Here is a 56516-nt window from a genome sequence, read left to right on the forward strand (position 1 = left end):
GGCTACTGGATCATCCTCACTACACTGTTCGTGTGCCAGCCGAACTACGGCGCCACGCGGCGCAAGCTCGGCCAGCGGATCATCGGCACCGCCATCGGCCTGACCGTGGCCTGGGCGCTGTTTGATCTGTTCCCCAGCCCGCTGGTGCAGTCGATGTTCGCCATCGCCGCCGGCCTGGTGTTCTTTATCAACCGCACCACCCGCTACACCCTGGCCACGGCGGCGATCACCCTGATGGTGCTGTTCTGCTTCAACCAGGTGGGCGACGGCTACGGGCTGTTCCTGCCGCGCCTGTTCGATACCTTGCTTGGCAGCCTGATCGCCGGCCTGGCGGTGTTCCTGTTCCTGCCGGACTGGCAAGGTCGACGCCTGAACAAGGTGCTGGCCAACACCCTGACCTGCAACAGCATCTACCTGCGCCAGATCATGCAGCAGTACGCCGCCGGCAAGAGCGACGACCTCGCCTATCGCCTGGCCCGGCGCAACGCGCACAACGCCGATGCGGCGTTGTCCACCACCCTGGCGAACATGCTGATGGAGCCGGGGCACTTCCGCAAGGAAGCCGATGTGGGCTTTCGCTTCCTGGTGCTGTCACACACCTTGCTCAGCTACTTGTCGGGGCTGGGGGCGCACCGCGAAACGCAGTTGCCGGCCGAGGTGCGCGAGCATCTGATCGACGGCGCCGGCAAGACATTGGCGGCGAGCATCGATGAGATCGCCACGGGGCTGGCGAACAAGCAGCCGATTGCGATTCAGAGTGATGCCGAGGAAGCGTTGGCGGCGGAGTTGGAGCAGATGCCGGATGAGATTGATGAGGGGCAGCGATTGGTGCAGACGCAGTTGGCGTTGATTTGTCGGCAGCTGGGGCCGTTGCGGACTCTGGCGGCGCATCTGATCAAAGAAACCGGCGAGGCTTAGATCGATATCGCGGGCAAGCCCGCTCCCACAGGGGAATGCATTCCTACAGATAAATGCATTTCAAATGTGGGAGCGGGCTTGCCCGCGATGAGGCCCTTCCAGGCACTACATCCCATGCGCCTTCATCAACCGCGCATAACTGCCATCATCCTTCATCCGGGCAATCTCCCGATCAAAACTGGCAACGATCTGTGCATGCTCGGGGTTCTTCAGGCTCACCAGGATATGCAGGCTGTTTTCACTCAACGGTGTGGGTAGAAACTCCACCGCATTGCGCACCTTGGGCGACTCCCGTGCCAGGTAATAGCGCGCCACATACTCATCCTCCACCGTCAGCCGTACCCGTTGCGCCGCCAGCATGCGCACGGCCATGGCGAAGCTGTGCACCGGGACTTTCTGCAACTGCGCATCGCCGTCGAACGCTGCGGAGTAGGCATAGCCGCGCACCACCGCGATGGGGTACGCGTGCAATTGCTCAAGGTTGTTGAACTCGATAGGGTCGTCGCGTCGCTTGATGATACGCACGCGGTTGAGCAGGTACTCGCCGGAAAACTGGCCCAGCCGGGTACGGGCATCGTCGTACCAGGCATTGACCAGCACGTCGTAGCGCCCGTCACCCACGCCCATCAGCGCACGGGCCCAGGGCACCTGCTCGAAATCACTGGCGTAGCCGGCACGGGCCAAGGCTGTGCTGACGATGTCGGTGGCCAAGCCGCCATTGATCAAGGTGGCATCGGTAAAGGGAGGCCAGGCATCCGCCACCAAGCGTAAACGCTGTGCGAACGCCGGCTGGGCCAGCAACAACACTCCAATCAAAGCAACGGCACGAAACAATCGCGGCATGCTCAACATCCTTGGCGGGCCCAGAGGTTCTAACAGTAGCTCAAGATTACACAAAGAAACGGGCGGCGAATGCACCCAATGATGGCAAATTGATTTCACTCACAAAAAATAGCTGATTTAGACACAATCGCTCGTCGCGCTTACTATCCAGAACACCTACTGATAAGAGATTTCGCCATGACAGTCGATTGGGTCTGCAAACATCACACCGACCTGGGCAAGGAGCAGCTGTACGAGATCCTGCGCCTGCGTGGCGAGGTGTTCGTCGTCGAGCAAAAGTGCGTCTACCAAGACATCGACGGGCAGGATCTGGAAGGCGACACCCACCACCTGATGGCCTGGCAGGATGACCAGTTGGTGGCCTACCTGCGCCTGCTGGACCCGGAGTCCCAGGGCGGCGATGTGGTCATCGGCCGGGTGATCGTGGCGCCGGTGGCGCGGGGCACCGGCTTGGGCCACCAGATGATGGAAGAGACGCTCAAGCGGATTGCCGACATCTGGCCCGAGACGCCGATCTTTCTGTCGGCCCAGGCCCATTTGCAGGGGTATTACGGGCGGTATGGGTTTGTGGTGGCGGGGGAGGAATATCTGGAGGATGACATTCCGCATATTGGGATGCGGCGCTCCTGAGGGCCCCATCGCAGGCAAGCCAGCTCCCACATTTTGACCGCATTCTCATGCCAGAACTCGGTCAAGTGTGGGAGCGGGCTTGCTCGCGAAGGCGTCAGCCCCTTCACCACCAAACCTCAGGGATACCCCAACACCTGCTTCACCGAAGCCAGATTCCCCGCAATCCACCCCCGATCAATCGCCCCCCAACTGCGGATCCGATACTGCCCCGCATGATTGCGCGCCCCGTCTTCCTGCTCGAACTCACACACGATGTCCAAGTCGGCCAACGCCGCAATCGTGTCCTGCGCCGTGCGCCGGGGCATGCCGGTGACGTCGGTCAATGCCGGCACATTGCTCGCCAGCCCGCTGTCGATCAGGTACGCCACGTACAGACGGCGGTAGAAGCTGCTCTTGGTCTTGCTCACATCCATGGTCGGTCGCCTTATGCGGTCAGGGCTTGCCTTGCAGGTCGCGATACGTGAGGTACACCCGCAGGTCGAATTCCACCTGATGGTAGCCCGGCATCATGTAGTCGCAGAGTTTGTAGAATGCCTTGTTGTGGTCCGATTCCTTGAAGTGCGCCAGTTCGTGAACGACGATCATGCGCAGGAACTCCGGCGCCGCGTCCTTGAACAGCGCCGCGATGCGGATTTCTTTCTTGGATTTGAGATTGCCGCCCTGCACCCGTGAAATCGTCGTATGCAGGCCGAGGGCGCGGTGGGTCAGGTCCAGGCGGTTGTCGAACAGCACTTTGTCGATGGCCGGCGCGTTGCGCAGGTGCTCCTGCTTCAAGGCCAGGGCGTAGGCGTACAGGGCCTTGTCGCTCTGCACGGCGTGACGTTCAGGGTAGCGCTGCTCAAGGTAGGCGCCCAACTGGTCCTTGGCGATCAGTTGGCGCACTTGCTCCTGGAGCGCAGCGGGATAGGCCTGGAGGTATTTCAGCGCGGTCATGGGGTCTGCAACAGGGTTCGAATGGCCGCCAGTGTAACGAATTCAGACCTGCCGAGGGTGCGGCCAGCTGGCGACTTCGTCGGCCATCAGCGGTTGCGCAATCAGCGGGCCCTGGGCAAACGCGCAACCACTGGCCTTGAGCCAATCCGCCTGCGCCTGGGTGGCCACCCCTTCGGCAACCACCAGCACATCAAAGTGTCCGCACAGTTCGATGATGCTGCGCGCCATCGCCGCATCCCGGGTCGATCCCGGCAAACGGGCGACCAGTTGCGGGTCGAGCTTGAGGGTGTCGAACTCAAGGTCACGCAGATGGGCCAGGGAACAATGGCCGCAACCAAAGTCATCCAGTGCGATGCGCACCCCAATCTGGCGCAGCAGCTTGAGTTGCTTGGCCGACTCTTCCAGGTTGCTGGTCAGGCAGTCTTCGCTGATCTCCACTTCCAGCTGGCGTCCCTGCAACCCATGGCGCTCTACCACCTGCTGCAACTGGGCGGCGAGGTTGGGCATATTGAACTGGTTGCCGCTCAGGCTGACGCTCAGCACCAACTCCGGGTCAAACGTTTGCCAGGCCTGGCGCTGGGCGGCGACTTGCTGGTAGATCCAGGCGCTCAACTGGCTGATCAACCGCGCCTCTTCCAGCAGCGGCAAAAACAGCCCTGGCGGCACATCACCGACACTGGGGTGCTGCCAGCGCAACAACGCCTCGACGCCACGTAAACGCCCGTCCAGCAGCGACACCTGGGGTTGGTACACCAGTGTGAAATCTCTGTTCTCGATGGCCATGCGCACGCTGTCTTCCAGCATCAGGCGTGAGCGGGCGCGGCCGTTCATGTCTTGATCGTAATAGCGATACTGCTGACGCCCGGCGCGCTTGGCTTCGTACATGGCGATGTCGGCTGCACGCAACAGGCCGCTCAAGTCCGCGCCGCAGTCGGGGAACGTCGCGATGCCGATGCTCACGCCAAGCATCACATCCAGGCCGTCAACCTGCTGGCAGATCGACACGCGCTCGATGAGTTTTTCTGCAATCTTCGCCGCTTGCTCGGGGAATTCCAGCTCCAGCAGCGCGGTGAATTCGTCGCCCCCCATGCGCCCCAGGATGTCGTAGGAGCGCAGGCATGCCTGCATCTGTTCCGAGACCCAACGCAACACACGATCCCCCGCATCATGGCCGAGGGAGTCGTTGACCCGCTTGAAACCATCGAGGTCCAGGTACAGCAGCACCAGTGCGTTCTCGTTGCGTTCGCTGCGCAGCAACGTGCTTTCCACCGCCTGGTAGAAGCCGCGCCGGTTCAGCAGGCCGGTCAACGGGTCGGTCACCGCCTGAAACTCCAGTTGCTGATGCAGGTGGCGCACTTCGGACATGTCCAGCACCGTCACCACCATGGCCTTCTGCTCGGCGGGCAATGGCGCGCTGGACAAGGCCACCGCCACCTGCTGGCCGCGACTGGTGCGCAAAATGGCGTCGTGCAGGCGCCACGTCTCACCTTTGCAGTACGCCTCATACATGGGGAAGCTCAGCCAGGCGGGCACGTGGGGCTTTTGCAGGAAGCTCAGGAAGCTCTCGCCCTGCAACTCGAGCATCGTGGCGTTCAACAACCGCGAAATCGCCGGGTTGGCGTACTGGATCACACTGCCCTCGCCCACCACCAGAATGCCCTCGGCGGCGTTGTCCAACACCGAGGCATTAAAGGCGCGGGCGGACTCCAGGTCATGACTCAGGCGCTGCAAGGCCCGGCGGTTGCGCTGGTGTTCCAGCAATGCCTGAACCTTGGGCTTGAGGATATGCGGGTCAAACGGCTTGAACAGGTAGTCGATCGCCCCGCTGGCATAACCTTCCTGCACGGCGGCGGGCGACTGCGCATTGGCGGTGAGAAAAATAATCGGGGTCATGCGCGTGCGCTGGCTGCCACGCATCAGCCGCGCCACTTCAAAACCGTCCATGCCGGGCATGCGCACGTCCAGCAGGACCAGGTCGACTTCGTGGGCCAACAGTAATTCCAGCGCTTCCATGCCGGACGCGGCGGTCATCACCCGCCAATCTTCACGCTGCAAAAGCGCACGCATGCTGATGAGGTTTTCCGGGTAGTCGTCGACCACCAAAAGAACCGAACTGCCATCGCCGTTGTGTGGAGCGCAATCCATGCTGCTTCTCTTCCTTAAGGTGCAATTCCGGTCATTTTTGAGAGAAAACCCGGACAAACCCTGAGGCTTCACTCTAGACCCGGTTCCTGAAAATCAGAAGTGACGTGGATGCCATGATAGACGCAAAGTTCAGTCAGCCGACTAACGGTCAACCGCTACAGCCCGCGGTTCATGGGAAACATGGCTTTTTGACATTTCGCTGACGCCAATAAGTTGCCAACCAGTGTTTAACAACCGGACAAGCACCGCCTATAAAGAACTTGTCTGGCCTCCGGGCCAAAGCTTTCACCCCTCTGTAAAAAGGCCTACGCCATGATCGACCTCTCTACCTGGAACCTGAGCATCCCTGTCGGCTCCCCGCCTGCGACCATCGATACGCCAAAGCTGATGAGCGGCTTTAACGATCAATACTTCCAGGCCGAAGGCAGCAACGTGCAGTTCTGGACCCCGGTGACCGGCACCCGCACCGAAAACGCCATCTACCCACGCAGCGAACTGCGCGAAACCTACGCCGATGGGCGTTTGCGCAACTGGACCTACCCGGATGCGGACAACTTCCTGCGCGCGACCCTGGCGGTCAATCAAGTGCCATCCTCGGGCAAGATCGTGATCGGGCAGATTCACGCCTACGACAGCCAGAAACCGCTGATCAAGCTGGAGTATCAATTCAAGGAGAAGACCCAGACCGGCAACATCGTCGCCAAAGTGCGCATGCGCCCGGATGAGGATGAAGGGCGGGTAGTGATCGTCGCTTCGAATGTGCCGCTGCAGAAGAGCTTCACCTATGTGATCAATCTGAATAAGGCAGGGTTGCTCAGCGTGTATGCCGCGGATGGCGAGTGGAACGAACGCATTGGTGCGGCGTGGGGGGCGAAGCCGTTGTATTTCAAGGCGGGGGCGTATGTGCAGGACAACAGTGGAGATAGCAAGGAAGGCGCGAAGGTGACCTTTGCAAAGTTGGATATTGATCACGACTGAACACCGACACGCTGTCAGCACGGTTTTTTTCATTCTTCAACACACTGGGGAATGGAAAAAACCGTCGATATAGCCAACACCTATAAAACACTGTCAAGTTTCACAGGTGGAGGGCACATCAACTCCCTTTAGACTTGGCACACGGCACCGCACTCAGATCACAACGTCGGACGCAGTTGAGTGACTGAGCCAGAGATTGTCCTGCCGATAGCCACGTTACCCCGGAGTAGTTGATGCCCAGCTTAATTTCTATTGCTCAAGCTCCTGTCTCCGGATTTTCATCGGGCAACCAACCCAAGATATATAACGCGGTGCCACCGGGGGGGTTTTCAACCGGCCCTCAGACTTTGCCGGTAGTCAGTATCAACATCAGGTACCTCGTCCTCTATCACCTGCTCGACGTAGACACCCGGATCAATGACACGGTGACCTATTATTTGTACCCGGTTCCCTCTGCCGGTTTCCCGAGGGTGACTGTTATCACCACGCTGCTGACCGCTGCCCGCTTGCAGGCATTCATTACCAACAAGCAAGAGCACTACGAGGCGGAGGCACCATTCAAATTCAATTCACCTGGCACCTACGACATTTATTTCGAACAGACCAATGCATCCGGAACTTACACCGTTATCTCGCAGAATCTACGGTTTACCGTTATTTGAACCAGCAGGCACAAAAAAGCCCGCATCGCTGCGGGCTTCTTTTTAAACGCTTGGGGCTTAGTTGACCTTGGCGTTCAACTCACCTTTCAAATACCGCTGGTACATCGCTTCCAACGAGATCGGCTTGATCTTCGAAGCATTACCGGCAGTACCAAACGCTTCATAACGCGCGATACACACATCACGCATCGCAGTCACAGTGGCGCCGAAGAACTTACGCGGGTCGAATTCGCTCGGGTTGGTAGCCATCAGGCGACGCATCGCACCCGTGGACGCCAGGCGCAGGTCGGTGTCGATGTTGACCTTGCGCACGCCGTGCTTGATACCTTCGACGATTTCTTCAACCGGTACGCCGTAGGTTTCTTTGATGTCGCCGCCGTACTGGTTGATGATCGCCAGCCATTCTTGCGGCACCGAGGAAGAACCGTGCATCACCAGGTGGGTGTTGGGGATGCGCTTGTGGATTTCCTTGATGCGGTCGATGGCCAGCACGTCGCCGGTAGGTGGCTTGGTGAACTTGTAGGCGCCGTGGCTGGTGCCGATGGCGATGGCCAGGGCGTCGACCTGGGTCTTCTTGACGAAGTCAGCGGCTTCTTCCGGGTCGGTCAGCATCTGGCTGTGATCCAGCACGCCTTCGGCGCCGATGCCGTCTTCTTCGCCGGCCATGCCGGTTTCCAGGGACCCCAGGCAGCCCAACTCGCCTTCAACCGACACGCCGCAGGCGTGGGCCATGGCGACGGTTTGTTGGGTAACGCGTACGTTGTACTCGTAGTCGGTCGGGGTCTTGCCGTCTTCGCCGAGGGAGCCGTCCATCATCACCGAGCTGAAGCCCAGTTGGATGGAGCGCTGGCACACGTCAGGGCTGGTGCCGTGGTCCTGGTGCATGCACACCGGGATGTGCGGGAATTCTTCGATCGCGGCAAGGATCAGGTGACGCAGGAACGGCGCGCCAGCGTATTTGCGGGCACCGGCCGAAGCCTGGACGATCACTGGGGAGTCGGTCTTGTCAGCGGCTTCCATGATGGCGCGCATCTGCTCAAGGTTGTTGACGTTAAAGGCTGGGACGCCGTAGCCGTATTCGGCTGCGTGGTCCAGCATTTGACGCATGCTGATAAGTGCCATTGTGTTGTCTCTCCCGGTCGAGGGTCGTTAATCGTGCAAGCCTGCCGTAGCGGCGACTGCTATTCAAGTTATTGCCGGTCAGGTTTGCTTGCCTGGCCTGCTGAATCGTTATTGCTGATTGGATTTAACCAATCTGAAGTTGAAACGGGGTCAATGTGGGAGCTGGCTTGCCTGCGATGGCGGTGTACCAGATGCCGAATTCGCTAACTGACCCACCGCTTTCGCGGGCAAGCCCGCTCCCACATTTGAACTCTATTGATCCAACTATTGAGCTTTGCAGCCACGGCCGATCAAATCGTCGGTGGCGACCCAGTAAACCAGGCCTTCCTCACCTTTTGTGTGAAACGCCAATTGGTCGTTGGCGTACAGCGCACCCGAGGCGGCGACGTCTTGCTTGAGGCGGTAGACCTGGTCAGAACCGCCGAGGCGTACGTCCACCTCACTGCGGGCTGCATTGGCAAAGCGCCAGTTGACCTCGGCCTTGCTGTCGCAGGTCCAGGTGGTCCACTTGTCGGCAGGCTCTGCCTTGTTGAACATGTTCATGCTGCTGCAGCCGGCCAACAGGGCCAGGGCTGCCAGGGCGAAAACGCCTTTCATTGCCAATCCTCGTGAGGCGACCAACGGCCGCCAATTGATCAGACCCGTCAAGGACAACCCTGTTCCTGACCGTTGGGCGCAGCGTCGTATTTCTCCAGCCGTTCATTGCCGATACGCTTGTTGATCACCGGCATGGTCTCGGCTTGCCAGTCAGCCTGGTAGCAGCTTTTTTTCGGCTGTGCCCCAGGCGTTCCGGCCTCGGACGCCGCGTTCGGCGTGCTGCCGCAGCCGGCCAACAGGCCCGCTGCGATCACCAATGCCAACGTCTTGATCATGGGAATGCTCCTTTTCCGGATCACGCGCCTTAGCCTTTGGCCCGTGTTTCCAGCACTTCAACCGCCGGCAGGACCTTGCCTTCGACGAACTCGAGGAACGCGCCACCCCCGGTAGAAATGTAGGAGATCTGATCAGCAACGCCATATTTATCGATGGCCGCCAGGGTGTCGCCACCGCCGGCAATCGAGAATGCCGAGCTCTCAGCGATGGCCTTGGCCAGCACCTTGGTGCCGTTGCCGAACTGGTCGAACTCGAATACGCCGACCGGGCCGTTCCACAGGATGGTCTGGGAGGCTTTCAGCAGTTCGGCAAAGTTGGCCGCGGTTTGCGGACCAATGTCCAGGATCATGTCGTCGGCAGCCACGTCTGCGATCAGCTTGACGGTGGCTTCGGCGCTCTCGGCGAATTCCTTGGCGACGACCACGTCTACCGGCAATGGCACGCTGACTTTAGCGGCGATGGCGCGGGCGGTGTCGAGCAGGTCCGGCTCGTACAGCGACTTGCCCACCGGGTGGCCGGCGGCGGCCAGGAAGGTGTTGGCGATACCGCCGCCAACGATCAGCTGGTTGCAGATCTGGCTCAGGCTGTTGAGCACGTCCAGCTTGGTGGAGACTTTGGAACCGGCAACAATGGCCGCCATCGGTTGCGCCGGCGCGCCCAGGGCCTTGCCCAGTGCGTCCAGTTCAGCGGCCAGCAAAGGGCCCGCAGCGGCGACTTTGGCGAACTTGGCCACGCCGTGGGTCGAACCTTCGGCACGGTGAGCGGTGCCGAATGCATCCATCACGAACACGTCGCACAGCGCTGCGTATTGCTGGGCCAGTTCGTCGCTGTTCTTTTTCTCGCCCTTGTTGAAGCGCACGTTTTCGAACAGCACGATGTCGCCGGCTTTAACGTCGACGCCAGCCAGGTAGTCAGCCACCAGCGGCACCTCGCGGCCCAGGGCCTTGCTCAGGTAATCGGCTACAGGCTTGAGGCTGTTTTCGGCGGAGAACTCACCTTCGGTCGGACGACCCAGGTGGGAGCAGACCATCACGGCCGCACCTTTTTCCAGGGCCAGCTTGATGGTCGGCAGCGAGGCCAGGATTCGCGCATCGCTGGTGACAACACCGTCCTTGACTGGGACGTTGAGGTCTTCGCGGATCAGTACGCGCTTACCTTGCAGATCGAGGTCGGTCATCTTCAACACGGTCATGGGTCGCAGTTCCTGAATTACTGTTGAGGTTGTTTGGAGGCGATGTGCAGATAGTGTCCTGCAACATCCAGCATGCGGTTGGCAAACCCCCATTCGTTGTCGAACCAGGCCAGGATGTTCACCAGCCTCGGGCCGGAAACGCGGGTCTGGCTGGCATCGACAATCGCCGAATGCGGGTCATGGTTGAAATCACAACTGGCGTGGGGCAACTCGGTGTAGGCCAAAAGGCCTTTGAGCGGGCCGCTGGTGGCGGCGTCGCGCAGGATCCGGTTGACCTCCGTCGCATCGGTGTCGCTCACGGTCTGCATGGTGATGTCCAGGCAAGACACGTTCACCGTCGGCACCCGTACGGCTTTGGCCTGGATTCGCCCGGCAAGTTCCGGCAGCAGTCGTTCGATGCCGCGCGCCAGGCCCGTGGACACCGGAATCACCGATTGGAACGCCGAACGCGTACGACGCAGGTCTTCATGGTGGTAGGCGTCGATCACCGGCTGGTCGTTCATCGCCGAGTGAATCGTGGTGATCGACACGTAGTCCACACCAATCGCCTGATCCAGCAGGCGCAACAGCGGCACGCTGCAGTTGGTGGTGCAGGAGGCGTTGGACACCAACAGCTCCGCGCCGGTCAGGCAATCCTGGTTGATGCCGTAGACGATGGTGGCGTCGACATCCGCCTCGCTGGCCATCGGCTGGGAAAACAGCACACGCGGCGCGCCGGCGTCGAGGAAACGCTGGCCATCGGCACGGGTGTGATAGACACCGGAACACTCCAGCACCAGGTCGACGCCCAGTGCTTTCCAGTCGATGCCTTCGGGGGTGGCACTGCGCAGGACCTGCACGCAGTTGCCATTAATATGCAGACAATCGCCCTCGACCCGCACTTCGCCTGGGAAACGGCCGTGGGTGGAGTCAAAGCGTGTCAGGTATTCGACGCTGGCCATGTCGGCCAGATCGTTGATCGCAACAATTTCAAACCCGGCAGCCGCCCCTCGCTCGAACAGAGCACGCAAGACGCAACGACCAATGCGGCCGTAGCCGTTGAGTGCAACTTTGTAGGGACGCGGTTGAGGCATGGGGTTCTCGATTACCTTGGGTAAAGGGGTGACTGTCAGACCGCTTTCGCGAGCAAGCCCGCTCCCACATTTAGACCGCGATCTAATGTGGGAGCGGGCTTGCTCGCGAAGGCGTCGGTACAGCCACCCCAATTTACAGCCTTAGTCTTCCAGCAGCTCTTCAGCCTGACCCAGGATGTTGTCCAGGGTGAAACCGAACTCTTCGAACAACGCTGGCGCCGGCGCCGACTCACCGTAGGTGGTCATGCCGATCACACGGCCTTCCAGGCCCACGTACTTGTACCAGTAGTCGGCGTGAGCCGCTTCGATGGCGATACGCGCGCTGACCTGCAACGGCAGGACCGATTGCTTGTAGCTGGCGTCCTGGGCATCGAACACGCTGGTGCACGGGATCGAAACCACACGCACCTTGCGGCCTTGCTCAGTCAGCTTGTCGTAAGCCTGAACGGTCAGGCCCACTTCGGAACCCGTGGAGATCAGGATCAGCTCCGGCTCGCCAGCACAGTCCTTGAGCACATAACCGCCACGGGCGATGTCGGCGATCTGCGCGTCGGTACGCACTTGGTGTTGCAGGTTCTGACGCGAGAAGATCAGCGCCGAAGGGCCGTCCTTGCGCTCGATGGCGTGCTTCCAGGCCACGGCGGATTCCACCGCGTCGGCTGGACGCCAGGTGTCCAGGTTCGGCGTGGTACGCAAGCTGGTCAGCTGCTCGACCGGCTGGTGCGTCGGGCCGTCTTCGCCCAGACCGATGGAGTCGTGGGTGTAAACGTGGATCACGCGCTTCTTCATCAGCGCAGCCATACGCACAGCGTTGCGTGCGTATTCCATGAACATCAGGAAGGTCGCGCCGTAAGGCACCAGACCGCCGTGCAGGGACACGCCGTTCATGATGGCGCTCATGCCGAACTCACGTACGCCGTAGTACATGTAGTTGCCGCTGGCGTCTTCCGCCGTCACGCCCTTGCAGCCTTTCCACAGGGTCAGGTTGGAACCGGCCAGGTCGGCCGAACCGCCGAGGATCTCCGGCAGCAGCGGGCCAAAGGCGTTCAGGGTGTTCTGGCTGGCTTTACGGCTGGCGATGGTCTCGCCCTTGGCCGCGACTTCGGCGATGTAGGCCGAGGCTTTTTCCGAGAAGTCGGCAGGCAGGTCACCGGCCAGACGACGTACCAGCTCGTTGGCAAGCTCCGGGAACTCGGCGGAGTAGGCCGCGAAACGCTGGTCCCACTCGGCTTCGGTCGCCAGGCCTTTTTCCTTGGCATCCCATTCGGCGTAGATGTCGGCCGGGATTTCGAACGGGCCGTGGTTCCACTTCAGCGCAGCACGGGTCAGGGCGATTTCCGCGTCACCCAGTGGGGCGCCGTGGCAGTCTTCTTTACCTTGCTTGTTCGGCGAACCGAAGCCGATGGTGGTCTTGCAGCAGATCAGGGTCGGCTGTGCGCTCTTGCGAGCGGTGTCGATGGCGGTCTTGATCTCTTCCGGATCGTGGCCGTCGACGTTGCGGATCACCTGCCAGTTGTAGGCTTCGAAACGCTTCGGGGTGTCATCGGTGAACCAGCCTTCGACTTCGCCGTCGATGGAGATGCCGTTGTCATCGTAGAAGGCGATCAGCTTGCCCAGGCCCAGGGTGCCGGCCAGGGATGCGACTTCGTGGGAAATGCCTTCCATCATGCAGCCATCACCCAGGAACACGTAGGTGTGGTGGTCGACGATGTCGTGGCCAGGGCGGTTGAATTGTGCGCCCAGGACTTTTTCAGCCAGCGCGAAGCCAACGGCGTTGGCCAGGCCTTGGCCCAGGGGACCGGTGGTGGTCTCGACGCCTGGGGTGTAGCCGAATTCCGGGTGACCCGGGGTGCGGCTGTGCAGCTGGCGGAAGCTCTTGAGGTCATCGATGGTGACGTCGTAGCCGGTCAGGTGCAGCAGCGAGTAAATCAGCATCGAGCCGTGGCCGTTGGACAGCACAAAGCGGTCACGGTCGGCGAACGATGGATTGCTCGGGTTGTGTTTCAGGTAGTCACGCCAAAGTACCTCGGCGATATCCGCCATGCCCATCGGGGCACCGGGATGGCCGCTGTTGGCTTTTTGCACGGCATCCATGCTGAGGGCACGAATGGCGTTGGCACGCTCACGACGGCTGGGCATCGCTGATCTCCTGGGGTTTGAATAAAAAGAAACGGAAAAAAGGACCGGCATTTTCCCTCAGCCACCGCCTGCGGGCAATGACAGATAGTCACTTGAGCGGTTTTTCCTGCCCTTTGTGCGCCAATCCCTTGCAGAAATCGGCCACCCGTTCGTCTAAAGGCTGGAGTGCTTGCTTATGACCGCCACTTATCGATCAATATCAAAACTTTTTGATATTGACCTTGCGATGCCTTGCACCCGTCACTAGACTGCTGGCCTTATGAATCTACCCGTGCCCTCCCTGCGTCCCGATGACGGCGATGAACTGGCAGCCTTGTGCAAGGCCGCCGGCGATCCGTTGCGTTTGAACGTACTGCGCGCACTGGCCAACGACTCGTTTGGCGTATTGGAACTGGCGCAGATCTTCGCCATCGGTCAATCCGGCATGAGCCACCACCTGAAGGTGCTGGCCCAGGCCGAACTGGTGGCCACCCGCCGCGAAGGCAACGCGATCTTCTACCGTCGCGCCCTGCCCCACACCGACCTGCTCGGTGGCAAGCTGCACGCCGCCCTGCTTGAAGAAGTCGATGGCCTGAACCTGCCGGGCGACGTGCAAGCGCGCATCGCCCAGGTCCACGGGCAGCGTGCTGCGGCCAGCCAGGACTTTTTCTCACGGGTGGCCGAGAAGTTTCGCGCCCAACAGGACCTGATTGCCGGTCTGCCCCAATACCGCGAAAGCGTACTGGCGCTACTGGACAAGCTGAGCTTCAGTGATGAAGCCAGCGCGCTGGAGGTCGGCCCTGGGGATGGTGGTTTCCTGCCAGACCTGGCATGCCGTTTCAAGCACGTCAGTGCGCTGGACAACAGCCCGGCGATGCTCGAACTGGCGCGCCAGCTCTGCGAGCGCGAGGCTTTGGGCAACGTTACGCTGCAACTGGCTGACGCGCTCAATGGCACAACCCTGCAGGCCGACTGCGTGGTGCTGAACATGGTCTTGCACCATTTCGCCGCCCCCGCCGACGCCCTCAAGCAAATGGCCGGGCTCCTGCACCCCGGCGGTAGCCTGTTGGTTACGGATTTATGCAGCCACAACCAGAATTGGGCCAAGGAGGCCTGCGGTGATCTCTGGTTGGGTTTTGAACAGGACGATCTGGCCCGTTGGGCCACCGCTGCGGGACTCGTTCCCGGGGAAAGCCTCTATGTAGGTTTACGTAATGGTTTCCAGATCCAGGTCCGCCATTTTCAGCGACCGGCTGGCGACACTCACCATCGGTAAATATCAGGAAAACATCGAGATGAGCGAATACTCCCTTTTCACCTCCGAGTCCGTGTCTGAAGGGCATCCGGACAAAATCGCCGACCAGATTTCTGACGCGGTGCTGGACGCCATCATTGCTGAAGACAAGCACGCCCGTGTGGCCTGCGAGACTCTGGTGAAAACCGGTGTAGCGATCATCGCTGGCGAAGTGACTACCACGGCCTGGGTTGACCTGGAGCAGATCGTCCGTGATGTGATCACCGACATCGGCTACAACAGCTCCGACGTCGGCTTCGACGGCGCGACCTGCGGCGTGATGAACATCATCGGCAAGCAATCCCCCGACATCAACCAGGGTGTCGACCGCGCCAAGCCTGAAGATCAGGGCGCCGGCGACCAGGGCCTGATGTTCGGCTATGCCAGCAACGAAACCGACGTGCTGATGCCAGCCCCGATCACCTTCTCGCACCAACTGGTGCAGCGTCAGGCTGAAGCGCGCAAGTCCGGCCTGCTGCCATGGCTGCGTCCGGACGCCAAGTCCCAGGTGACCTGCCGTTACGAAGGCGGCAAAGTCGTCGGTATCGACGCTGTCGTACTGTCGACCCAGCACAACCCGGACGTGTCCTACGCCGACCTGCGCGAAGGCGTGATGGAGCTGATCGTCAAGCATGTGCTGCCAGCCGAACTGCTGAGCAAAGACACCCAGTTCCACATCAACCCGACTGGCCAGTTCATCATCGGTGGCCCAGTGGGCGACTGCGGCCTGACCGGCCGCAAGATCATCGTCGACAGCTACGGCGGCATGGCCCGTCACGGCGGCGGCGCGTTCTCCGGCAAAGACCCATCCAAGGTTGACCGTTCGGCGGCCTATGCTGGTCGTTACGTGGCCAAGAACATCGTCGCGGCCGGCCTGGCCGAGCGTTGCGAGATTCAGGTTTCCTACGCTATCGGTGTGGCCCAGCCTACGTCGATCTCGCTGAATACCTTCGGTACCGGCAAGATCAGCGATGACAAGATCGTCAAGCTGGTGCGTGAGGTCTTCGACCTGCGTCCGTACGCCATCACCACCATGCTCGACCTGCTGCACCCGATGTACCAGGAAACCGCAGCCTACGGCCACTTCGGCCGCACCCCTGCACAGAAGACGGTTGGCGACGACACCTTCACCACGTTTACCTGGGAAAAAACCGACCGCGCCAACGACCTGCGCGTCGCTGCCGGCCTGTAATCGCCCGCAGTACCCAAAGCCCTGCCGGGTTCGCCCGGCGGGGCTTTTTATTGCCGGATGATTCGCGGTGATGTTCACATTTTTTGGATCCAAACCTTGCAGGCCAAATAATGGCCCACTAGAATCCGCGCCCTCTCGGGCCTTCACCTTATTTGGATATTGCCTTGCGCCAGCCCGGGATTCATCCGCGCGCGAGCAATCGAACATTGAGGTTTTTCATGCGCATCTCCACGCTCGCCCCTGCTGCCCTTCTGCTCAGCCTGTTCGCCCTGCCTGCTCACGCCGGCACCGACTTGAGCGCACTGAGCGGCGCCCTGAGTTCCCAACTGGGCGGCAACTCCGGCGACTGCCAGCAACACGCCAAAGACCTGCAAACCAAGATCGATGCCGCCGAAGCCAAGAACGACACGCTGTCCGTGAAGGCCTTCAAAGCAGCGCAGGACCAAGTCAACAAAGGTTGTGACAAACTCGCCGAAACCCAGGCCAAGGCCGACGCCAAGCAGCAAACGACCGAAGCCAAGGCCGACAAGAACGACGCCGTGAAAGCACTGGGCGGCCTGTTCAAGTAAGCAGAAACACCCCGTAAAAAGCCCCGCACCGTCGGGGCTTTTTTGTGGGCGTGTGGATCATTTAGGCTGGGTTCCCCTTCCGAGCAAGGATGCTCATGATGCGTTCAGTGATGGCTCTTTTACTCAGCATGTGCGCTTTTTGGGCGTGGGCCGAGGATTGCCCCGATGACGCCCGGACACAGATCAACAGCCTGTCCGCGCAGATCCGCCAGTGGGACGACAGTTACCACCGGCTCGGGCAGTCCCCCATCAGCGACGAGCTTTACGACCAGGCCCGCCAGCGCCTGGCCCGCTGGCGCGAGTGCGCGCCCCAACCCACGGCGCCGGCAGACAACCCCCTGGCCAGTTCCCGGGGCACCCACCCCCACCCTGTCGCCCATACCGGCCTGGAAAAACTCCTGGATGAACACGCTGTCGAGGCCTGGCTGAGCAGCCGCCAGGATGTCTGGATTCAGCCCAAGATCGATGGCGTGGCTGTGACCCTGGTGTATCGCAAGGGCCGCCTGAGCCGGTTGATCAGCCGCGGCGACGGTCTCCAGGGCCAGGACTGGTCAGCCGCCGCACGCAGGATTCCCGGCATTGTCCAGCACCTGCCGGAGCCCATCGACCTGGTCCTGCAAGGTGAACTCTATTGGCGCCTCACCGACCATGTGCAATCGGTACACGGCGGGCTCAATGCCCGCAGCAAGGTGGCCGGGCTGATGAACCGCCAACAGCTGAGCGACGCCGACGCCGCCGGTATCGGCCTGTTTGTCTGGGCCTGGCCCGACGGCCCGGCCTCATTCAGCGAACGCCTGAATACCCTCGCACACCTGGGTTTCACCGACAGCCAGCGCTACAGCCAGCCGGTCCGGAGCATCAGCGAAGCCGCGCACTGGCGCACTTATTGGTACACCCACCCGTTGCCCTTCGCCAGCGATGGGGTGGTACTGCACCAGGCATTGCGCGCACCGGCCGAGCGCTGGAAAGTCAGCGCGCCTTACTGGGTGGTCGCGTGGAAGTACCCGGTCACCAAGGCCCTGGCACTGGTGCGCAAGGTGCAGTTCAAGATCGGCCGCACCGGGCGCATCACGCCGATCCTGGAACTGGAACCGGTGCGCCTGGATGACCGGCAGATCAGTCGCGTCAGCGCCGGCTCATTGAAACGCTGGCAAGCGCTGGACATACGCCCCGGCGATCAGGTGTCCATCAGCCTCGCCGGCCAGGTGATCCCGCGGTTGGACGAGGTGATTTTGCGCAACACCGAGCGTGTCGAGGTGCACGCCCCCGACGCCGGCGCCTTTCACGCCCTCAGTTGCTGGCAACTGGACCCCGGTTGCGAAGAGCAATTGCTCGCCCGCCTCACCTGGCTCAGCAGTAGTCAGGGCCTGGCGCTGCCCCATGTGGGCCGCGAGACGTGGAACGTATTGATCCAGGCCGGTCTAATCGCAGGCTTTCTCGATTGGTTGACCCTGGATGCGGCAGAGCTTGCTAACATTGACGGCCTCGGTGATCGCAGTCGCGCGCGAGTGCTCGACAGCCTGCGCAGCGCGCGACAACGGCCCTTTGCACAATGGCTCAAAGCCCTCGGCGTACCGCCTACGGCACGCAACAACCTGGAAGGCGGCTGGCACACCCTGGCTGCCAAAGACACCCAAGCCTGGCTGGCAACCGACGGCATCGGCCCCGGTCGCGCGGCGCAATTGAGCGCCTTTTTTCGCGACCCGCAGGTGCTGGCCATGGCTGAAACATTACGCGCGGCCGGGATCGACGGGTTTTGAACCCGCCCGGCCATCAGATTGCGACCTTGGAGCTCCACATGAAATTTCTCGCACCGTTTGCCCTGCTGACCGTCGCAAGCTTCATGGCCACGCCGTTGCTGGCCGCCGAAGACGCCCCGCAACTCACCGGCTGCGCCGCCAAGCGCCAGGCCATCAGCGCCCAGATCGAACAAGCCAAGGCCCACGGCAACAGCGCCCAGCAAGCCGGCCTGGAAAAAGCCCTGAGCGAAGTCACCGCCAATTGCACCGACGCGTCCTTGAAAAAGGAACGGGAAAACAAGGTGCTCGACGCCAAGCACGAAGTCAGCCGCCGTCAGGCCGACCTCGACAAGGCCATGAAAAAAGGCGACGCGGACAAGATCAACAAGCGTAAGGACAAGCTTGCCGAGTCGCGTAAAGAGCTGCAGGACGCTGTGGAAGAGCTCGACCAGTAAAATCGCTTAGTGGTCGCGGAACTGCTTATGGCACGCGCTGCAGGCATCTTCGACTTTCTGCACCGCAGGCCCCAGGTTGCTGGCCTTGTAAGGCTGCACCTGGCTGGCGGTCACCAATTCACCGGTGGCCGTTTCAAGGTTGCGGGCCAGTTCCTGGAATTGCGCCTGTTTCTGCCAGACATCATCTTTGGCGCTGCTATGGTCTTCTTCGCGCACGCTCGGAAAGTGCTTCCATGGCTCATGGGACAACGCGTCCAGCTTGACCGCACCTTCAGCGAATTTGGCGCCGTCGAACGGGATGCGCCCACGCAGCATGCCACCCAGGTCTTCGCCGGTCTTGAGCATCTGTTTGAAGATCGCCTTGCGCTGGCCCAAGGGCGAATTCGGATCAACGCCGCCGCAGGCGGACAGTGTCATGCAGGCCAGCAATACAACGGTCAATCGTTTAAAAGTCATGGTGGCTTCAGGGTCACGGGAAACGGCGGCCAGTATCCTCGCCCAGCCCACAAAGACCAATAGCCCTATTAATAATAAGGGTTGCCCAGCAGGCGCTACGGCGCGGGCAATCGCTTCAGGAAATACGTGTATGAATGTCACCCTCAACCCTTGGAGCCGCCGCCTGGCGTGGGCTCTACCGCTGATCGCGCTGCTTGCCGGTTGCGATGCGGGGAAAGAAACAGCCAAAGATGAAACTTCCAAACCCCACGCCGTGGCCACCTATGTGAGCGCCCCCTGGGAAGCCTTGCCGGCGGTATCCGACAGCGACCTGCTGGCCGGTTTTGAATCCTGGCGCAGTGCCTGCCAACGCCTCAAGGCCGACCCGATCTGGGGCGCGACCTGCGCCGCAGCGGCTACGGTGCCGGGCAATGCCGAGGCGGTACGCGGGTTTCTCAAAGAGCGCCTGGATGTCTTCGGCCTGCGTTCGGCCGACAACACGCCTAACGGCCTGATCACCGGCTACTACGAACCGGTCTACCCCGGCAGCCTGACCAAGACCGCCAAAGCCGACGTGCCGGTGTACGGCGTGCCGGATGACCTGATCATCGTCAACCTCGAAAGCATCTACCCCGAACTCAAGGGCAAGCGCCTGCGCGGCCGCCTCGAAGGCCGGGTGCTCAAGCCTTACGACGACGCCAGTGCGATCAATGGCCAGGGCTCCACCGCCAAGCCGATTGCCTGGCTGACCGACCCGATGGACCTGCAATTCCTGCAGATCCAGGGCTCGGGCCGTATCCAACTGGCCGGCGGACGCCAACTGCGCATCGGTTATGGCGACCAGAACGGCTACCCCTACCGCCCTATCGGGCGTTGGCTGGTGGAGCAAGGCGAGTTGAAGAAAGAAGACGTGACCATGGGCACCATCAGTGCCTGGGCCAAGGCCCACCCGCAGCGCATCCCGGAACTGCTGGCGAGCAACCCCAGCTACGTGTTCTTCAGCGTGCGCCCCGACAGCAACGAAGGCCCGCGCGGTTCGCTGAACGTACCCTTGACTGCCGGCTACAGCGTGGCGGTGGATCGCAAGGTGATTCCGTTGGGCAGTCTGTTGTGGCTGTCCACCACCAAGCCGGATGGCTCGCCCATCGCGCGACCTGTAGCCGCGCAAGACACGGGCGGTGCAATCACCGGCGAAGTGCGTGCGGACTTGTTCTGGGGCACTGGCGCAGCAGCGGGTGAGCTGGCGGGGAATATGAAGCAGCAGGGGCAGATCTGGATGTTGTGGCCTAAAGGCGCAGCATTGCCACAAGTGCCGCAAGTCACTACCGGGAGCTGACAGGCGCTGAAGATCGAAAATGTGGGAGCGGGCTTGCCCGCGAATACGCAGTGTCAGCCAGCAAATTCGCTACTGATACGCCGCATTCGCGGGCAAGCCCGCTCCCACAGGGGATTGTTATCAGGCTTTAGATCGAGATGAAGAAGAAACTCGCAATCAACGCCATGCCCACGAACCACACCAGTGAACGCAACATCGCCCAGTCCGCCAGGTAACAAATGATGTACAGCAGGCGACTGGTGATAAACAACACCGCCAGCACATTGATCGTCACCAACTCAGCCGTGCCGGCCAGGTGCGCGACAATCACCGCCGCCGCAAATGCCGGGGTGACTTCAAAACTGTTGAGCTGCGCGTTGTGCGCACGTTTGGCGACCCCATCAAGCGTTTCCAGGAACGCACGCGGATCATGGTTCTGCCGGGGCCCGAACTTACCGCCGCTGAACTTGGCCACACCCGTGCACAGGTAAGGCAGGAAAATCGCGATCAACACACACCAGAAGGCCACCGTCATCACTGCTTCCTTTTTTGGTTTTTAAACAGAAATTAGAGTTTTAGCACTAAATTTGACACGCCGCACTCACCGCTATGAACCGCCGCCGCGCGAAAGGTTCTATCGTCGACTTGCCGCTTGCCCTGCAACCTCCCGCCGCTGCTGCGGTCCATCCCCCCACCAATGATCCGTCACCCAACTTCCAAGGACCCCGGATGCTTGAACTTGTCGCCGCGTTTATTTGCCTCACCACCCTGCTCACCTACGTGAACTTCCGCTTTATCGGCCTGCCGCCCACCATCGGTGTGATGGTCACGGCCCTGGTGTTTTCCCTGATCCTGCAAGGCCTGAGTGTCCTCGGCTACCCGGGCCTGGAGGAACGCATCCAGCAATTGATCGGCCAGATCGACTTCGGCGACCTGCTGATGAACTGGATGCTTTCGTTCCTGCTGTTTGCCGGCGCCCTGCACGTCAACCTCAATGACCTGCGCAGCTACCGCTGGCCCATCGGCCTGCTCGCGACCTTTGGCGTGTTGATCGCCACTGTGGTGATCGGCAGCCTGGCGTACTACATTTTTGCCCTGTTCGGCTGGCACGTCAGTTTCCTGTACTGCCTGCTGTTCGGCGCGCTGATCTCGCCCACCGACCCGATTGCGGTATTGGGCGTATTGCGTACCGCCAATGCCTCGAAACCCTTGAAGACCACCATCGTCGGCGAGTCGCTGTTCAACGACGGCACGGCAGTGGTGGTGTTTACCGTCTTGCTCGGCATCGCACAGCTGGGCGAAACCCCCACCGTCGGCGCCACAGCGATGCTGTTCGCCCATGAAGCGATTGGCGGCGTGGTGTTCGGCGGCCTGATCGGCTACCTCGTGTACCTGATGATCAAGAGCATCGAGCAACACCAGATCGAAGTGATGCTGACCCTCGCCCTGGTGATCGGCGGCTCGGCGATGGCCACCGAACTGCACGTCTCGGCACCGATTGCGATGGTGGTGGCGGGCCTGATCATCGGCAACCTGGGCCGCAAGCTGGCGATGAACGACATGACCCGTCGCTACCTCGATGGTTTCTGGGAGTTGCTCGACGACATGCTCAACGCCCTGCTGTTCGCGCTGATCGGCATGGAGCTGCTGCTGTTGCCGTTCAACTGGCTGCACGTGTTCGCCGCCAGCCTGCTGGCCGTGGCGATCCTGCTTTCGCGCCTGCTCACCGTGGCACCCGCGATCCTGTTGCTGAGGCGTTGGCGCACGGTGCCCCGCGGCACCATCCGCATCCTCACCTGGGGCGGTTTGCGCGGCGGGGTTTCGGTGGCGCTGGCACTGGCGCTGCCGTTGGGCCCGGAGCGTGACCTGTTACTGAGCATCACCTACATCGTGGTGCTGTCGTCGATCCTGTTGCAGGGATTGAGCATCGGCAAGCTGGTCAAGCGCGTGACCCGTGACGAACCCCAGGCCGCGCCAGAGCATCACTGATCCTTGGGAACCGACTGCGGATGCCTCGGGTCCGCAGTCTTTTTGGCCGGCAGGCTGCTTTCACTGCGGATCTGCGCATGGCTGATCAACGCAAAGATAAAGCTGCCGCCAATGATATTGCCGGCCAGGGTCGGCCCGGCGAATACCAGCCAGAAGTCCTTCCACGCCAGCTCGCCGGCAAACACCAGGTAGGACACTTCCGCCGAGCCGACAACAATGTGGGTGAAGTCGCCAAGGGCCATCAGATAAGTAATCAGGATAATGATCCACAGCTTGGCGCTCTCCATCGACGGGATCATCCACACCATGGTGGCGATCATCCAGCCGGAGACAATGCCCTTGGCGAACATCTGGCCTGGGGCGTTTTCCATGACCTTGCGCCCGATTTCCAGGAAGGCCAGGTCGGTCTTGGTGTCGAAGATCGGCAGGTGCAACATCACGTACGCCACCAGCAAGGTGCCGCACAGGTTGCCCACCAGCACCACCGTCCACAGCCGCAACAGGCGTCCGGCATTGGCCAGGGTCGGCTTGCTCATTACTGGCAACACGGCGGTGAGGGTGTTTTCGGTGAACAGTTGCTGACGCGCGAGGATCACCGCCAGAAACCCCGCGCAGTAGCCGAAGCTGGCGATGACCTTGAACGCCTCGCCGTCCGGCAGGCGCGAGTTGAGCAGGCCCATGCCCATCAACGACAAGCCCATGGTCAGGCCGGCGGCCAACGCCGACCACCACAAGGCCGCGACATTGCGCTCCAGCTCCTGGTCGCCCTGGGTGCGGATGATTTCATGCAGAACCGCCGCGCGTGGCGGCTGGTTCTCGTCTACATCCTGTTGTTCTTCCCGCGACAGGTTGGGGGTCTTGCCGTCGTCTCGAGTGGCCATGATCGTGTGCGTCCAAGGGGTGCCTGAAGATACGACATGCCGCGAGCGTGGCTGTTCATTTAAACCGGAAGGCGCCAGGTCTTGGCCATTTCCACGGTGGTTGAGCTAAAGGGTTTGCCCCAGGGTTTGTTACGCGCCTGATAGTTGTTAATGATGTTATCCAGCACCTGGTTCACTTCGGCTGGCGTCGTCGCACGCTCCAGATCACGCACGGCGTCGCGCAACAGCGTCGCGTTGGCATCCGACTGACCGTAGCGGAACAAGGATGGATAAATCACTTCGCGCACCAGGTTATCGGCCGCCGCGGCCACATCGCGCCGCTTCATCTCAGCCATGCCACTTCGCAGTACCTTGGACATATGCCCGTGTGTCGATTGCAGCAATTGCTGGAAGTTGGCGTTGCCCGGGGCATTGAGTTGCGTCGCCAGCCAGTCCAGCGACTCCGGCCGATCAGCCAGGCCGTCCAGGTTGCGCAAGGCACTGGCCAGCGCTGCGCTCAGTTCCAGCCGATCACCCTGATTGGACGCGCTGATGGCACTGTCCAGAGCCGCTAACACCTGGCGCGCCTCATGCCGAAAACGCAGCACCGGCTTGCAGGCTTCGTCCTTGGCGAGATCCGGTGCGGCACTGGCCAGCGTTTCGTCGTCCAGGGCCAGAATGGCGCTGTGGACGGAGTCAAACATGTACTGCTCACGTACGTTTTCGCGCTTGTCCAAGTGCTCGCTCACCGCATCAAAGGCGCGCTTTTGCAGATGATTTTTTACATCCTGCGACATGCTGAAGTTGAGTGTGCCCTTGAGCGCGCTGCGGAAATCGCCCAATTCGGTATTGAAAGGCAGGCTCACCGTCTGATCGGCAAAGGGCTTCAACCGAGCGTGCATCAGTTCGCCGTTGGCGGTGTGTGCGGTTCCCGTGACGGCGTCCGCGACCGCATCCATCAGGCCCGCACCCGGCTTGGGCACCGTGACGTCGTCCAATCGCAGGATCAACCGCTCGACATCGGTCACTGTGTTGCCGTGGGGCTGGCGCTGATACAGGTCCGCCACCGGCGTGTTGAGCAATACGCCGCCGTCCTGGAAAGCCGTTTTTTCACCTTGCTCCTGGAAGCCATGCCCCCGCTCTTGCGGTGACTTGAACAGGATCGGCAGGGCTGCGGAAATGTGGGCGGCGCGGGCAATGTCCATATCCGGCGTAAGGCTGGCGTTGAACACGACAAGTTGCGGTCTGCCGGCAAACATCGCCGTGCCGGTGATATTGAGCGGCTTGATTGCAGGAATCTGCCGGCTCAAGGCCTCCAGGTCGGCAAACGTAGTGGCCCCGCCGGCACTGAGCCGGTCGGCGATGGCCATGATGCTGGTCGAACGCGCATCCCTGGGCAACTCGGCGATGCGTTCCAGCACCGCCTGGCGCGACTCGTCACGGATCAAGCGTTCCAGGGGCTGCGCGTTGGATTGCAGGCGTGGCAGCAGCGTGTAGAGCGCTTGCAGGACATCGCCTACAGGCGCCGGTAAGCGACCCACCATCCGTCCCACGTCGGTGTAGGCATTCTGCAACGCCCGGACCCAGGTCTTGTCGCTATTGAGCAGCGTCGGAAGCTCCAAGTTGTCCGACAGCAGGTCAAACCGCTCGGCCCCCATGCCACTGGCCAGTAGCGCGCCGTAAATCGCCCCGGCCGACGAGCCGGAAACCGTCTGAATGTCACGCAGAGCGTTCCTCTCCTCCAGAGCCTGCACCACTCCGGAATAGGCAACGCCCTTGGCCCCACCGCCGCTGGCCACCAACTGCGTCGCGGGCGGCCGCGACAGCAGCACTTCTACCTGGCCATTTCGATACCGGTTGAGGGTCAAGGCACGCTTGCCACTGTTCGCCACCAATACGGTTTTGTCAGCGGCAGTCTCGGATTGAGGTGCGGGGTAGGATACAAGCAGGGGAGTAGGTGAGACTTTCATGGTGGCGCTCTCTGCAGGATGTAATCCTGAGTAACGCGAGCGCCGATGAAAGATCCCTCTCGTGGCATCTGGAAATATTTATCCCGAGCAGCCCCCTACTTGCTGATGCTTTCGTCCTGAAACTGATCCTTCACGTACTTGATCTCGGTACGCCCGTGTGGCGCCGGCAAGCCATCTTCGCCGAGGTTGACGAAGACCATTTTTTCCACGGTGAGGATGCTTTTGCGGGTGATCTTGTTACGCACTTCACAGGTCAGGGTGATGGAGGTACGGCCGAACTCGGTGGCGGTGATGCCCAGTTCGATGATGTCGCCCTGGCGCGAGGCACTGACGAAGTTGATTTCGGAGATGTACTTGGTAACGACGCGCTGGTTGCCCAGTTGGACAATCGCGTATATCGCCGCTTCTTCGTCGATCCAGCGCAGCAGGCTGCCGCCGAACAGGGTGCCGTTGGGGTTGAGGTCTTCAGGTTTTACCCATTTGCGGGTGTGGAAGTTCATGGGGGCTCCGGGTTCGAGGGGGGGTAATCAATAAGGTTGCGCCCCCAGCTTCAAGTTTCAAGCGACAAGCTGCAAGTAAAAGCCGATTCGCTCTTAACTTGCCGCTTGTAGCTTGTCACTTGCCACTAGCCAGCCAAAGAAAGCTATAATCGCCGCCGATTTACAACGGCTAATGCCGTTTTCCCGCCACCTGTCCGAGGGGCGCTGCAGCAGGTTCAACCTGTCAGGCTCGGATGGGGCGTTGTCCGGCCTGGTTCATCGGGCTTGATACTAAACGCACAACGGCGCCCATTCGCACACTACGAATGGAGGCTCTCTATGAGCGCTGTCAACACGCCTGCAGATTTCACCGACTACAAAGTCGCCGACATGTCCCTCGCTGCCTGGGGCCGTCGCGAAACCTTTATCGCCGAATCCGAAATGCCAGCCCTGATGGGTCTGCGCCGCAAATACGCCAGCGAGCAACCGCTCAAGGGCGCGAAGATTCTCGGCTGCATCCACATGACCATCCAGACTGCCGTGCTGATCGAAACCCTGGTTGCCCTGGGTGCCGAAGTGCGTTGGTCGTCCTGCAACATCTTCTCGACTCAAGACCAGGCCGCCGCCGCCATCGCTGCTGCCGGTATCCCGGTATTCGCCTGGAAAGGCGAGACCGAAGAAGAGTACGAGTGGTGCCTGGAGCAAACCATCCTGAAAGATGGCGCGCCTTGGGATGCCAACATGATCCTCGACGACGGCGGCGACCTGACCGAGCTGCTGCACAAGAAATACCCGGCCATCCTGGACCGCGTCCACGGCGTGACCGAAGAAACCACCACCGGCGTACACCGCCTGCTGGACATGCTGGCCAAGGGCGAGCTGAAAATCCCGGCCATCAACGTCAACGACTCGGTGACCAAGAGCAAGAACGACAACAAATACGGCTGCCGTCACAGCCTGAACGACGCCATCAAGCGCGGCACCGACCACCTGCTGTCGGGCAAGCAAGCCCTGGTGATCGGCTACGGTGACGTGGGCAAGGGTTCGTCCCAGTCCCTGCGTCAGGAAGGCATGATCGTCAAGGTTTCCGAAGTTGACCCGATCTGCGCCATGCAAGCCTGCATGGACGGCTTCGAAGTGGTTTCGCCGTTCATCGATGGCATCAATGACGGCACCGAAGCGAGCATCGACAAGGCCCTGCTGGGCAAGATCGACCTGATCGTGACCACCACCGGCAACGTCAATGTTTGCGACTCGAACATGCTCAAGGCCCTGAAGAAGCGCGCCGTGGTCTGCAACATCGGTCACTTCGACAACGAAATCGACACCGCTTTCATGCGCAAGAACTGGGCATGGGAAGAAGTGAAGCCGCAGGTGCACAAGGTTCACCGCACCGGCGCTGGCGATTTCGACCCGCAGAACGACGACTACCTGATCCTGCTGGCCGAAGGCCGCCTGGTTAACCTGGGCAACGCCACTGGCCACCCAAGCCGCATCATGGACGGCTCGTTCGCCAACCAGGTACTGGCGCAGATCTTCCTGTTCGAGCAGAAATACGCCGACCTGTCGCCAGCCCAGAAAGCCGAGCGCCTGACCGTGGAAGTACTGCCGAAGAAACTCGACGAAGAAGTGGCCCTGGAAATGGTCCGCGGCTTCGGCGGCGTCGTGACTCAACTGACCAAGACCCAGGCCGACTACATCGGCGTGACCGTTGAAGGTCCGTTCAAGCCGCACGCTTACCGCTACTGATTTGCCTGCGGCCCGCCGCCCTCGTGGGCGCGGGCTTGTGTGGGAGCGGGCTTGCCCGCGAATGCGCTATGTCAGTCGATGCATCCGGTGACTGACACACCGCTTTCGCGAGCAAGCCCGCTCCCACATTAAATCGGTGCATGACTTCCGGTATCTGAGTTTCATAGGGTTATTACCATGTCCCAAGACCGTCGCTACAGCTTCGAGTTCTTCCCGACCAAGACCGATGCTGGGCATGAAAAACTGATGGCGACTGCCAAGCAGTTGGCCAGCTACAACCCCGACTTCTTCTCCTGCACCTACGGCGCCGGCGGTTCGACCCGTGATCGCACGATCAACACCGTGTTGCAGCTGGAAAGCGAAGTCAAAGTTCCTGCCGCTCCGCACTTGTCCTGCGTGGGCGACAGCAAGGCCGACCTGCGCGGCCTGCTGACCCAATACAAGCAAGCCGGCATCAAACGTATCGTTGCCCTGCGTGGCGACCTGCCATCCGGCATGGGTATCGCCAGCGGTGAGCTGCGCTACGCCAACGACCTGGTGAGTTTCATCCGTGAAGAAAGCGGCGATCACTTCCATATCGAAGTGGCGGCTTACCCGGAGATGCACCCCCAGGCACGCAATTTCGAAGATGACCTGCAGAACTTCGTGCGCAAGGCCAACGCCGGCGCCAACAGTGCGATCACCCAGTACTTCTTCAACGCTGACAGCTACTTCTACTTCGTCGAGCGTGTACGGGCCATGGGTGTGAACATCCCGATCGTGCCGGGCATCATGCCGATCACCAACTACAGCAAGCTCGCACGCTTCTCCGACGCGTGCGGTGCCGAGATCCCACGCTGGGTGCGCAAACAACTGGAAGCCTACGGCGACGACGTCAAGAGCATCCAGGCGTTCGGCGAGCAGGTCATCAGCGAAATGTGTGAACGTTTGTTACAAGGTGGTGCACCCGGCCTGCACTTCTATACCCTCAACCAGGCTGACCCTAGCCTGGCGATCTGGAACAACCTCAAGCTGCCACGCTAAGGCCCGTTCGGTCGCACCCGGGCCCTCGTTGATACGGGGGCTTTTTTTGTTCATACCTCCCGGAATGGAAGCCTGCAGTACATGAATACAGCATCCCCGACTCCCCGCCCGCAGCTGGTTTATCTGGTATTCGGCGCCGAGACCTATCATCAGGAAGCGGTATTCAGCATCGCCAGTGCCCTGTCCCACCTGGGCGGCCCCCAGGACATGCCCCTGGACATCCAGGTATTCAGCGACAACCCCGAGCCCTATCGCGACCTGCCGGTGCACGTCCACACCCTGGACGACGCCACCCGCAAACGCTGGAGCGAGCCCCACGGCTACCACTTCCGCACCAAGCACGTGCTGTTGCGCCAGGTCCTGGAGACCGCGGAGCGCGCCCTGCTGATCGACACCGACACGTTTTTCCACGATTCGCCCATGGCCCTGTTCGAGCGCGTCGCCCCCGGCACCGTGCTGTGCAACGCGTTCCACGCCAAGTACGGCGATAACCGCGAAAGCGTGCTGTACGAGGCCCTCGCCCAGCTCCTGGCCGACAAAGGCCTGGCCGATGACGACATGCCACTGCTCAACTCCGGCGTGATGGGCATGGCTCGCGAGGATGCGCACCTGCTGGACCGCTCCATCGAACTGATGGACGAACTGTTCCCCCTGGCCCAGGGCGCCTACACCCTGGAAGAGTTCTGCCTGTCGGTGGTCGCCTACCGCAGCGTCAACGTGCGCCAGTGCCCGGACCTGATCCACCACTACTGGAGCCGCAAGCAGCTGTTCCGGGCCAAGGTCAGGGCGTGGATCGCCAAGCACGGTGCCGCACCGACCTGCGCGCACGCCCTGGCCGACACTCGCCAGGTCTCCGCCCACCTGCCGCGCCCACCACGCCTGCAACGCCTGATGTACAAGCTGATCACCCTGGCCCTGCCCAAGCGCAAGCAGCAGTTTATCCGCGAAATCCTCTACGGCTGCTACGAGCACGAAAACGAGTTCGACCAGGCGTGCGGCCCGGTTTGGTGGGACAAGGCCCGGCAAAATCAGGCAGAGCGGCAGAAATCCCCCGTGGATGCTCATCAACTGGAGCGCTGGTTCGCCAATCCCCTGGTGCGCCTGATTCTGGGCGAGCGCCGTGCGGCGATCCATGCCCACCTGATGACCTCGGAGACAAAATAGCGCAGCCCGCAGATGCTTGTGCCAGAGCTTTTCTTTAGGGCCCGAGCGACGTAACCTCAGGGCATGCCCGTGATTCTGAAGCTTGCGACCGCTGCCCTTTTGACTTGCTTGAGCCTGGCGGCTTACGGCGAGAAATTGCGCATTGTCACCGAGCCCTGGGCGCCCTACGTCTACGACGACCAGGGCACCATGCGCGGGCTGGACTACGAAACCACGGTGATCGTGTTCCAGCGCCTTGGGGTCGACGTGGAGTGGCAGTTCCTGCCCTGGAAGCGCTGCCTGGCGATGCTCGAACAAGGCCATGCCGACGGCGCGCTGGATATTTTCCACAGCTACGAGCGCGACACCCTACTGCTTTACCCCAGCGAGCCGCTGTCGGAAGTCCAGTTCGTGCTGTACTACGCCAACGACCGCCCCCACCCTGCCGACACCCTTGACGACCTGCGCGGCCTGACCGTCGGCACCTCGCCGGGCTACCTCTACGGCGATGCCTTCAGCGCTTCCAGCTTGTTCAACCGCGAACCGGCGCCCAGCCACGAAGCCAACTTCGGCAAATTGCTGCTGGGCCGCATCGATCTGGTGATCACCGACCGCCGCGTCGGCCAGCATGTGATCAAGGCCCTGGGCCTGGAGGGCAAAGTCAGCCAGGCGCCAGTGGTGGTCAGCCGCCAACAGCAATTTCTGGCCGTACGCCGGGGCGCGGGCATGGACCTGCTGGTGCAGCGCTTTGCCGCCGAACTCAAGCGTTTCAAGCAGGAGCCCGCGTACATCGCCCTGAGCGCCCAATACGGTGGATTTCAAGCCAGTACGGCCTTGGAACACGCCGTTGAGCAGCAGGAAAGCAGCGCGCCGTGATTGCTCTGTTATACTCCGGCCTTTCCGCCAGGCTTACGCCCGGCCGCTGAGGTCTTGAAAAAGGCACCCAACCCCGCTACAGCGCAGCTTTCAGCCCCGCGCGAGCCGGTGGAGTGCCCGCCAGACGCAGCAGGACCGGACGGGATTGCGCTCCCCTAAGCGCCATTCACGCCCGGCAAGATTATCCCTTTGGGCCAAGCCCTAACTAGAACAGGATTACTCATGTCCTTTGCTTCCCTCGGTCTCTCCGAGGCTTTAGTCCGCGCCATCGAGGCAGCGGGCTATACCGAGCCTACTCCGGTGCAACAGCGGGCCATTCCCGCCGTGTTGCAAGGTCGCGACCTGATGGTTGCGGCTCAGACAGGTACTGGTAAAACCGGCGGCTTCGCCCTCCCGATCCTGGAGCGGTTGTTCCCCAACGGTCACCCGGACAAATCCCAGCGTCACGGCCCGCGCCAACCCCGCGTACTGGTCCTGACCCCAACCCGCGAACTCGCCGCCCAAGTGCACGACAGCTTCAAGCTGTATGCCCGCGACCTGAAGTTCGTCAGCGCCTGCATCTTCGGCGGCGTCGGCATGAACCCACAGGTTCAGGCCATGTCCCGTGGTGTGGACGTGCTGGTCGCCTGCCCGGGTCGTTTGCTCGACCTGTGCGGCCAAGGCAGCGTCGACTTGTCCCACGTGGAAATCCTCGTACTGGACGAAGCCGACCGCATGCTCGACATGGGCTTTGTCCATGACGTGAAAAAAGTCCTCGCGCGCCTGCCGGCCAAACGCCAGAACCTGCTGTTCTCGGCCACGTTCTCCAACGACATCACCGCCCTGGCCGGCAAACTGCTGCACAACCCGGAACGCATCGAAGTCACGCCGCCGAACACCACGGTCGAGCGTATCGAGCAACGCGTGTTCCGCCTGGCCGCCAGCCACAAGCGTGCGCTGCTGGCGCACCTGATCACTGCCGGCGCGTGGGAACAGGTGCTGGTATTCACCCGCACCAAGCACGGCGCCAACCGCCTGGCCGAATACCTGGACAAGCACGGCCTCACCGCCGTCGCCATCCACGGCAACAAGAGCCAGAACGCACGTACCAAGGCCCTGGCCGACTTCAAGGCCGGCAGCGTGCGTATCCTGGTGGCGACCGATATTGCTGCCCGTGGCCTGGACATCGACCAGTTGCCACACGTGGTCAACTTCGAGCTGCCGAACGTCGACGAAGACTACGTGCACCGCATCGGCCGTACCGGCCGTGCCGGTCGTTCGGGTGAAGCCATCTCCCTGGTTGCACCGGACGAAGAAAAACTGCTGAAAAGCATCGAGCGCATGACCAAGCAGAAAATCGCCGACGGCGACCTGATGGGCTTCGATGCCAGCGCCGTAGAGGCCGAGAAGCCAGAAGTGCGCGAGCGTCCGGACGTGCGCAACCCACGCAACCCACGCGGTCCGAAGGGTGATGGCCCGAACGGCGGCGGAGGTGGCGGCGGTCGTCGCGACAAGGGCAAGGACAAGGGCGGCAAGGAAAAAGCGCCGACCAACGGCCGTGGCGAACGCCCGGCCCGCGAGCAGAAGCCCCGCGAAGGCACCCCGGCCCGCGAACAGCGCCAGCCGAGCCAGCCGCCACGCGCCGCTGCCGACCGCGCCCCGGACGAGTTCCTCGACGACGACGTGGACAACTTCGGTAACCGCGTTGACTACGTGCCCCAAGCCAAACCGGCCCAAGGCCGTGGCCGTCGTCCAGGTGCCCCGGCACCAGGCGCCGGTGCAGGTGCACCGCGCAATGGTCAACCGCAAGGCGGCCGCCAGAACGGCCCACGCAACAGCAGCGGCGGCACCACCGGTACGCCACCGGCCAAGCGCAGCGGCCCACGCAGTGGTGCACCCCGTGACGGCCAGGCGCGTCGCGAAGACTCGCGCAGCAACAACCGCCGCCCGTCCCGTGACGACCAGCCACGTTCGTCCGAACCAGCCGTGCAAAACCCGCGTGGCGGGCCGGCGCCGAAGATCATCCACAAGGAGTCGAAAGCGGATCGCTTCCCGACACCCGAGCAGTTGGATCAACTGCCAGGCCGTCCTCGTGGTGAGAAGCCAGCGCTGCTGACTCGCAACCGCTGAGTTTCAACGCGATATAAAAATGCCCCGCCTCTTTTGAGACGGGGCATTTTTTATGGGCTCGACGCCGATCAAACCTGGGCCAGGGTTTGTGTGGGAGCGGGCTTGCTCGCGAGAGCAGTCTGTCAGTTAAAGATGTGCCGCCTGACCCGCCGCTTTCGCGGGCAAGCCCGCTCCCACAGTTGATTGGTGTTGCTGGGCTGTCAGCGCTCGGCTGGAGATCGCCCAGACACGGCTAGTCCTCTGAGCTTTAGCGAGCCTGCGAAGGCGGCGGCACTGCTGGTAGAGAGTTTTCCCCTCAACCATAGAATCTCCCACAGGGGTCCCATTTCAGCTCAATGATTGTATGGAACTCGCAGGCATAAAAAAACCGGGTCTTTCGACCCGGTTTTATGTGCGAGCAGAAATTACTTCTGCTTTACACCTTCCAGCGAGATGTCCAGGTCAACGGTCTGCGAAGAAGGACCTGGGCCTTTGATGCCGAAGTCGTTCAGGTTGACCGTGGTTTTGGCGTTGAAGCCAGCACGCTCACCGCCCCATGGGTCCTTGCCTTCGCCGTTGAACGTGGCCTTGAAGGTCACTGGCTTGGTCACGCCGTGGAAGGTCAGGTCGCCGGTCACGTCAGCAGTGTCTTTACCAGTCGGTTTAACCGCGGTGGAAACAAACTTGGCATCGGCGAACTTGGCAACGTCCAGGAAGTCTTTGCTGGCGATATGCTTGTCACGCTCAGCGTGGTTGGACCACAGGCTGGCGGTTTTCACATCGACGGCGATCTTGCTGGCTTCAGGCTTGGCGGCATCCCAGCTGAACGAACCATCCCAATCCTTGAAGGTACCGTGAATGTAGCTGTAGCCCAGGTGGCTGATTTTCCAATCGATGAAGGCATGCTGGCCTTCTTTGTCGATCTTGTAGTCAGCGGCCATCGCGGAACCGGCGGACAACAGCGCAGAACCGAGTGCCAGTGCGGCGAGAGTCTTTTTCAACATGCTTTTTATTCCTTGTGAGTCGAGGTTGAACATCAGGCTTTGCGCCCCAGCATTCGCATGAGGGTCGCATCACGGTCAATGAAGTGGTGTTTCAACGCAGCCACGCCATGCAAGCCGGCGAAGACCACCAACACCCAGGCCAGGTACAGGTGCACCAGGCCGGCGTTATCTGCCTGGTCCGGTAGCCCGGAAACCACGGCGGGAATGTCGAACAGGCCAAACACCGGGATCCCGACACCGTCTGCGGTGGAAATCAGGTAACCGGCAATCATCACGGCAAACAGCCCGAGATACAGGAACGCGTGGCCAAACGCGGCACCCATGCGGGTCATGCGGCTGTAGCTGGCCAACGGTGGTGGCGGCGGGCTGACCAGGCGCCAGACGATACGCACCAGCATGATGGCGAACAGCGTGATGCCGATGCTCTTGTGCAGGTCCGGTGCGTCTTTGCGCCAGGCGCTGTAGTAGTCGAGGCCGACCATCCACAACCCCAGCGCAAACAAGCCAAACACCACCAGGGCCACGCCCCAGTGCAAAACCATGCTGACCCAGCCGTAGCGGGCCGGTGAATTGCGTAACTGCATGTACTTAATCCCGTAAGAGCTGCGCTCAAGACTAGCGATTTACCTATCGAATTAAAGCCGAAAATTTCGCTTTGAAATATCGAGAAATACGATCAAGAGACTATGCATAATAAATTAACAAGGAATTAAGACTATTCCTAAGAAACGTGACAGACCGTCCTGCGTTTACCGCGAATTAATTCTTATAGGGTTGTGACACGGCCGCCCATTGCATAGGCTTGCGCGATTGTTGCTTGAGGAGATGCAAGATGGGCTTGAATAACCAGTGGATGCAACGCGACCTCGCCGTGCTGTGGCATCCCTGCACCCAGATGAAAGACCATCAGCAACTACCGCTGATCCCGATCAAGCGCGGCGAAGGCGTGTGGCTGGAAGACTTCGAAGGCAAGCGCTACCTCGACGCCGTCAGTTCCTGGTGGGTCAACGTGTTTGGCCACGCCAACCCGCGCATCAACCAGCGCATCAAGGACCAGGTCGACCAGCTGGAACACGTGATCCTCGCCGGTTTCAGCCACCAGCCGGTGATCGAGTTGTCCGAGCGCCTGGTCAAGATGACACCCGCAGGCCTGACCCGGTGTTTCTACGCCGATAACGGTTCATCGTGCATCGAAGTCGCGCTGAAAATGAGCTTTCACTACTGGCTCAACCGCGGCCAGCCCGACAAGAAGCGCTTCGTCACCCTGACCAACAGCTACCACGGCGAAACCATCGCCGCGATGTCGGTGGGCGACGTGCCGCTGTTTACCGAGACCTACAAGGCGCTGCTGCTCGACACCCTCAAGGTGCCCAGCCCGGATTGCTACCTGCGCCCCGAAGGCATGAGCTGGGAAGAGCACTCGCGCAACATGTTCCTGGTCATGGAACAGACCCTGGCGGAAAACCACGCCACCGTCGCCGCCGTCATCGTCGAGCCGCTGATCCAGGGCGCTGGCGGCATGCGCATGTACCACCCGGTGTACCTCAAGCTGCTGCGCGAAGCCTGCGACCGCTATGGCGTACACCTGATCCACGATGAAATCGCCGTGGGCTTCGGCCGCACCGGCAGCATGTTCGCTTGCGAACAGGCCGGCATCCGCCCGGACTTCCTGTGCCTGTCCAAGGCCCTCACCGGCGGTTACCTGCCGCTGGCTGCCGTGCTCACCACCGATGACGTGTACAACGCCTTCTACGACGACTACTCGACCCTGCGCGCCTTCCTGCATTCCCACAGCTACACCGGCAACCCGCTGGCGTGCGCGGCGGCGTTGGCGACGCTGGATATTTTCGAAACAGACAACGTCATCGAAAACAACAAGGCCCTGGCCCAGCGCATGGCCAGCGCCACCGCGCATCTGGTCGACCACCCGCACGTCTCGGAAGTGCGCCAGACCGGCATGGTACTGGCCATTGAGATGGTTCAGGACAAGGCCACCAAGACCGCCTACCCGTGGCAGGAACGCCGAGGCCTCAAGGTGTTCGAACACGCCCTGGAACGCGGCGCACTGTTGCGGCCGTTGGGCAGCGTGGTGTACTTCCTGCCGCCATATGTGATCACGCCGGAGCAGATCGACTTCCTCGCCGAAGTGGCCAGTGAAGGCATCGACATCGCCACCAACAGCAGCGTCAGCGTCGCGGTGCCACAGGACTTCCACCCAGGCTTTCGCGATCCGGGTTGATTCCCACCTTTTTAGGCACCCTCGCCACCGTAATCTTGCTCCTGCACAGAATTTTCCAGAGAACAGAAATGAGATTGTCCCGCTTTTTCACCGACACCCCGCTGAGCCTCGGCGACGTAGAACTGCCCGAGGCCCAGGCGCATTACATCAGCCGCGTGTTGCGCATGGTCGAAGGCGACGCCGTGCAATTGTTCGACGGCTCCGGCCAGGAATTCCTCGGCAGCTTGCTGGAAGTCGGCAAGAAGCGCGTCACCGTGCAACTGAGCGAAAGCTTCGCGGGCCAGGCCGAATCCCCGCTGCACATCCACCTCGGCCAGGGCCTGTCCCGGGGCGAGCGGATGGATTGGGCGATCCAGAAAGCCACCGAGCTTGGGGTCAACGCGATCACGCCGATTTTCAGCGAACGCTGCGAAGTGCGCCTCAAGGACGAACGCGCCGACAAGCGCCTGCTGCACTGGCGCCAGGTGGCGATCAGCGCGTGCGAGCAATGCGGGCGTTCGACGGTGCCGGTGATTCACCCGCCGCTGCTGCTGGCCGATTGGTTGAAGCAAACCGCGGCGGACCTGAAGCTGGTGCTGCACCCGGTGGCTGAACCGATGATCAGCCATGCCAAGCCGTCGAGCCTGGCGTTTTTGATCGGGCCGGAAGGTGGGCTGACCGACAATGAAGTCGAAACAGCCCAAGCCGCCGGCTACCACGCCGCCCGCCTTGGGCCGCGGGTGTTGCGTACTGAAACTGCGCCAGTGGTGGCATTGGCTGTCGCTCAACAGCTATGGGGTGATTTCTAACCCTCTGCCTTTGCAAACCCAATCAAAAATGTGGGAGCGGGCTTGCTCGCGAATGCGGTGAGTCAGTCAGCTTAACCGTGGCTGACACACCGCATTCGCGAGCAAGCCCGCTCCCACATTTGGATTGGATTGCCAGGCAACTACTCCACCGGATCGCTGACCGGCTTGGCAATGATCGCCTTCAGCTCGCTGGTCATCGGGAACTCAAGGTTCAAGCCCTTGGGCGGAATCGGCTGTTCAAACCAGCGCTGGTAAATCCCGTTGATTTCCCCGCTGCGGTACAGGTCACCGAGGGTCTCGTTGACCACCGCCAGAAACTGAGGGTCATCCTTGCGCACCATGCAGCTGTAGATCTCCCGCGACTGCTCCTCGCCTACCACCACCCAGTTATGCGGGTCCCGGGCCTTGGCACGTTCGCCGTAAAGCAACGCATCATCCATGTAGAACGCCGCCGCGCGGCCGGTCTCCAGCATCTTGAACGCTTCGCCATGGTCCTTGGCGCTGATCACAAACATATTGGCCTTGTGCTCGGCGTTGTAGCTCTTGAGAAAGCGCTCGTTGGTGGTACCCGCAGTGGTCACCACGTTCTTGCCGGAAAGGTCACCGAAGCCTTTGATGCCGCTGTCCTTGGCGGTCAGCAACTGGCCCTTCACATAGATAAACCCGTAGGAAAACGCCACCTGTTTCTGCCGCTCGGCGGTCACCCCGGTGGAACCGCATTCCAGGTCGACGGTGCCGTTCTGCACCAGCGGGATACGGGTTTGCGATGTCACCAGGTTGTACTTCACATTCAGGTTGGCCACCCCGGTTTTCTGCTGGATGCGCTCGACGATCTTGTTCGCCAGCTCCACCGAATAGCCCATGGGTTTGCCACTGTGATCCCCCACGTAGGAAAACGGCACCGACGCATCGCGATAACCCAGGGTGATTGACTTGGCGCTGGCGATCTTGGCCAGTGTGCCGTCCAGCGGGGCCGTGCTCGCTTGGGCCTGTGCGGCCAATAACAGCCCGAGGGTGCAGCCGGTCAACAGGATCTTTTTCATTGTTATTCTCCGTTGGTCTTTGAGTTATTTACGTACAGCAATCACGCTGATTTCCACCAGCACACTGGGTCGAGCCAGTTCCGCTTGCAGGGTGGTGCGGGTCGGCGCCATGCCTGGCGAAAGCCACGCAGACCACTGCGCGTTCATCGGTGCAAAACCGCTGCTGATGTCCTTCAGATAAATCGTTGCATTGAGCAGATGATCCTTGTCGCTGCCTGCCTGGGCCAACAGCCCATCGATCTTGGCGAGGACTTCGCGGGTTTGCGTCGCCACGTCCTCACCGTCGCCTGGCACCTGGCCGGAGAGGAACACCAAGTCCTTGAACGTCACGGCGCCGCTCAGGCGTTCATTGCTGCTGATTCGGTTGATGGTCATGGGGGCATCCTTATGCCGCGCGGGGCGCCAGGCCCTGCATATCAATGGAAGTGACCTGTTGGTCGATGAGCTCGGCAAGCAGTTGGCCGCTGCCACAGGCCAGGGTAAAACCCAGCGCGCCGTGGCCCAGGTTCAGCCACAGGTTGCGATATTGACCGGCGCCAATCAGCGGCACGCCGGTCGGGGTGGCCGGACGCATGCCGGCCCATTCCACCGCATGGGCATAGTCGCCAGCCAGGGGAAAAGTCTCCAGGGCCTGGCGTTTCATCAGCGCCAGGCGTTTGGGGTCGAGGCTCGCATCGAAACCGACGATGTCCACCATCGCCGCCACCCGCAGTTGCTCGCCGATGCGCGCGTAAACGATCTTGCGGTCGTAGTCGGTGATGCTCACGTTCGGCGCCCGATGCTGCGCGCCAATCGGCACGCTGAGGCTGTAGCCCTTGAGCGGGTACAGCGCCAGCGAGGCCCCCAGTTCAGCGCTGCGATAACCGGCGGCCAGCACCAGGTTTTCGACCGGCATCACCTCATCGCCCAGCTCGATTGCCTGCACCGCGCCGTCGGCATGACGAATGCCAGTGACCTTGCGCCCCAGCACAAAGCGGCAACGCCCCGACGCTTGCAGCCGCGCCGCCAAACGCTGGCAGAAGGCATGACAATCGGCCACTTCTTCGTTCGGTGTGTAGATCCCACCGACAAAACCACCGCCCTCCAGCGCCGGTTCCAAGCGTGCACAATCGGCGGCGGATAGCACTTGCTGTTGCAGGATGTCGGTGATTTTATTGCGTGCCGATTCAAAGCTTGCCGCAGTGCGAAAGGTCACCAGCTTGCCGTTGCGCCGCCAGTCGAAACCGTCCAGGCGATCATCCTCGCGCCATTGCTGCAACGTCGCTTGGCTCAAGGCCGCCAGGCGCAGCAGGTGCGCGGCATTGCGCTGGTTCACCGAGCCACGGCAAGCGCCGAGGAACGCCGCCATCCAGCGCCACTGCCGAGGGTCGAGGCGCGGGCGCAGCTTGAGCGGCGAGTCACCACGCAGCAACCAACCGATGGCTTGCAGTGGCACACCGGCATCCGCCAGCGGGGCGACGTAGCGGTAGGACAATTGCCCGCCGTTGGCGAAGCTGGTCTCGCTGCCCAGGGTGTCGCGCGCATCGATCACCGTCACTTCATGGCCCGCACGCACCAGCGCATAGGCACTGGCCAGACCGATCACCCCACCGCCGATGATGCACACCATCCCCGCCACCTGCCGTTGCATTAAGAGGGTTCCAGCCTAGGGGCAGGTGACAGGCCAGCGACAATGAATAAAGATGGTTCACCTATAAACAAAGGTTATGGACTTGCCATGCGCCTGCGTCATATCGAAATCTTCCAGGCTATCCGCCAGACCGGCTCCGTCAGCGCTGCCGCGCAGTTGTTGCACGTGTCACAACCGGCAGTGACCAAGGTGCTGCAGCACGCCGAGTTGCAGTTGGGTTTCCCGTTGTTTCTGCGGGTGCGCGGCAAGTTGCAGCCCACGCCGGAAGCGCTGGCGCTGGAGCGCGAAGTCGATAAAGTCACCGACAGCCTGCAAGCCGTGCGGCGCCTGGCCAAGAGCTTGCGCCGCGCGCCGGGCCAGAGCGTGCGCATCGGGGCGATCCCGGCGCTGGCCCTGTCGCTGCTGCCGCCGGCAATCCTGGAATGGACCCGCGATTACCCGGACATGGCCTGCGAGCTGTCCAGCGACCACAGCCGTGAGCTGGTGCAGAAACTGCTGATGCGCGAGATTGATCTGGCGCTGACCCTCAACTTCTCCGGGCACCCGGGGTTGACCACCCAAGTGCTGGCCAACGGTGTGCTGGTGGCGTTGGCGTCCAAAGGCTACTGGAGCGAAGCCGAACTGAGCACGCCATTGCCCTTGGCGGACCTGGCGGGTGCGCCGTTGATCGGCCTTTCCAGCGCCGATCCGCTGGCCGCCAAACTCGACAGCTACCTGGAAAACGTCGACCCCGCGCCCCGGGTGACAATCTCGGTGCAAACCTATTCCCTGGCCCGCGCCATGGTCGAATCCGGCGCTGGCCTGACGGTCATCGACCCCTTCACCGCCCTCGGCGCCTCGACCGCCACCACCTGCATCCGCCCGCTCACACCACCGTTGCCGATCACCTTGTACGCCCTGACCCGCGCAGATGAGCCGCCGCCGCATATGTTGGCCAAGTTGTTGGGGATTGTTGGGCAGCGTGCCTGGGAACTGCTGCAACGTCTGTAGGAACACAGAAGATCCAATGTGGGAGGGGCAAGCCCTACTCCATATGTTTATCTCAGTTAAAGCACTTACTTAATGCATGAATTGGAATCTGAGTATCGATTGCAGAAACAGCTCAGAGGACTGTTTTTAAGACCAAGAGATAGGAATCGGATTACATCCGCACGATATAACGGCTTAAAAAGTCTTGAAATTTCGAAAATAGAGCTTTGCTGTAACGAGTCAGCCGTTAATCCATAATTGCAAAAAAATAAACAAGCACACAACAAACGATTCGATTGCCTCCATGACCTCTTCATCCTACATACTCGTAGGAGCCATCCTTCAAAGCGGGACCTTTCTTACAAGCAAACAGTAATCTTAGGAAATTTCTGAAATTTCATTTTTTATTTGACTTAAAGAATCGCTGGGACTTTTATATAAGAGCAGCCACGATTCTTGCTGGCATGCAAGACACTTAATCCGACTGCAAATACGCTGAAAATACGCTGAAATCAAAAACAAAAAGGAGCAATATCATGGCAGACGAAAATGACGATGACTATCTGGATGAACTGGCCTCTGATGTCGAGACCTTAACTCCGGTACCCGATGGAAGTTACGACATGGTTGCTGGAAAAACGGCACCCGAATTCTAATGAAGTACTACTAGCTACTAATTGGACACTGTAAAGCGGTGTCCAATTACTGAGAGCGGATGGATCAACACCGCATGAGAATAAAAACGAAGATCGGAGTAGTCTGCCTAACAGAACTAGGATATTGCTTCTTCCATAACGGGACGCACCTTCTAAAAATATCGAAAAAGAAATTTATTGATGCACTAGATTCTGACGAGAAATCTGCGCTCATAGCGGAGCGCTATCCAGATTTTTTTTGCCTGGCTAAAGCCAGTGAAGCGAGGAGTTCTTATGAAAAAAGCTCCCAACTTTTCCGCGCCTTGCACGAGTGAGCCTGTCGAACTCTGTCGACTCGCATTAGTCGCTCTACCCTACGGCGAAGGCCCACAAAAAGTGATGCCGCTTGGCCTACAGAACATTTCAGCTTATGTAAGAAAAAATTCCGAGCATACAACGTGTAAAATCTTTGACTATTCCGACCTATACACATCAGATATTGACGAGCTAGCTGATTTAATCAACTGGGCACCACACTTTATAGGGATCTCAATATATAGCAGTCATGTGCAGGCAGCGATAACATGGGGGAAAACAATAAAAAATGCCTTGCCCGGAACATTCATTTTCTGTGGCGGCCCACATATAAGCCTAGCAGCGGAAGATTTTCTGCGTGCGAGTAACAGGACCTTTGAGTTAGCGATACGTGGCGAGGGCGAGCATTCAACTGCTAAACTCATAGACGTATTTAATAATACTCACACTCAGTTCCCACGCAAAACAAAATCAAAAAAACACATTTATAAAAATCACTTCAATAGAATACCAAACGCAGTGTGGCTTACGACATCTGGAAAGCTGAAAGAGTCCTATATAGAAAAGATACAACTCCCCACAGCGGACTGGGAGAACCCGCTCCTTGAATACTCTTCGGAACGCTTACAAAAACTTTATTTCACGGATAGGAAAGACGCTAAACAGAGAAAAGCCATAGCATTGACAAGCAGTCGAGGTTGCCCATTAGCATGCTCTTTTTGCGCTATTGTCGCAGCAGACAAGGAGGGGCCAAAATGGCGCGCCATCGACGCCACGACACTTGTTAGCTGGATAGCGGAAGCCTATACGCACTACTCGTTCGAACACATATACATGATGGATGCGAATTTTTTCGTTCGTAAAGATAGGGTGCTGGAATTTTCAGAGAAACTGTACAACTTATTTAACGGCCGGGTTACATGGAGCAGTTCCTCCACGGTAGGCTACCTTCTAAAGTTACAATCCGAACTACCAAAACTAGTAAGTCAGGGACTAAGGCTTGTCGAGATGGGCATCGAGTCTGGCTCACAGTCGCAACTAGACTACATGAACAAAAGGGTCACCGTGCAAAACAATATTGATGCCGTAAGAGCCCTACAAAACAACAAGATCGATGTCGGACTTGACTTTATAATGTTTTATCACGACCAACAAAAAAGAGAAATCGTTGAAAACTTAGTTTTTTTGGTAAAATCCGGGCTGACAGAACACGAATCCTTAGATCACTATTTCAATATTATGATGTTGTATCCAGGAACCCCCGTAAGAAAAAATCTGGAGAGAAAGACAGGCACAAAGCTTGACCTGACACAGCTACCAAACAGCAGAGCATTTATTGACAATCACGAAGTATATAACATATATACCGCCTATATAGACAACTTTGCAATCCCACTACTAAATCAACTCGAACAAGCAATCGCATCAAACATTGAAAAAATCGGGACACATACGTCGCTTATAGAGACAGCCTACCTCTCCTTGCTGAATATTCACTTAAAGCATATGCCATTCAAAGTTTTATGGTGGCTTTGCCACAACACAGATAAAACAACTGAAATTAACCGCGAGCCATTCTTTACCAACTATGTGGCAACAATCAACAAAGCTATCGCCGATGACAAACCGGTCAACGCGCCCAAACTCAAAATCCTAGAAACACCGACAACTGGTTCAGGAGGTAGGAGAGGTGAACTTATAGTTAGATCCTTATAACCAACATTCAAACGGGTGATTTATGGACAACCGCTCAATTCGCATAGGCATCAGCGGCGACGTAGAGAAACTAAAACAATTCGTTCAGCATCGCACTGACAACAACCATATATATAACCAAACACCGATTCGCCACTTTAGTTTGGGTATACGCCCTTGGGATAAAATAGAAAGCTCATTAACTGATATATGCCTATCCGCAGACTTTACGATGTCCGCACACCCCGTAGACATCAATTTCTCAGGGGTTACTGACTTGGCAGACTTAAAAAACCTGAAGGAGGCGCTAGCCACACTTCCTATAATTTATATCGAGGAAGACATCGGAATTTGGAGGAATGGTAATTTATTTTTGGGCGCTCACCAAACCAATCCGCCTATGAATAAAGAAACATTAAAAACCACTGCTGACAATGCCAGATTCATAAATGACTACTTTGAAATACCTGTAGTCTTGGAAAACCCACCAATCTATAGCGAATTTGGAAACATAGAATTTTGGGAGTTTTACCTAGAACTGTGCAGGCGCTCTGAATGCATGATGGCGTTTGATATTGGGCACTATCTTGGCTACTGTAAAACTAAAGGTCTAGCGTTCGATTTGCCCTGCGCTGCCCACGAAATCTGGAATCTAATTAAGACGCTACACATCTCAGGAGTGAAGTCTTGGCTATGGAATGGCATTCCCGTCTGGCTTGACCAACATTCAGACCACTTCAACAACGAACTAACCGAAACATTTAAAAGCGCGGTAATAAAAAGTCTAAAAACGCACAACATTTTGTTGGAAATGGAGGGAGCATCGCTAGACGTTGAAAACAGCAACATACTTCTCATAAAAAAGGCGTTCATAGAAGCGAATAAAAAATGAAGAAATCCTGCCACATCTCAACAACTATATTTTTCTCAAAAATATATGATTCTAATAACTTGCTATCAACTCCAACATCCTCGGAAGAAAAACACTTCTCGTTTGAAAGCATCAGAAGGTATTTAGACATCTCTAGGCACATCAGTAGAAGATGGCCCTATACGATCAGGTATCTAGAATCAATTCACGGAGAGGAAGTTTTAATCGCCGTATTCGATCGCTTTGATAAAACCTCGAAAATTTACAAAAATTTAAACGCCGCGGCGTGTGAAATTTTTCTACAGAAGATAAAAACTCAATCCCCCCCTATCGATTACGAACTACTGCTTTACGAAGATTTTCGAAATAGGAGAGACACACAATACAAATATGTCTCTACCCCGCCCGCAGGACGTTCTCGCACTTTAGTTCCTTTCGACTTGGACTCCATTTACACGACACTAATGTTTTATGGTAGAGCTCATGCCCCGTCGATCTTTTATAAAAATCTAGTACTTGAACCCGGCAAAACTTTCAGGGTCAGGCTATGAATAGCGCCACCAATATTGTCTCCCGCTCAGACGCACTATATGGTGGCATCGCGATGGGTGTAACGATACTAGAACTGGCGCTGATAGCAACCAACCCTAAGCTTGGGAGTTTTTCCTTAGAGTTCTCGCTCATTACACAGCTGCTAATTTCTCTGGTTATTGAGTTTTACGTTGGGCATTCGTTTGCAAACCGTTTTGGCACGGCATACACAACAATTTACGGTTTCATATTCAAGCTTGCATGCGCTATTTTTTTAACCACCGGATTTTATTTAGCACTACTCGACTACTGGCATATTAGTTGGTGTTTGATACTTATTTCATTCACCTTCGACTCAATAGGCACTGGCTGCCTGCGATCATCTTTCAGGCCGGCCTACAACGACCTCCACCTGCACCTTACTGGACATAGTGCAGATTACGTGGGGGCTTTTAAAAAATACCTGCACATACGCATAGGGACTCCATTAACTTTATTACTGATAGCATCACTCATGATGAGTAGCGGATACTACCTGTACGCCATGCTAGTGACGATGTTGCCAATATTATTGTGCCGAGTCATTCAGACTTACGTCTCCTACCATGATCTCAAGCCAGTCCTTACTAAAAAGAACAGCTCAAAGCACCGAACCCGCCTTTATTATATTCAGCACTTTAAAGTCATCTCTAAATACCCTAGCCAGTTTTTGGGATACGTAGCAGGCAATACTTTTGAGATGTTGATCCTCATGTACGCAATTGGCTTATTATATCGACACAAACCCTCGACAGACATACCTGAAGGTTTATCTTGGCTAGGAAGCTCACTAACAGCCTTTGTAGTTTTTTTGGCGTCTACGGTTCTCGGAGTCGTCGGACTATCCCAGACCACACTGAAAAAATCCGGCTCAACATTTTCATTTTTTTGCTTTTTCATAACCGTTGCCATATCCCTGCCAACGGCCATTGACAACACGAACACTTCATACTTCCTGATTCTTTCCGCCTTCTGTTTTTTTGGGGCTGGGATTGGAATCATAATGACCAGAGTCACATCAAATGAAGTTCTAGATCGTGCATGTAGGCAGGAAATATTCTCTTTCTTTCTAATCACCGAACTCGTAACGACAATTGCGGTTATATTTACAGTTATGGTAAGCAGCCTTTTCTTTTCTCCAGAGAAAATAATGAATGGGCTAAGCTATGGTTTAATAATGCTCATGGGAGCTTACTGCTTTTCTACTACTTACAAACAGCTGAAAGAAAAGTAAATTTTCAATGTAAACCAGCGTCAGCCAACCTATTTGTCACTGGCCCAACTCCATCGGGGTGGGACGGTGCGACAAGCACCCTCCCACTTTTTGATCGAGTCGTCTGTCAGAGTACGTAGCGCATGATCGCCACAAAGTGCAGCAAACTCCCGCCAATCACAAACAAATGCCAGATCCCATGGGAATGCCGCAGGCGGTCCTCCAGGGCAAAGAAGATGATGCCGACGGTGTACAACACCCCGCCCGCCGCCAGCCAGGTAAAACCCGCCGTACCCAGCGCAGCGATCAGCGGCTTGACTGCCACCAGCACGATCCAGCCCATCACCGCATAGATCACGATCGACAAGATCCGCGCTTCGGAACGGGGCTTGATCTCTTGCAGGATGCCGATCACCGCCAACCCCCACACGATGCCGAACAGCGTCCAGCCCCACGGGCCCCTTAACGACACCAGGCAAAACGGCGTGTAGCTGCCGGCGATCAACAGGTAGATCGAAAAGTGATCGACCTTCTGCATGATCTCCTTACGTCGCCCGCGCACGCTGTGGTACACGGTCGACGCGCTGTACAACACCAGCAGCGTGACGCCATAGATCGCCACGCTGACGATCTTCCAGGGGCTGCCATCCAGGCTCGCCACCACCAACATCCACACCGCGCCGGCAAAAGCTGCCACAGCCCCGAGCAAGTGGCTCCAGGCGTTGAATCGTTCACCGTGATACATGCGCCACTGACCTCCGATTCACGTTAGCGATTGAGGGGCTAGGGTCCAGCGTTGTGGGGGAGAGTGCAAGGGGGTTGTGAGCGGCTCACGTCCATTCATGACCTGCGAGCAAGTCATCCGCAAGACTTCACATCGCCGTGGCGCCTTCCATGAGTTGGCCCAGCAGCGCTTCATCTTCGTCCATATAGCCTTCATACTCCGCGAGGTTCCGGCGCTCATGGCACAGCGCCAATAACCGCACCTGAACCTTGCTCGCACCGAGGGTGTGGATCAGACACTGAAAGACCAGATAACGTTTGTCAGAACGATAACCTTGCAGACGCAAGGCCGTCAGGGCGATGGCGTGGGCAGCGTTGTAAGCCAGGTCGAAACGACCGGCAAACGATAGCTGTGGCGTGCCCGCGTCTTTCAAACGGTCCCGGGCCGAGCGCATCAGCCCATCGCACTCCTTGCGGTCCGGCGGTTCAGCTTTCAAGCTGCCACTACGTTGCAGATTCTCCAGGTTTGCCTTGCTGTCCATCCGTGGACTCCAGGGGGTTGCCCCCCATCAGACTGATCTTGTCCTGCTGCACGACCCGCTGCACAAAACTGTTCCCGGCCTTCCATTTGCCGATCCAGTCTTCAGGGGTGTAAAGCGTTGGGTTGATGGTGCGGCCCAGTTGCTCTTCCAGCGGCATGAGTTGCTCCATGACGTCACTGTAGTTGAGGCCTTCACCTATCAGCATCAGATCTATGTCACTGGATGAGTGCGCCTCGCCCTTGGCGATAGAGCCATAGATGAAAGCCCACGTCAGTTGCTCAGTGAACGGCGCCAGTGCAGTGCGCAGTGGCTCGTCCAGACTCAGCGTTTTACGCACGATGGCCAGCAGCTCCGAATAGATCGGGCACTGGGGGTTGGCTTGGTAGTGGGTCTGGTTTCCTTGTCGCGTCATGCTCAGGATGCCCGCCAACTGCAAGCGCTCCAGCTCGCGGGTGAGGCTGCCCTTGCCCACCTGGGCCCACCGTGCGATTTCATTGGTGAAGAAGCTTTGGTCGGGCTTACCGAAAAGCAGCCCCAATACTTTTTGCTGGGTGACGGTGAAAAGTGCAGCGCTAAGCGACAAGGTTTGCATGGCGAGGCCAATCAGTCCCAAAAAGGGAACGATAGGTCCCTTTTTGGGAACGATCAAGTTTTAAGCCCCAGATGAGGGAGCGATCTGTTCAAGAGCTCGATCCACCAACAACTGCCCAAGCTCTGCCATTTGCTGGATCCCGAGCATGATTGCGCGCTGGGAGGTGTCCAGGTCGAAGGCCAGGTTGCAGGTCATGGCGTTGAGGGACGACAGGGTTTCGCTGGCGTTGACCAGCAGCGCTTCGGTGTCTTGGTGAGGGTTGACGGTGAAGAGGTGCCTGGGGGGATTGGGGGTGGGTTTGATCATGATGAAGCTCCTAAACAGTGAGTAAGGAGCGCCACCGTTCGCTTGCACGCGAATGAGGGTGGCGACCGTGCGCAGGTGTGCAAGACCGGGCCTGTTTAGGACACCCAGCAGGTCCGAAGACCTCCTGCGCGCAGCCGCCATAAAGCAGCGAGCACAAAAAACGCCCGTTGGATGGCTGGGCGTTTGTACGCCTAAACAGTTTCGTCGGACTTGCACGTCCGTGTCACCGTTTTTTGCGATGACGGGACGAAGACTAGGCGCGCTGGCTGCACGCGACAAGTTCACGCCTGGCCCAAAATCTTGCAGGAAAAATCCTAGAGCCCTCCTCACACTGACCGCCCTGACAAACTGCAGGGAATGCTCCGACAGGACTTTCAGGTTGTTGCTAGGAATCCGTCTCTCTAGCCTTTTCGGTCCGAATCGTGCCATGGAAATCCATCATGAAACCGACCGATCAAACCGATACGCGGCAATTGCAGAGCGTGATGTACCACATCACAATCGCGCCATGATCGTCAGTTGGAGGCATAAAGGCCTCAAAGACTTTTATCAGACCGGCTCAACCAGCGGCATCAACGCAAATCATGCCAAGCGCTTGCGCCGAGTTCTGTTCATTCTGGACAAAGCCGAGCACCCCGTTGCGCTGAACTTGCCGGGATGGCGCTTCCATCGGTTGAAAGGCGACTTGATCGATTATTGGTCCGTCAGCATTAGTGGTAACTGGCGCATCATTTTTCGGATGTTCGACGACCAAGTCGAACTGGTTGATTATCTTGATTACCACTGAGGAGAGGTATCTATATGGGCATCCACAACCCCCCTCACCCAGGCGAAATCCTGCTTGAAGACGTGATCCCTGCCCTAGGCATCACCATCACCGAAATGGCCCGGCGTCTGGGGTTTGCTCGTGAGACGTTTTCAAGGATTTTGCACGGGCGTGCGCCGGTAAGCCCGGATTTGGCGGTGCGGCTGGAACGGGCAGGCGTGAGCACTGGGCAGCTGTGGCTGTCGATGCAGAGTGCCTATGATTTGTGGCAGGCCGAGCATCGGGAACAGCCGGTGATTGAGCGGTTTGCGCGGATTGAGTAACGGGCACAGCGCTCAAGGCACAGAAGATCCACTGTGGGAGCTGGCTTGCCTGCGATTGCAGTGTGTCAGTCACAGCATCAACATCTGACACACCGCTATCGCAGGCAAGCCAGCTCCCACATTCGATCTTCACAGGGTTTGAAATCAGGCCAATCCGGACGCCACCAACAACGCTTCCAACCCCAGCAAATCCGGCACCTTCGCCAAATGCTCCCCCACCTGCACCGCCGCCAGCTCCCTCGCCACAATAGAGTTCGGCAGGCAGATTCATGCATTGTTTGAGGCTGTTGCTCGGGCAGGTCTGGCCGCAGTTACAACTGCATGTCTATTTTCACCGCTCCCAAACCTTCAAGCGGATAGCTTCGGTACTCGTGGACTTCTCCATGAACAATCAGGTGGATAACTCCGTCCACCCGGTTCACTTGGACGTCAGGCTCTTTGGTTTTCATAAAGGGATGGGCAGAAACCAGCGCTGCCAATATCTCCTGATCACTGCCCAAGTCCTTATGCACATAGTACCTGTAGGAAAAACCCACGGTCGCCCCACCCTGCCCGTCCCGAACCCCATAGATCGACCTACCGTTATCCAACGCATACTTGAACACCACTTGATCCAATTCCGGCGTGCCAGGGCTCATCAACCAGCCAACCCCCAGGTAGCCGAGACACACCACTAGCAGCCCATTGAGCAGGCCCTGTACCAGCCGATTAGTAGCCTTGGGACCTGGCATATTCGATACCCTCCTTGATCCAATACTGATCACTATGGTCATCGCCGTATGGCGCATCGCCCCACCAATCGCCAAATTCCGCTCGGGAGGTGCCAGCTGCCTTTTGCGCGGCGCCTGCGGCCCTTAGCAAGACACCTTCAGGAATGCCCAGCACCGTTCCGGTGACGCCATAGTTGAAGTTGCCGAATGCCTCGTATTCCCGACTTTTCTGTTTGTAATCCCAGGGGCCACGCCCTCGGACCTGTGAGTAAAACCACGAATAGGTAAACGCCGAACCCGGTTTCAGATGCAACCGTCGGTTATTGGCCAAGGCGATATTGTCTTGCAGCGAAACGCCCGGAGGCGTAGGAGGGACAGCCATTTGCGAGTCCTTGCGGATGGGGATGAGTGCTGAAAACTAGCACTCAAAAATCGGCAAAAACTCGGCAAACCAACTTACAGATATTTCAGACAGTGTTTGATAACTGGACCTACACAGAAGACCAAACGTGGGAGGGGCTCAGGCCAAGCCTGATTCCACCAGCAAGGCTTCCAGCCCCAGCAAATCCGGCACCTTCGCCACATGCTCGCCCACCTGCACCGCCGCCAGCTCCAGCGGGCACAGCGGCACGTCCACATAACTCAACTGGCTATCGAGCTTGTACGAGCGCGGAATCCCCTGGATCACCAGCGCAATGAACTTCAACGTCGGCCGCCCACCCAGGGCGTTCAGCACCACGATCCGCGAGCGCTCGGCGGTCACGACCGCTTCGCCGCACGCGGCTTCAAAGCTGATCAGCGGCAGTTGTTGATCACGCCAGGTCACTTGGCGCAGATACCACGGTGGCGCATCGCTGGCCGGTTCGCCGCGCTGGAAGTCGATCAGCTCGGCGATGGCGACGTTGGGTAGCACCAGGTGGCGGTCGGCCAGGGGCAACAACAGGCCGGTGAGTTGGCTGGTGCGGTTGTCAAGCATGGGACTTGCTCCAGTAGGCGATGCTTTCCAGCAGCACCGACTCTTGGTACGGCTTGCCGAGGTAGTCGTTGACGCCAATGGCCATGGCGCGGTCGCGGTGTTTCTGGCCGGTGCGCGAGGTGATCATGATGATCGGCAGGCGCATCAGGCGCGGGTCGTTGCGCACCTGGATCGCCACTTCGAAGCCGTCCATGCGCGGCATTTCGATGTCGAGCAGCATCAGGTCCGGGGTGTGTTCTTCAAGCACGGCGATGGCGTCGATGCCGTCTTTGGCGGTCAGGACGTTCATGCCATTGCGCTCCAGCAGGCGGCTGGTGACTTTGCGTACGGTGACCGAATCGTCCACCACCAGCACCAGCAGCGGGCGCTTTTTCAGCGGGTCGTTGAGGACCAGCGGCGCATCGGCCACCTGGGCCGGCAGCGCCGGTTGACGCGCGCGGATGTGTGCGAGCAAATCGATGATCAGCACCACGCGGCCATCGCCGAGGATGGTCGCCCCGGACACCCCCTGCACCCCGGCAAACTGCGGGCCCAGGCCCTTGACCACAATCTCCCGCGTGCCGGCCATGGCATCCACATGCACCGCCACCCGCCGTTCATTGCATTGCACCAACAGCACCGGCACCGGCTGGTATTGGCCAAGCAGCTTGGGACGGCTGACGGTGTGCAGCAGGTCGCCCAGGTAAAACAGTTCGTAGCGCTGGCCGGCGTATTCATAACGCGGCGGATCTTGCTGATAGTGCCCGGCCAGCTCGTGGGGCAGCACACGCACCAGGCCCTCGATGGTGTTGAGCGGGATCGCGTATTGATCGTCCGCACACTGCACCATCAGCGCCCGGTTGACCGACACGGTAAACGGCAGGCGAATGCGAAAGTGCACACCGACACCCGGCGTCGACTCAATAAACATCGAGCCACCGAGCTGGCGCACTTCTTCATGCACCACGTCCATGCCCACGCCGCGCCCGGAAATCTGGGTGATCTTTTCCGCCGTGGAAAAACCCGGTTGCAGGATGAACTGCAACACGTCGCGGTCGCTGATCTCCTGGTTGGGGTCGAGCAGGCCACGCTTGATCGCCTTGCGCCGCACCGCTTCGAGCGGCACACCGGCGCCGTCGTCGCGCATGTCGAAAACGATGTCACCGCCTTCGTGGGTCAGGTCCAGGGTAATGCGGCCCTTCTCCGGCTTGCCCGCCAGCAGGCGCGCATCACGGGACTCCAGGCCGTGGTCGACGGCGTTGCGCAGCATGTGTTCCAGCGGCGCCGCCATGCGTTCCAGCACGTTGCGATCCATCTCGCCTTCGGCGTTGCCGACGATGAATTCGACGTCCTTGCCCAGCTCGCCCGCCACCTGGCGCACGATGCGCTTGAGCCGCGGCAACATGCGCTCGAACGGCACCATGCGCGTGCGCATCAGGCCTTCTTGCAACTCGGTGTTGATGCGCGCCTGTTGCTGCAACAGGTCGTGGGCATCGCTGTTGCGCCGCTCGAGGGTGTCCTTGAGGTCGAGCAGGTCGGAGGCCGATTCAGACAAGGCGCGGGACAGTTGCTGCAACTGCGAATGGCGGTCCATTTCCAGCGGATCGAACTCTTCATAACCCAGGCGCTCGGCCTCGGCCTGCTGGCGGCTGAGGATACGGCCCTGGGTTTCGGTGTCGAGGCGCCGCAGTTGGTCGCGCATGCGCTCGATGGTGGTTTCCACCTCGCTCAGGGCAATGCGCGCATCGTTGACCTGCTGCTCGATACGCCCACGGAAGATCGAGGTTTCACCGGCCAGGTTGACCAGGTCATCCAGCAAGTCGGCGGAAATCTTCACCATGTCGGCAGCGGGATCAACCACCGTCTCGGCCTTGCCTGCCGGCAACGCCACCGGCAGCACCGGCTCGTTGCTCGGGTGCACCAGGCTTTTGATGCGTTCGATGAGTTTGTCCACCGAGCCCACCGGCAAGCCGTCCGCGACCGCATCGATCATCTGCGCCAAACGGTCGTGACAACCTTGCAGCAGCGCGAACAGTTCCGCCGACGGCGCGAGCAAACCGGCCGACAGGCCTTCGTAAAGAAACTCCAGCTCGTGGGCCAAATCGCCAATCGGGCCGATCTCGACCATGCGCGCGCCGCCCTTGAGGGTATGCAGGTCGCGCAGCAGGGTTTCGACTTCCTGGCGGTTGCCCGGCTCGGCCTGCCAGCGCAGCAAGGCACTGCCGGAACTGTCGAGAATATCGGCGGCTTCTTCGAGGAAAATATCCAGCAGCTCAGGGTCGGCGCCGGGGTTTTCCAGCGCCTGGGGCGCAGCGGGCGGCGGCGCGCTCTGGCGCAAGGCACGCACCTTGGCCACCAGTTCGGCGCTGTCGCTCAGGGGCTGCTGGTGTTGCAGTTCTTCGAGTTGCAAGGCCAGCCGTTCATGGCTGGCCATCAGCACCTGGGCCAACTCGGCGGAGTAACTGTAGCGGCGGTCTACCAAGCCTTCGTAGAGACCTTCCAACTCATGGGCCAGCTCGGCCACCGGGCCGATTTCGGCCATGCGCGCACCGCCCTTGAGGGTGTGCAGGTCACGTTGCAGTGACGACAACGGTGCGCTGCTCTCGGGCTCCAGCAGCCAGCGCTTGAGGGACTGCCCGGCGCTGTCGAGGATGTCCACGGCTTCTTCGAGGAAGATCTCGACGATCTCGTCGTCCACTGCCGTCTCGTGTTCCAGTTTCGCCGTGGCGGCGCCCAGTTCGGCGATGCTCAGCGCGTGGCTGCCGTCGCTCTTGACCAGGCCAGTGGCGGACGGGTCGAGGGCTTCGTCCAGCAGTTCGCGCAGGGCTTGCAGGCGGGTCGGCACCGGGCTGATTTCCTGGCCGGCGGCCAGTTGGTCGAGCATGTTGATCAGCGCGTCATGGGCCAGTTCGGCTTCGTGGAAGAAGCGCTCGCTGACCGCCAGGCTGCTCTCTTCCACGGCGCCGTATAGATCAAGCAGCGCTTCGCAGAGTTCGTCAATGGCGTGCAGGTCGGCGATGTGCGCGCCTTCCCCCAGCGTGGTCAGCTCGTCAAGCAGCGCAGTGAGTTCCTGGCGTTCGCCGGGGTGCTGTTGCCAGCGGCGCAGCAGGGTTTCGGCATCGAGCAGGATGTCCATGCCCTGGGCCAGGAAGTTGGCGATCAATTGTGGGTCGCGCTTGATGCGCAGGCCGGTGTTCGGCGCATCGAGCAGCGCGGCCAACTGATGATCGAGCAGGGCCTGGATGCGCTTGATCAGGTCCGGCGCGCCTTTGATCGGTGCCAGCGGGTCGCGGTCCAGGTGGCGCAAGCCGCGCTGGAACAGGCCCTCGGCTTCCAGCAGCAACTCCACTTCATCCAGGTCCAGCGGCAGGCGATGGGCCTTGTACTCGCGGGTCAGGTGATCCAGCGGGCGCGCCAGTTCGGCGATGGGCAACACGCCGGCCATATAGGCGCTGCCCTTGAGGGTATGCAGGGCGCGTTGCAGTTCATCGCTGACTTGCAGCGGCACATGCTCGGCGGCCTGGTGCAGGAAGTGGTTGAGGCTTTCCAGGTGGCTTTGGACCTCGTTGCGGAAGATCTCCAGCAGCATCGGGTCGTGGGGTTCGGCGGCAGGTGCCGGCGCGCCGCTGGCCAGGGCGTGGGCGCGGGCGGCCAGGGCGTCGACTTCATCGCGTTGGTGCTGGTCGTCAGTGGCGAAGTCGGCGATCAATTCCGGCAGCAGGGCGACGGCGTCGTCCAGCACCTGTTGCACGTCGGGCCCCAGCGCCACGCTGCGTTCCAGCACACGGTTGAGCAGGTTTTCCACGGCCCAGGCCAGCTCCGCCAATACCAGCGCACGCACCATGCGCCCGCTGCCCTTGAGCGTGTGGAAGGCGCGGCGCATTTCGCCCAAAGCCGCCTTGTCGGCGCCGTTGGACAGGTGGCGGTGCAGCACGTCGAGGACTTCATCGGTTTCTTCGAGGAACACTTCGCGCAGTTCATCGTCGATCGGTTCTTCGTCGGCCGGTGGCGGCAGCAGGCTGCCGGGGCGTTGCAGCGCCGGCGGGTTAAGCCGCGACGTGGGGTTGGCCAGGGCATCGAACTGCGATTGGCTCGGCGTGGCGTCCACCGTCAACGCGCCGTCCGGCGCCGCCAGCGCCTGGCGCCAGGGTTTCTCCGCCGGCAGGTAACCCAGCGCCGCCAGGCCCTGGGTGGCAGTTTCCAGGACCCGTTCGCCATCGGCGTCGGGGTCCTGGAGCATGCGTTCGAGGTAATACTCCAGGCTGCTGATCACATCGGCAAAATGCCCCAGTTCGGTTTCGGACGGCGGCACCTCGTTGACCATCAACTGTTCGTCGACGTAATGGGTGCAACCGCGCATCAGGCTCGCCGCCCGTGGCAGCGGGATCATCGCCAGCGCGCCGCGCACCTGGCTGAGCAGTTCCGGCAAAGACTCCAGGCGCTGGCTGTCCCAGTCGGCTTCGACGCAATCGATCACCAGTTCCTTGGCCTGGCGCAGGCACTGGCAGGACTCGCGGATCACCAACTGATGGATCTGGGTCAGGTCGGTGGTGGGCAGGCGGCTGTCTTCGCGGCTTTCCGGCTCGACCGTGCCGACCATTCCCGCCAGCGTGGCTTCGACGTAGAGCAAGGCACCGGCGACGTCCATCAACACGGCGTCGTTGGGTTCGCGCTGGCCCTGGGCCAGGCTCAGCACCACGGCGAGTTGGTCGATGATCACTTTGCGCGGCTGGCCAAAGCCCAGCACTGCCAGGGTATCGGCGATCTGCCGCAGTGGTGCGAGTAGCGCATCGAGGTCGCTGGTGTGCTGGCGGTCGCTGCGCACGAACAGGTCGAGGCGCTCCTTGACCCGCACCAGTTCTTCGCACAAGGCACCGAGCACCGAGCCCATGGCGTTGCGATCCGGCCCGGCCAGCCGTGCGCGTTCGGCGTCCACCACGGCACTGTCGGGCAAGGCTTCGTCGAGACCGTAACGTTCCTTCAGGCTTTGCATGCGCGGTGTCGGCCGGGTGACCTTGGCCACGTAGAACAGCAGGCTCTTGAGCAGGTCATCCGGCGCCGGCTGGTTGATCCCGCCGATGCCCTGGGCCAACAGGCGCTTGAGTTGCTTGTCACTGGCCTTGAGCAGGCTGCGCAGCGCCGGGCTGTTGGCGATCACGCCGGTGAGCATGCCTTCGACCAGCGCCGAGGTGACTTGCCACAGCGGCAACAACGGCGCGCCCTGGCACAGCGTTTCGAGGCGGGCGAAAACCCGTGCCATGTCTTCCAGGTTGCTGGGCCCATGGTCTTCACGCAGCAGCCCGGCAAGGGCTTGTTGCAGCAGTTGGTGCCACTGGCGCAGTTGTTCCTGCAGGTCGGGTGGCGCACGTTGGGCCAGCACGTCGTCGGGCAGCGGCGCAATCGACAGCAGTTGCGGGCTGAACAGGCTGGTTTCCGACAGCAGGCTTTCACCCCGCGCACTGCGCAGGTCGTTGAGCAACGGCAACACCACCAGCGGCAGGTCGCGGCGGGCGCTGTGCACGCGGTCAAGGTACAGCGGCAGTTGGCCGAGGGCTTGTTGCAGCAGGCGCACGCTTTCGTCGCGCTGGCTGACCTGGCCGGCCTGGAAGGCCAGGGCCAGGTGTTCGATCTCTTCGGCCAGCAGCGCCGCGCCGTAGAACTCGACCATTTGCAGCGCGCCATGCACCTGGTGGATACCGGCCAGGCACTGGTCGATGACGGCGCTGTCGTTGGTTTCGACAAACGCATCCAGCGCCGAACGGGCCTGTTTCAGGGTTTCGGCAATGTCGCCCTTGACCCATTCGAGGGCCACGTAGTCGTGCCGATCAACCATAACTGCTCCGCTTAGAATTCGTGGGTTGCTGGTAGTGCATCGCTCTCCAGACCAGAGGAGATCAACTGTGGGAGCGGGCTTGCTCGCGAATGCGGTGGGTCAGCCGGCATCTGTATTGGCTGACCCACCGC

The 56516-nt window shown here is 59.7% G+C and carries 52 protein-coding genes, 1 pseudogene and 1 riboswitch (1 of these 54 cut by a window edge); of the genes and pseudogenes, 24 read left to right on the forward strand and 29 right to left on the reverse strand.

What is annotated here, in order from left to right:
- A protein-coding gene (gene yccS, locus IB241_RS19840; protein WP_192299906.1) for a YccS family putative transporter crosses the window boundary here: on the forward strand, nt 1-918 show its 3' portion. The gene continues 1266 nt to the left of window position 1, outside the view; 918 of the gene's 2184 nt are visible here — the last part of the coding sequence; the start codon falls outside the window, past its left edge; the stop codon is at nt 916-918.
- 105 nt (nt 919-1023) lie between these two features.
- Here yccS and IB241_RS19845 read toward each other — a convergent pair whose 3' ends face one another.
- On the reverse strand, nt 1024-1761 hold the full coding sequence (locus IB241_RS19845; protein WP_192299907.1) for a substrate-binding periplasmic protein: 738 nt from the start codon (nt 1759-1761) through the stop codon (nt 1024-1026).
- Between the two features lie 177 nt (nt 1762-1938).
- Between IB241_RS19845 and IB241_RS19850 the strand changes: the two genes are divergently transcribed.
- Complete coding sequence (locus IB241_RS19850) at nt 1939-2391, forward strand: GNAT family N-acetyltransferase (protein WP_192299908.1); 453 nt, start codon at nt 1939-1941, stop codon at nt 2389-2391.
- A gap of 116 nt (nt 2392-2507) precedes the next feature.
- Here the strand turns inward: IB241_RS19850 and IB241_RS19855 are convergent, their stop codons facing one another.
- Genes IB241_RS19855 through IB241_RS19865 form a run of 3 tightly spaced genes read right to left on the reverse strand, consistent with a single transcriptional unit; the run spans nt 2508 to nt 5469 of the window.
- Nucleotides 2508-2804, reverse strand: coding sequence for a winged helix-turn-helix domain-containing protein (locus IB241_RS19855; RefSeq protein ID WP_192299909.1), 297 nt, complete (start codon nt 2802-2804; stop codon nt 2508-2510).
- A 19-nt stretch (nt 2805-2823) separates the two neighbouring features.
- Nucleotides 2824-3324, reverse strand: a complete 501-nt coding sequence (locus tag IB241_RS19860) for a M48 family metallopeptidase (RefSeq protein ID WP_017735682.1) — start codon at nt 3322-3324, stop codon at nt 2824-2826.
- Between the two features lie 42 nt (nt 3325-3366).
- Nucleotides 3367-5469 (reverse strand): putative bifunctional diguanylate cyclase/phosphodiesterase, encoded by a 2103-nt coding sequence (locus IB241_RS19865; protein ID WP_192299910.1) that lies wholly within the window; start codon nt 5467-5469, stop codon nt 3367-3369.
- 312 nt (nt 5470-5781) lie between these two features.
- On the opposite strand from IB241_RS19865, the gene IB241_RS19870 reads away from it, so the two are divergent.
- On the forward strand, nt 5782-6447 hold the full coding sequence (locus IB241_RS19870) for a polysaccharide lyase family 7 protein (protein WP_192299911.1): 666 nt from the start codon (nt 5782-5784) through the stop codon (nt 6445-6447).
- A 233-nt stretch (nt 6448-6680) separates the two neighbouring features.
- Nucleotides 6681-7109 carry a hypothetical protein gene (locus IB241_RS19875; RefSeq protein WP_192299912.1) on the forward strand — a complete coding sequence of 143 codons (429 nt, stop codon included), beginning with the start codon at nt 6681-6683 and terminating at the stop codon, nt 7107-7109.
- A 57-nt stretch (nt 7110-7166) separates the two neighbouring features.
- Here IB241_RS19875 and fba read toward each other — a convergent pair whose 3' ends face one another.
- From fba to tkt, 6 genes are all read right to left on the reverse strand, one after another.
- Nucleotides 7167-8231, reverse strand: a complete 1065-nt coding sequence (gene fba / locus IB241_RS19880; protein WP_192299913.1) for a class II fructose-bisphosphate aldolase — start codon at nt 8229-8231, stop codon at nt 7167-7169.
- A 264-nt stretch (nt 8232-8495) separates the two neighbouring features.
- A complete protein-coding gene (locus tag IB241_RS19885; protein WP_192299914.1) occupies nt 8496-8828 on the reverse strand; it encodes an MliC family protein in 333 nt (110 codons plus the stop codon).
- A gap of 47 nt (nt 8829-8875) precedes the next feature.
- Nucleotides 8876-9103: a hypothetical protein gene (locus IB241_RS19890; RefSeq protein ID WP_192299915.1), complete on the reverse strand. Its 228-nt coding sequence runs from the start codon at nt 9101-9103 to the stop codon at nt 8876-8878.
- 29 nt (nt 9104-9132) lie between these two features.
- Nucleotides 9133-10296, reverse strand: a complete 1164-nt coding sequence (locus IB241_RS19895; RefSeq protein ID WP_192299916.1) for a phosphoglycerate kinase — start codon at nt 10294-10296, stop codon at nt 9133-9135.
- Between the two features lie 17 nt (nt 10297-10313).
- A complete protein-coding gene (gene epd, locus IB241_RS19900; RefSeq protein ID WP_192299917.1) occupies nt 10314-11369 on the reverse strand; it encodes an erythrose-4-phosphate dehydrogenase in 1056 nt (351 codons plus the stop codon).
- A 141-nt stretch (nt 11370-11510) separates the two neighbouring features.
- Nucleotides 11511-13508 (reverse strand): transketolase, encoded by a 1998-nt coding sequence (gene tkt, locus IB241_RS19905; RefSeq protein ID WP_192299918.1) that lies wholly within the window; start codon nt 13506-13508, stop codon nt 11511-11513.
- A 259-nt stretch (nt 13509-13767) separates the two neighbouring features.
- Here tkt and IB241_RS19910 point away from each other — a divergent pair, with 259 nt between their 5' ends.
- The 5 genes from IB241_RS19910 (at nt 13768) to IB241_RS19930 (ending at nt 18736) form a co-directional block, all read left to right on the forward strand.
- The gene (locus IB241_RS19910) at nt 13768-14763 is read left to right on the forward strand and encodes an ArsR/SmtB family transcription factor (RefSeq protein WP_192299919.1); all 996 of its coding nucleotides are present in this window, start codon (nt 13768-13770) and stop codon (nt 14761-14763) included.
- Nucleotides 14764-14782: 19 nt separating this feature from the next.
- Entirely contained in the window at nt 14783-15973 is a 1191-nt protein-coding gene (gene metK, locus IB241_RS19915) for a methionine adenosyltransferase (RefSeq protein WP_192299920.1), read from the forward strand.
- Nucleotides 15974-16191: 218 nt separating this feature from the next.
- Nucleotides 16192-16542: a hypothetical protein gene (locus IB241_RS19920; protein ID WP_192299921.1), complete on the forward strand. Its 351-nt coding sequence runs from the start codon at nt 16192-16194 to the stop codon at nt 16540-16542.
- 95 nt (nt 16543-16637) lie between these two features.
- Nucleotides 16638-18302, forward strand: a complete 1665-nt coding sequence (gene ligB, locus IB241_RS19925; RefSeq protein WP_192299922.1) for an NAD-dependent DNA ligase LigB — start codon at nt 16638-16640, stop codon at nt 18300-18302.
- 38 nt (nt 18303-18340) lie between these two features.
- The gene (locus IB241_RS19930; RefSeq protein WP_192299923.1) at nt 18341-18736 is read left to right on the forward strand and encodes a DUF1090 domain-containing protein; all 396 of its coding nucleotides are present in this window, start codon (nt 18341-18343) and stop codon (nt 18734-18736) included.
- Nucleotides 18737-18742: 6 nt separating this feature from the next.
- Here IB241_RS19930 and IB241_RS19935 read toward each other — a convergent pair whose 3' ends face one another.
- Nucleotides 18743-19192 (reverse strand): c-type cytochrome, encoded by a 450-nt coding sequence (locus IB241_RS19935; protein ID WP_192299924.1) that lies wholly within the window; start codon nt 19190-19192, stop codon nt 18743-18745.
- A 130-nt stretch (nt 19193-19322) separates the two neighbouring features.
- Here IB241_RS19935 and IB241_RS19940 point away from each other — a divergent pair, with 130 nt between their 5' ends.
- Nucleotides 19323-20507, forward strand: a complete 1185-nt coding sequence (locus tag IB241_RS19940) for a murein transglycosylase A (protein ID WP_192299925.1) — start codon at nt 19323-19325, stop codon at nt 20505-20507.
- A gap of 127 nt (nt 20508-20634) precedes the next feature.
- Here IB241_RS19940 and IB241_RS19945 read toward each other — a convergent pair whose 3' ends face one another.
- Nucleotides 20635-21021 (reverse strand): MAPEG family protein, encoded by a 387-nt coding sequence (locus tag IB241_RS19945; RefSeq protein WP_192299926.1) that lies wholly within the window; start codon nt 21019-21021, stop codon nt 20635-20637.
- Between the two features lie 194 nt (nt 21022-21215).
- On the opposite strand from IB241_RS19945, the gene IB241_RS19950 reads away from it, so the two are divergent.
- Nucleotides 21216-22475: a cation:proton antiporter gene (locus tag IB241_RS19950; protein ID WP_192299927.1), complete on the forward strand. Its 1260-nt coding sequence runs from the start codon at nt 21216-21218 to the stop codon at nt 22473-22475.
- Here IB241_RS19950 and IB241_RS19955 read toward each other — a convergent pair.
- The 3 genes from IB241_RS19955 to IB241_RS19965 all read right to left on the reverse strand — a co-directional run bounded on the left by IB241_RS19955 (nt 22469) and on the right by IB241_RS19965 (nt 25805).
- The gene (locus IB241_RS19955) at nt 22469-23356 is read right to left on the reverse strand and encodes a formate/nitrite transporter family protein (RefSeq protein WP_192299928.1); all 888 of its coding nucleotides are present in this window, start codon (nt 23354-23356) and stop codon (nt 22469-22471) included. The two genes, IB241_RS19950 and IB241_RS19955, sit on opposite strands and share 7 nt — an antisense overlap.
- Before the next feature lie 59 nt (nt 23357-23415).
- Entirely contained in the window at nt 23416-25305 is a 1890-nt protein-coding gene (locus IB241_RS19960) for a patatin-like phospholipase family protein (protein WP_192299929.1), read from the reverse strand.
- Between the two features lie 95 nt (nt 25306-25400).
- Nucleotides 25401-25805: an acyl-CoA thioesterase gene (locus IB241_RS19965; protein WP_192299930.1), complete on the reverse strand. Its 405-nt coding sequence runs from the start codon at nt 25803-25805 to the stop codon at nt 25401-25403.
- 190 nt (nt 25806-25995) lie between these two features.
- A riboswitch (S-adenosyl-L-homocysteine riboswitch) is annotated at nt 25996-26102 on the forward strand.
- Between the two features lie 21 nt (nt 26103-26123).
- Here IB241_RS19965 and ahcY point away from each other — a divergent pair.
- The 5 genes from ahcY (at nt 26124) to IB241_RS19990 (ending at nt 32684) form a co-directional block, all read left to right on the forward strand.
- Entirely contained in the window at nt 26124-27533 is a 1410-nt protein-coding gene (ahcY, locus tag IB241_RS19970; protein WP_192299931.1) for an adenosylhomocysteinase, read from the forward strand.
- Nucleotides 27534-27710: 177 nt separating this feature from the next.
- A complete protein-coding gene (metF, locus tag IB241_RS19975; RefSeq protein WP_192299932.1) occupies nt 27711-28556 on the forward strand; it encodes a methylenetetrahydrofolate reductase [NAD(P)H] in 846 nt (281 codons plus the stop codon).
- Nucleotides 28557-28637: 81 nt separating this feature from the next.
- Nucleotides 28638-29720: a hypothetical protein gene (locus IB241_RS19980; protein ID WP_192299933.1), complete on the forward strand. Its 1083-nt coding sequence runs from the start codon at nt 28638-28640 to the stop codon at nt 29718-29720.
- Between the two features lie 63 nt (nt 29721-29783).
- Complete coding sequence (locus IB241_RS19985; protein WP_192299934.1) at nt 29784-30575, forward strand: substrate-binding periplasmic protein; 792 nt, start codon at nt 29784-29786, stop codon at nt 30573-30575.
- Between the two features lie 222 nt (nt 30576-30797).
- Complete coding sequence (locus IB241_RS19990) at nt 30798-32684, forward strand: DEAD/DEAH box helicase (protein ID WP_192299935.1); 1887 nt, start codon at nt 30798-30800, stop codon at nt 32682-32684.
- 404 nt (nt 32685-33088) lie between these two features.
- On the opposite strand, the gene IB241_RS19995 is transcribed toward IB241_RS19990, so the two are convergent.
- Both IB241_RS19995 and IB241_RS20000 read right to left on the reverse strand, forming a co-directional pair.
- On the reverse strand, nt 33089-33667 hold the full coding sequence (locus IB241_RS19995; RefSeq protein ID WP_192299936.1) for a YceI family protein: 579 nt from the start codon (nt 33665-33667) through the stop codon (nt 33089-33091).
- 32 nt (nt 33668-33699) lie between these two features.
- Complete coding sequence (locus IB241_RS20000; protein WP_192299937.1) at nt 33700-34251, reverse strand: cytochrome b; 552 nt, start codon at nt 34249-34251, stop codon at nt 33700-33702.
- 248 nt (nt 34252-34499) lie between these two features.
- On the opposite strand from IB241_RS20000, the gene IB241_RS20005 reads away from it, so the two are divergent.
- Nucleotides 34500-35906, forward strand: coding sequence for an adenosylmethionine--8-amino-7-oxononanoate transaminase (locus IB241_RS20005; RefSeq protein WP_192299938.1), 1407 nt, complete (start codon nt 34500-34502; stop codon nt 35904-35906).
- A gap of 68 nt (nt 35907-35974) precedes the next feature.
- Nucleotides 35975-36694, forward strand: coding sequence for a 16S rRNA (uracil(1498)-N(3))-methyltransferase (locus tag IB241_RS20010; RefSeq protein ID WP_034101241.1), 720 nt, complete (start codon nt 35975-35977; stop codon nt 36692-36694).
- Between the two features lie 140 nt (nt 36695-36834).
- Here IB241_RS20010 and IB241_RS20015 read toward each other — a convergent pair whose 3' ends face one another.
- Genes IB241_RS20015 through IB241_RS20025 form a run of 3 tightly spaced genes read right to left on the reverse strand, consistent with a single transcriptional unit; the run spans nt 36835 to nt 39355 of the window.
- Complete coding sequence (locus tag IB241_RS20015; protein WP_192299939.1) at nt 36835-37737, reverse strand: transporter substrate-binding domain-containing protein; 903 nt, start codon at nt 37735-37737, stop codon at nt 36835-36837.
- Nucleotides 37738-37761: 24 nt separating this feature from the next.
- The gene (locus tag IB241_RS20020; RefSeq protein WP_192299940.1) at nt 37762-38112 is read right to left on the reverse strand and encodes a RidA family protein; all 351 of its coding nucleotides are present in this window, start codon (nt 38110-38112) and stop codon (nt 37762-37764) included.
- A gap of 10 nt (nt 38113-38122) precedes the next feature.
- Nucleotides 38123-39355 (reverse strand): D-amino acid dehydrogenase, encoded by a 1233-nt coding sequence (locus IB241_RS20025; protein WP_192299957.1) that lies wholly within the window; start codon nt 39353-39355, stop codon nt 38123-38125.
- 99 nt (nt 39356-39454) lie between these two features.
- Between IB241_RS20025 and IB241_RS20030 the strand changes: the two genes are divergently transcribed.
- From IB241_RS20030 to IB241_RS20045, 4 genes are all read left to right on the forward strand, one after another.
- Nucleotides 39455-40357, forward strand: a complete 903-nt coding sequence (locus tag IB241_RS20030; RefSeq protein ID WP_192299941.1) for a LysR family transcriptional regulator — start codon at nt 39455-39457, stop codon at nt 40355-40357.
- A gap of 908 nt (nt 40358-41265) precedes the next feature.
- Nucleotides 41266-43002, forward strand: a complete 1737-nt coding sequence (locus IB241_RS20035; RefSeq protein WP_192299942.1) for a B12-binding domain-containing radical SAM protein — start codon at nt 41266-41268, stop codon at nt 43000-43002.
- A 22-nt stretch (nt 43003-43024) separates the two neighbouring features.
- Complete coding sequence (locus IB241_RS20040) at nt 43025-43873, forward strand: DUF692 family multinuclear iron-containing protein (RefSeq protein WP_192299943.1); 849 nt, start codon at nt 43025-43027, stop codon at nt 43871-43873.
- Nucleotides 43874-44399: 526 nt separating this feature from the next.
- Nucleotides 44400-45656 (forward strand): hypothetical protein, encoded by a 1257-nt coding sequence (locus tag IB241_RS20045; protein WP_192299944.1) that lies wholly within the window; start codon nt 44400-44402, stop codon nt 45654-45656.
- Nucleotides 45657-45762: 106 nt separating this feature from the next.
- Here IB241_RS20045 and trhA read toward each other — a convergent pair whose 3' ends face one another.
- The 4 genes from trhA to IB241_RS20065 form a co-directional block, all read right to left on the reverse strand.
- Nucleotides 45763-46380, reverse strand: a complete 618-nt coding sequence (gene trhA / locus IB241_RS20050) for a PAQR family membrane homeostasis protein TrhA (RefSeq protein WP_192299945.1) — start codon at nt 46378-46380, stop codon at nt 45763-45765.
- 127 nt (nt 46381-46507) lie between these two features.
- The gene (locus tag IB241_RS20055; RefSeq protein WP_192299946.1) at nt 46508-46900 is read right to left on the reverse strand and encodes a hypothetical protein; all 393 of its coding nucleotides are present in this window, start codon (nt 46898-46900) and stop codon (nt 46508-46510) included.
- The gene (locus IB241_RS20060; RefSeq protein WP_192299958.1) at nt 46863-47492 is read right to left on the reverse strand and encodes a nucleotidyltransferase domain-containing protein; all 630 of its coding nucleotides are present in this window, start codon (nt 47490-47492) and stop codon (nt 46863-46865) included. Before IB241_RS20060 ends, IB241_RS20055 begins: the two co-directional genes overlap by 38 nt.
- 60 nt (nt 47493-47552) lie before the next feature.
- The gene (locus tag IB241_RS20065) at nt 47553-47798 is read right to left on the reverse strand and encodes a DUF6124 family protein (protein WP_192299947.1); all 246 of its coding nucleotides are present in this window, start codon (nt 47796-47798) and stop codon (nt 47553-47555) included.
- A 508-nt stretch (nt 47799-48306) separates the two neighbouring features.
- On the opposite strand from IB241_RS20065, the gene IB241_RS20070 reads away from it, so the two are divergent.
- On the forward strand, nt 48307-48585 hold the full coding sequence (locus IB241_RS20070) for a type II toxin-antitoxin system RelE/ParE family toxin (protein WP_192299959.1): 279 nt from the start codon (nt 48307-48309) through the stop codon (nt 48583-48585).
- 14 nt (nt 48586-48599) lie between these two features.
- Nucleotides 48600-48887, forward strand: a complete 288-nt coding sequence (locus tag IB241_RS20075) for a HigA family addiction module antitoxin (RefSeq protein WP_192299948.1) — start codon at nt 48600-48602, stop codon at nt 48885-48887.
- Nucleotides 48888-49031: 144 nt separating this feature from the next.
- Here the strand turns inward: IB241_RS20075 and IB241_RS20080 are convergent.
- The 5 genes and pseudogenes from IB241_RS20080 to IB241_RS20100 form a co-directional block, all read right to left on the reverse strand.
- A pseudogene (locus tag IB241_RS20080) lies at nt 49032-49124 on the reverse strand (chemotaxis protein CheW); the annotation flags it as partial.
- A gap of 74 nt (nt 49125-49198) precedes the next feature.
- A complete protein-coding gene (locus IB241_RS20085) occupies nt 49199-49618 on the reverse strand; it encodes a hypothetical protein (RefSeq protein ID WP_192299949.1) in 420 nt (139 codons plus the stop codon).
- Nucleotides 49596-49979 (reverse strand): polymorphic toxin type 44 domain-containing protein, encoded by a 384-nt coding sequence (locus tag IB241_RS20090; protein ID WP_192299950.1) that lies wholly within the window; start codon nt 49977-49979, stop codon nt 49596-49598. Before IB241_RS20090 ends, IB241_RS20085 begins: the two co-directional genes overlap by 23 nt.
- 138 nt (nt 49980-50117) lie before the next feature.
- Entirely contained in the window at nt 50118-50573 is a 456-nt protein-coding gene (locus IB241_RS20095) for a chemotaxis protein CheW (RefSeq protein WP_192299951.1), read from the reverse strand.
- Nucleotides 50566-56385 (reverse strand): Hpt domain-containing protein, encoded by a 5820-nt coding sequence (locus IB241_RS20100; RefSeq protein ID WP_192299952.1) that lies wholly within the window; start codon nt 56383-56385, stop codon nt 50566-50568. Before IB241_RS20100 ends, IB241_RS20095 begins: the two co-directional genes overlap by 8 nt.
- Between the last annotated feature and the right edge of the window lie 131 nt (nt 56386-56516).

The sequence above is a fragment of the Pseudomonas sp. PDM05 genome, assembly GCF_014851685.1.
Lineage (GTDB): Bacteria > Pseudomonadota > Gammaproteobacteria > Pseudomonadales > Pseudomonadaceae > Aquipseudomonas.

Excerpts from the sequence above, each read along its gene's own strand:
- IB241_RS19985 (WP_192299934.1), top strand. The coding sequence starts at position 29,784 with ATGCCCGTGATTCTGAAGCTTGCGACCGCTGCCCTTTTGACTTGCTTG.
- IB241_RS20070 (WP_192299959.1), top strand. The coding sequence starts at position 48,307 with ATGATCGTCAGTTGGAGGCATAAAGGCCTCAAAGACTTTTATCAGACC.
- metF (WP_192299932.1), top strand. The coding sequence starts at position 27,711 with ATGTCCCAAGACCGTCGCTACAGCTTCGAGTTCTTCCCGACCAAGACC.
- epd (WP_192299917.1), bottom strand. The coding sequence starts at position 11,369 with ATGCCTCAACCGCGTCCCTACAAAGTTGCACTCAACGGCTACGGCCGC.
- ahcY (WP_192299931.1), top strand. The coding sequence starts at position 26,124 with ATGAGCGCTGTCAACACGCCTGCAGATTTCACCGACTACAAAGTCGCC.
- IB241_RS19935 (WP_192299924.1), bottom strand. The coding sequence starts at position 19,192 with ATGACTTTTAAACGATTGACCGTTGTATTGCTGGCCTGCATGACACTG.
- IB241_RS20065 (WP_192299947.1), bottom strand. The coding sequence starts at position 47,798 with ATGATCAAACCCACCCCCAATCCCCCCAGGCACCTCTTCACCGTCAAC.
- tkt (WP_192299918.1), bottom strand. The coding sequence starts at position 13,508 with ATGCCCAGCCGTCGTGAGCGTGCCAACGCCATTCGTGCCCTCAGCATG.
- IB241_RS20035 (WP_192299942.1), top strand. The coding sequence starts at position 41,266 with ATGAAAAAAGCTCCCAACTTTTCCGCGCCTTGCACGAGTGAGCCTGTC.
- IB241_RS19920 (WP_192299921.1), top strand. The coding sequence starts at position 16,192 with ATGCGCATCTCCACGCTCGCCCCTGCTGCCCTTCTGCTCAGCCTGTTC.
- IB241_RS20055 (WP_192299946.1), bottom strand. The coding sequence starts at position 46,900 with ATGGACAGCAAGGCAAACCTGGAGAATCTGCAACGTAGTGGCAGCTTG.
- IB241_RS20015 (WP_192299939.1), bottom strand. The coding sequence starts at position 37,737 with ATGAAAAAGATCCTGTTGACCGGCTGCACCCTCGGGCTGTTATTGGCC.
- IB241_RS20045 (WP_192299944.1), top strand. The coding sequence starts at position 44,400 with ATGAATAGCGCCACCAATATTGTCTCCCGCTCAGACGCACTATATGGT.
- IB241_RS19910 (WP_192299919.1), top strand. The coding sequence starts at position 13,768 with ATGAATCTACCCGTGCCCTCCCTGCGTCCCGATGACGGCGATGAACTG.
- IB241_RS20020 (WP_192299940.1), bottom strand. The coding sequence starts at position 38,112 with ATGACCATCAACCGAATCAGCAGCAATGAACGCCTGAGCGGCGCCGTG.
- IB241_RS19890 (WP_192299915.1), bottom strand. The coding sequence starts at position 9,103 with ATGATCAAGACGTTGGCATTGGTGATCGCAGCGGGCCTGTTGGCCGGC.
- IB241_RS19990 (WP_192299935.1), top strand. The coding sequence starts at position 30,798 with ATGTCCTTTGCTTCCCTCGGTCTCTCCGAGGCTTTAGTCCGCGCCATC.
- IB241_RS19980 (WP_192299933.1), top strand. The coding sequence starts at position 28,638 with ATGAATACAGCATCCCCGACTCCCCGCCCGCAGCTGGTTTATCTGGTA.
- ligB (WP_192299922.1), top strand. The coding sequence starts at position 16,638 with ATGATGCGTTCAGTGATGGCTCTTTTACTCAGCATGTGCGCTTTTTGG.
- IB241_RS19895 (WP_192299916.1), bottom strand. The coding sequence starts at position 10,296 with ATGACCGTGTTGAAGATGACCGACCTCGATCTGCAAGGTAAGCGCGTA.
- IB241_RS19995 (WP_192299936.1), bottom strand. The coding sequence starts at position 33,667 with ATGTTGAAAAAGACTCTCGCCGCACTGGCACTCGGTTCTGCGCTGTTG.
- IB241_RS19885 (WP_192299914.1), bottom strand. The coding sequence starts at position 8,828 with ATGAAAGGCGTTTTCGCCCTGGCAGCCCTGGCCCTGTTGGCCGGCTGC.
- trhA (WP_192299945.1), bottom strand. The coding sequence starts at position 46,380 with ATGTATCACGGTGAACGATTCAACGCCTGGAGCCACTTGCTCGGGGCT.
- IB241_RS19865 (WP_192299910.1), bottom strand. The coding sequence starts at position 5,469 with ATGGATTGCGCTCCACACAACGGCGATGGCAGTTCGGTTCTTTTGGTG.
- metK (WP_192299920.1), top strand. The coding sequence starts at position 14,783 with ATGAGCGAATACTCCCTTTTCACCTCCGAGTCCGTGTCTGAAGGGCAT.
- IB241_RS20000 (WP_192299937.1), bottom strand. The coding sequence starts at position 34,251 with ATGCAGTTACGCAATTCACCGGCCCGCTACGGCTGGGTCAGCATGGTT.
- IB241_RS19930 (WP_192299923.1), top strand. The coding sequence starts at position 18,341 with ATGAAATTTCTCGCACCGTTTGCCCTGCTGACCGTCGCAAGCTTCATG.
- IB241_RS20040 (WP_192299943.1), top strand. The coding sequence starts at position 43,025 with ATGGACAACCGCTCAATTCGCATAGGCATCAGCGGCGACGTAGAGAAA.
- IB241_RS20075 (WP_192299948.1), top strand. The coding sequence starts at position 48,600 with ATGGGCATCCACAACCCCCCTCACCCAGGCGAAATCCTGCTTGAAGAC.
- IB241_RS19955 (WP_192299928.1), bottom strand. The coding sequence starts at position 23,356 with ATGGCCACTCGAGACGACGGCAAGACCCCCAACCTGTCGCGGGAAGAA.
- IB241_RS20085 (WP_192299949.1), bottom strand. The coding sequence starts at position 49,618 with ATGCCAGGTCCCAAGGCTACTAATCGGCTGGTACAGGGCCTGCTCAAT.
- IB241_RS20095 (WP_192299951.1), bottom strand. The coding sequence starts at position 50,573 with ATGCTTGACAACCGCACCAGCCAACTCACCGGCCTGTTGTTGCCCCTG.
- IB241_RS19945 (WP_192299926.1), bottom strand. The coding sequence starts at position 21,021 with ATGACGGTGGCCTTCTGGTGTGTGTTGATCGCGATTTTCCTGCCTTAC.
- IB241_RS19875 (WP_192299912.1), top strand. The coding sequence starts at position 6,681 with ATGCCCAGCTTAATTTCTATTGCTCAAGCTCCTGTCTCCGGATTTTCA.
- IB241_RS19940 (WP_192299925.1), top strand. The coding sequence starts at position 19,323 with ATGAATGTCACCCTCAACCCTTGGAGCCGCCGCCTGGCGTGGGCTCTA.
- IB241_RS19845 (WP_192299907.1), bottom strand. The coding sequence starts at position 1,761 with ATGCCGCGATTGTTTCGTGCCGTTGCTTTGATTGGAGTGTTGTTGCTG.
- IB241_RS20090 (WP_192299950.1), bottom strand. The coding sequence starts at position 49,979 with ATGGCTGTCCCTCCTACGCCTCCGGGCGTTTCGCTGCAAGACAATATC.
- IB241_RS19960 (WP_192299929.1), bottom strand. The coding sequence starts at position 25,305 with ATGAAAGTCTCACCTACTCCCCTGCTTGTATCCTACCCCGCACCTCAA.
- IB241_RS19855 (WP_192299909.1), bottom strand. The coding sequence starts at position 2,804 with ATGGATGTGAGCAAGACCAAGAGCAGCTTCTACCGCCGTCTGTACGTG.
- IB241_RS20005 (WP_192299938.1), top strand. The coding sequence starts at position 34,500 with ATGGGCTTGAATAACCAGTGGATGCAACGCGACCTCGCCGTGCTGTGG.
- IB241_RS19850 (WP_192299908.1), top strand. The coding sequence starts at position 1,939 with ATGACAGTCGATTGGGTCTGCAAACATCACACCGACCTGGGCAAGGAG.
- IB241_RS20060 (WP_192299958.1), bottom strand. The coding sequence starts at position 47,492 with ATGCAAACCTTGTCGCTTAGCGCTGCACTTTTCACCGTCACCCAGCAA.
- IB241_RS20100 (WP_192299952.1), bottom strand. The coding sequence starts at position 56,385 with ATGGTTGATCGGCACGACTACGTGGCCCTCGAATGGGTCAAGGGCGAC.
- IB241_RS20010 (WP_034101241.1), top strand. The coding sequence starts at position 35,975 with ATGAGATTGTCCCGCTTTTTCACCGACACCCCGCTGAGCCTCGGCGAC.
- IB241_RS19870 (WP_192299911.1), top strand. The coding sequence starts at position 5,782 with ATGATCGACCTCTCTACCTGGAACCTGAGCATCCCTGTCGGCTCCCCG.
- IB241_RS19965 (WP_192299930.1), bottom strand. The coding sequence starts at position 25,805 with ATGAACTTCCACACCCGCAAATGGGTAAAACCTGAAGACCTCAACCCC.
- fba (WP_192299913.1), bottom strand. The coding sequence starts at position 8,231 with ATGGCACTTATCAGCATGCGTCAAATGCTGGACCACGCAGCCGAATAC.
- IB241_RS20030 (WP_192299941.1), top strand. The coding sequence starts at position 39,455 with ATGCGCCTGCGTCATATCGAAATCTTCCAGGCTATCCGCCAGACCGGC.
- IB241_RS19950 (WP_192299927.1), top strand. The coding sequence starts at position 21,216 with ATGCTTGAACTTGTCGCCGCGTTTATTTGCCTCACCACCCTGCTCACC.
- IB241_RS19860 (WP_017735682.1), bottom strand. The coding sequence starts at position 3,324 with ATGACCGCGCTGAAATACCTCCAGGCCTATCCCGCTGCGCTCCAGGAG.